This is a genomic window from Marinimicrobium sp. LS-A18 (genome assembly GCF_000463525.1).
GTDB classification, from domain to species: Bacteria; Pseudomonadota; Gammaproteobacteria; order Pseudomonadales; family Cellvibrionaceae; genus Marinimicrobium; species Marinimicrobium koreense.
Map to the genome: position 1 here is coordinate 575,148 of NZ_AWEP01000002.1, position 57,671 is coordinate 632,818.

Annotated in this window: 47 protein-coding genes (2 of these 47 cut by a window edge); 44 read left to right on the top strand and 3 right to left on the bottom strand. The window is 59.5% G+C overall.

Annotation, left to right across the window (positions count from 1 at the left end):
- The 9 genes from flgK to N645_RS0102595 all read left to right on the top strand — a co-directional run.
- On the top strand, window positions 1–2,176 hold the 3' portion of the coding sequence (gene flgK / locus N645_RS0102555) for a flagellar hook-associated protein FlgK (protein ID WP_024459947.1). The gene continues 572 nt to the left of window position 1, outside the view; the window shows 2,176 of its 2,748 coding nt (coding positions 573–2,748); its start codon lies off the left edge, out of view; the stop codon is at window positions 2,174–2,176.
- Window positions 2,177–2,190: 14 nt separating this feature from the next.
- Window positions 2,191–3,801, top strand: a complete 1,611-nt coding sequence (gene flgL / locus N645_RS0102560) for a flagellar hook-associated protein FlgL (protein ID WP_024459948.1) — start codon at window positions 2,191–2,193, stop codon at window positions 3,799–3,801.
- 42 nt (window positions 3,802–3,843) lie between these two features.
- Window positions 3,844–4,170 carry a flagellar protein FliT gene (locus tag N645_RS0102565; RefSeq protein WP_024459949.1) on the top strand — a complete coding sequence of 109 codons (327 nt, stop codon included), beginning with the start codon at window positions 3,844–3,846 and terminating at the stop codon, window positions 4,168–4,170.
- 500 nt (window positions 4,171–4,670) lie between these two features.
- A complete protein-coding gene (locus tag N645_RS0102570) occupies window positions 4,671–6,392 on the top strand; it encodes a flagellin (protein ID WP_024459950.1) in 1,722 nt (573 codons plus the stop codon).
- A gap of 54 nt (window positions 6,393–6,446) precedes the next feature.
- The gene (locus N645_RS17675) at window positions 6,447–6,863 is read left to right on the top strand and encodes a flagellar protein FlaG (protein WP_081665812.1); all 417 of its coding nucleotides are present in this window, start codon (window positions 6,447–6,449) and stop codon (window positions 6,861–6,863) included.
- Window positions 6,864–7,108: 245 nt separating this feature from the next.
- The gene (gene fliD / locus N645_RS0102580; RefSeq protein WP_024459952.1) at window positions 7,109–9,139 is read left to right on the top strand and encodes a flagellar filament capping protein FliD; all 2,031 of its coding nucleotides are present in this window, start codon (window positions 7,109–7,111) and stop codon (window positions 9,137–9,139) included.
- Between the two features lie 181 nt (window positions 9,140–9,320).
- Window positions 9,321–9,761 carry a flagellar export chaperone FliS gene (gene fliS, locus N645_RS0102585; RefSeq protein ID WP_238559184.1) on the top strand — a complete coding sequence of 147 codons (441 nt, stop codon included), beginning with the start codon at window positions 9,321–9,323 and terminating at the stop codon, window positions 9,759–9,761.
- 2 nt (window positions 9,762–9,763) lie between these two features.
- Window positions 9,764–10,039, top strand: a complete 276-nt coding sequence (locus tag N645_RS16500) for a hypothetical protein (RefSeq protein ID WP_024459954.1) — start codon at window positions 9,764–9,766, stop codon at window positions 10,037–10,039.
- A 367-nt stretch (window positions 10,040–10,406) separates the two neighbouring features.
- Window positions 10,407–11,855 (top strand): sigma-54 dependent transcriptional regulator, encoded by a 1,449-nt coding sequence (locus N645_RS0102595; protein WP_024459955.1) that lies wholly within the window; start codon window positions 10,407–10,409, stop codon window positions 11,853–11,855.
- Between the two features lie 24 nt (window positions 11,856–11,879).
- Here the strand turns inward: N645_RS0102595 and N645_RS0102600 are convergent, their stop codons facing one another.
- A complete protein-coding gene (locus N645_RS0102600; RefSeq protein WP_024459956.1) occupies window positions 11,880–13,073 on the bottom strand; it encodes an AraC family transcriptional regulator in 1,194 nt (397 codons plus the stop codon).
- 319 nt (window positions 13,074–13,392) lie between these two features.
- On the opposite strand from N645_RS0102600, the gene N645_RS0102605 reads away from it, so the two are divergent.
- Window positions 13,393–16,185: a di-heme oxidoredictase family protein gene (locus N645_RS0102605; RefSeq protein WP_051174304.1), complete on the top strand. Its 2,793-nt coding sequence runs from the start codon at window positions 13,393–13,395 to the stop codon at window positions 16,183–16,185.
- A gap of 43 nt (window positions 16,186–16,228) precedes the next feature.
- On the opposite strand, the gene N645_RS0102610 is transcribed toward N645_RS0102605, so the two are convergent.
- Window positions 16,229–17,536, bottom strand: coding sequence for a DEAD/DEAH box helicase (locus N645_RS0102610; RefSeq protein WP_024459958.1), 1,308 nt, complete (start codon window positions 17,534–17,536; stop codon window positions 16,229–16,231).
- Window positions 17,537–17,967: 431 nt separating this feature from the next.
- Here N645_RS0102610 and N645_RS0102615 point away from each other — a divergent pair, with 431 nt between their 5' ends.
- A complete protein-coding gene (locus tag N645_RS0102615) occupies window positions 17,968–19,221 on the top strand; it encodes a PAS domain-containing sensor histidine kinase (RefSeq protein WP_081665814.1) in 1,254 nt (417 codons plus the stop codon).
- 237 nt (window positions 19,222–19,458) lie between these two features.
- The gene (locus tag N645_RS0102620; RefSeq protein WP_036159808.1) at window positions 19,459–20,907 is read left to right on the top strand and encodes a sigma-54 dependent transcriptional regulator; all 1,449 of its coding nucleotides are present in this window, start codon (window positions 19,459–19,461) and stop codon (window positions 20,905–20,907) included.
- Between the two features lie 216 nt (window positions 20,908–21,123).
- Here N645_RS0102620 and N645_RS0102625 read toward each other — a convergent pair whose 3' ends face one another.
- Window positions 21,124–22,281: a PAS domain-containing protein gene (locus tag N645_RS0102625; protein WP_024459961.1), complete on the bottom strand. Its 1,158-nt coding sequence runs from the start codon at window positions 22,279–22,281 to the stop codon at window positions 21,124–21,126.
- A 41-nt stretch (window positions 22,282–22,322) separates the two neighbouring features.
- Here N645_RS0102625 and N645_RS17345 point away from each other — a divergent pair, with 41 nt between their 5' ends.
- The 32 genes from N645_RS17345 to N645_RS0102785 form a co-directional block, all read left to right on the top strand.
- On the top strand, window positions 22,323–26,102 hold the full coding sequence (locus N645_RS17345; protein ID WP_081665816.1) for a PAS domain S-box protein: 3,780 nt from the start codon (window positions 22,323–22,325) through the stop codon (window positions 26,100–26,102).
- Window positions 26,089–27,738 carry an EAL domain-containing protein gene (locus tag N645_RS0102635; protein WP_081665818.1) on the top strand — a complete coding sequence of 550 codons (1,650 nt, stop codon included), beginning with the start codon at window positions 26,089–26,091 and terminating at the stop codon, window positions 27,736–27,738. The genes N645_RS17345 and N645_RS0102635 overlap by 14 nt, the downstream gene beginning before the upstream one ends.
- A gap of 171 nt (window positions 27,739–27,909) precedes the next feature.
- Window positions 27,910–28,275, top strand: coding sequence for a flagellar hook-basal body complex protein FliE (gene fliE / locus N645_RS0102640; protein ID WP_024459964.1), 366 nt, complete (start codon window positions 27,910–27,912; stop codon window positions 28,273–28,275).
- A 49-nt stretch (window positions 28,276–28,324) separates the two neighbouring features.
- A complete protein-coding gene (fliF, locus tag N645_RS0102645; RefSeq protein WP_081665820.1) occupies window positions 28,325–30,031 on the top strand; it encodes a flagellar basal-body MS-ring/collar protein FliF in 1,707 nt (568 codons plus the stop codon).
- Window positions 30,032–30,082: 51 nt separating this feature from the next.
- Window positions 30,083–31,126 carry a flagellar motor switch protein FliG gene (gene fliG, locus N645_RS0102650; RefSeq protein ID WP_024459966.1) on the top strand — a complete coding sequence of 348 codons (1,044 nt, stop codon included), beginning with the start codon at window positions 30,083–30,085 and terminating at the stop codon, window positions 31,124–31,126.
- A 57-nt stretch (window positions 31,127–31,183) separates the two neighbouring features.
- Entirely contained in the window at window positions 31,184–32,038 is an 855-nt protein-coding gene (locus tag N645_RS0102655) for a flagellar assembly protein FliH (protein ID WP_024459967.1), read from the top strand.
- The gene (gene fliI / locus N645_RS0102660) at window positions 32,035–33,504 is read left to right on the top strand and encodes a flagellar protein export ATPase FliI (RefSeq protein ID WP_081665822.1); all 1,470 of its coding nucleotides are present in this window, start codon (window positions 32,035–32,037) and stop codon (window positions 33,502–33,504) included. The genes N645_RS0102655 and fliI overlap by 4 nt, the downstream gene beginning before the upstream one ends.
- Before the next feature lie 3 nt (window positions 33,505–33,507).
- Window positions 33,508–33,966: a flagellar export protein FliJ gene (gene fliJ / locus N645_RS0102665; RefSeq protein ID WP_024459969.1), complete on the top strand. Its 459-nt coding sequence runs from the start codon at window positions 33,508–33,510 to the stop codon at window positions 33,964–33,966.
- 105 nt (window positions 33,967–34,071) lie between these two features.
- Complete coding sequence (locus N645_RS0102670) at window positions 34,072–34,377, top strand: STAS domain-containing protein (protein ID WP_024459970.1); 306 nt, start codon at window positions 34,072–34,074, stop codon at window positions 34,375–34,377.
- A gap of 90 nt (window positions 34,378–34,467) precedes the next feature.
- The gene (locus tag N645_RS0102675; protein WP_024459971.1) at window positions 34,468–36,198 is read left to right on the top strand and encodes a fused response regulator/phosphatase; all 1,731 of its coding nucleotides are present in this window, start codon (window positions 34,468–34,470) and stop codon (window positions 36,196–36,198) included.
- 48 nt (window positions 36,199–36,246) lie between these two features.
- The gene (locus tag N645_RS0102680; protein ID WP_024459972.1) at window positions 36,247–36,591 is read left to right on the top strand and encodes an Hpt domain-containing protein; all 345 of its coding nucleotides are present in this window, start codon (window positions 36,247–36,249) and stop codon (window positions 36,589–36,591) included.
- A 107-nt stretch (window positions 36,592–36,698) separates the two neighbouring features.
- Window positions 36,699–38,138, top strand: a complete 1,440-nt coding sequence (locus tag N645_RS17350) for a flagellar hook-length control protein FliK (RefSeq protein WP_024459973.1) — start codon at window positions 36,699–36,701, stop codon at window positions 38,136–38,138.
- 147 nt (window positions 38,139–38,285) lie between these two features.
- On the top strand, window positions 38,286–38,834 hold the full coding sequence (locus N645_RS0102690; RefSeq protein WP_024459974.1) for a flagellar basal body-associated FliL family protein: 549 nt from the start codon (window positions 38,286–38,288) through the stop codon (window positions 38,832–38,834).
- Between the two features lie 20 nt (window positions 38,835–38,854).
- Complete coding sequence (gene fliM, locus N645_RS0102695; RefSeq protein ID WP_024459975.1) at window positions 38,855–39,868, top strand: flagellar motor switch protein FliM; 1,014 nt, start codon at window positions 38,855–38,857, stop codon at window positions 39,866–39,868.
- Window positions 39,852–40,322, top strand: a complete 471-nt coding sequence (gene fliN, locus N645_RS0102700) for a flagellar motor switch protein FliN (protein ID WP_024459976.1) — start codon at window positions 39,852–39,854, stop codon at window positions 40,320–40,322. The genes fliM and fliN overlap by 17 nt, the downstream gene beginning before the upstream one ends.
- Window positions 40,322–40,660, top strand: a complete 339-nt coding sequence (fliO, locus tag N645_RS0102705) for a flagellar biosynthetic protein FliO (protein WP_024459977.1) — start codon at window positions 40,322–40,324, stop codon at window positions 40,658–40,660. The genes fliN and fliO overlap by 1 nt, the downstream gene beginning before the upstream one ends.
- Window positions 40,660–41,490, top strand: coding sequence for a flagellar type III secretion system pore protein FliP (fliP, locus tag N645_RS0102710; RefSeq protein WP_024459978.1), 831 nt, complete (start codon window positions 40,660–40,662; stop codon window positions 41,488–41,490). Before fliO ends, fliP begins: the two co-directional genes overlap by 1 nt.
- 9 nt (window positions 41,491–41,499) lie before the next feature.
- Window positions 41,500–41,769, top strand: a complete 270-nt coding sequence (gene fliQ / locus N645_RS0102715) for a flagellar biosynthesis protein FliQ (protein ID WP_024459979.1) — start codon at window positions 41,500–41,502, stop codon at window positions 41,767–41,769.
- Window positions 41,770–41,954: 185 nt separating this feature from the next.
- A complete protein-coding gene (gene fliR / locus N645_RS0102720) occupies window positions 41,955–42,740 on the top strand; it encodes a flagellar biosynthetic protein FliR (protein ID WP_036159817.1) in 786 nt (261 codons plus the stop codon).
- Complete coding sequence (flhB, locus tag N645_RS0102725) at window positions 42,740–43,876, top strand: flagellar biosynthesis protein FlhB (RefSeq protein WP_024459981.1); 1,137 nt, start codon at window positions 42,740–42,742, stop codon at window positions 43,874–43,876. The genes fliR and flhB overlap by 1 nt, the downstream gene beginning before the upstream one ends.
- A gap of 406 nt (window positions 43,877–44,282) precedes the next feature.
- A complete protein-coding gene (flhA, locus tag N645_RS0102730; RefSeq protein WP_024459982.1) occupies window positions 44,283–46,505 on the top strand; it encodes a flagellar biosynthesis protein FlhA in 2,223 nt (740 codons plus the stop codon).
- An 81-nt stretch (window positions 46,506–46,586) separates the two neighbouring features.
- Window positions 46,587–48,035, top strand: a complete 1,449-nt coding sequence (gene flhF, locus N645_RS0102735; RefSeq protein WP_024459983.1) for a flagellar biosynthesis protein FlhF — start codon at window positions 46,587–46,589, stop codon at window positions 48,033–48,035.
- Between the two features lie 47 nt (window positions 48,036–48,082).
- On the top strand, window positions 48,083–48,907 hold the full coding sequence (locus N645_RS0102740) for a MinD/ParA family protein (protein ID WP_024459984.1): 825 nt from the start codon (window positions 48,083–48,085) through the stop codon (window positions 48,905–48,907).
- Between the two features lie 44 nt (window positions 48,908–48,951).
- Window positions 48,952–49,674, top strand: a complete 723-nt coding sequence (locus N645_RS0102745; protein WP_024459985.1) for an RNA polymerase sigma factor FliA — start codon at window positions 48,952–48,954, stop codon at window positions 49,672–49,674.
- Between the two features lie 134 nt (window positions 49,675–49,808).
- Complete coding sequence (gene cheY, locus N645_RS0102750; protein WP_024459986.1) at window positions 49,809–50,192, top strand: chemotaxis response regulator CheY; 384 nt, start codon at window positions 49,809–49,811, stop codon at window positions 50,190–50,192.
- Window positions 50,193–50,248: 56 nt separating this feature from the next.
- Window positions 50,249–51,049: a protein phosphatase CheZ gene (locus N645_RS0102755; RefSeq protein WP_024459987.1), complete on the top strand. Its 801-nt coding sequence runs from the start codon at window positions 50,249–50,251 to the stop codon at window positions 51,047–51,049.
- Between the two features lie 110 nt (window positions 51,050–51,159).
- A complete protein-coding gene (locus tag N645_RS0102760; protein ID WP_024459988.1) occupies window positions 51,160–53,472 on the top strand; it encodes a chemotaxis protein CheA in 2,313 nt (770 codons plus the stop codon).
- Window positions 53,473–53,540: 68 nt separating this feature from the next.
- Window positions 53,541–54,614, top strand: coding sequence for a chemotaxis response regulator protein-glutamate methylesterase (locus N645_RS0102765; RefSeq protein WP_024459989.1), 1,074 nt, complete (start codon window positions 53,541–53,543; stop codon window positions 54,612–54,614).
- A 1-nt stretch (window position 54,615) separates the two neighbouring features.
- Window positions 54,616–55,359 (top strand): flagellar motor protein, encoded by a 744-nt coding sequence (locus tag N645_RS0102770; RefSeq protein ID WP_024459990.1) that lies wholly within the window; start codon window positions 54,616–54,618, stop codon window positions 55,357–55,359.
- A gap of 9 nt (window positions 55,360–55,368) precedes the next feature.
- Window positions 55,369–56,349, top strand: a complete 981-nt coding sequence (gene motD / locus N645_RS0102775) for a flagellar motor protein MotD (RefSeq protein WP_024459991.1) — start codon at window positions 55,369–55,371, stop codon at window positions 56,347–56,349.
- 146 nt (window positions 56,350–56,495) lie between these two features.
- Complete coding sequence (locus N645_RS0102780) at window positions 56,496–57,302, top strand: ParA family protein (protein ID WP_024459992.1); 807 nt, start codon at window positions 56,496–56,498, stop codon at window positions 57,300–57,302.
- A protein-coding gene (locus tag N645_RS0102785; protein WP_369754925.1) for a chemotaxis protein CheW crosses the window boundary here: on the top strand, window positions 57,299–57,671 show its start. It continues 539 nt past the right edge of the window; only the first 373 of its 912 coding nucleotides appear in the window; its start codon is at window positions 57,299–57,301; its stop codon lies off the right edge, out of view. The genes N645_RS0102780 and N645_RS0102785 overlap by 4 nt, the downstream gene beginning before the upstream one ends.

Sequence of the window (57,671 nt, forward strand, 5' to 3'; positions counted from 1 at the left end):
CGCTGGTAATGACCCCAATGACCTGATGGACCAACGGGACGAGACACTGCGTAAGTTGTCCGAGTTGGTCGGTATCAGTGTTGTGCCCCAGGGTAATGGGCATGTCAGTGTGTTTATGGGAGAAGGGCAGGCACTGGTGGTGGGGTCGACGGTAAATCGCTTTCAGGTTACCAATGCCGGTGAAATCAAACTCAGCCAGGGCACGCGCACCCACGATGTCACGGGGCTTCTTAACGGTGGCCAACTCGGTGGTTTGGTGGACTTCCGCGATGGCATCTTGCACACCGCCAAAAACGAACTCGGTCGTATTGCACTGGTGTTATCCGACACCTTCAATGAACAGCAACAACAGGGGCTGGACCTCGATGGTGATTACGGCCAGCGTCTGTTCAAGGACATCAATTCGGACGACCTGATCAGCAATCGGGTGGTTGCGGGCAATAATGCCGGGCCTGACGATCGTCGCCTGTCGGTCACCATTGATGACGTTGGGCAACTGACCACCAGTGACTATCGGTTCCAGATTCTCGAGAACACCAACAATTATGTGATCACCCGTCTGAATGACGACAAGGTGATTCAGCAGGGCATGCTCACGGGCAGTTATCCGGAGACGCTGTCGTTTGACGGCCTGTCGGTCACGCTGGAGGGAGGCTCGTTCCAGGGCGGTGACAGTTTCACCATCCAGCCGACGACGGATGCCGCCCGCTATATTGAAACCTTGCTCAGTCGCCCGGAGGACCTGGCGTTCGCCTCACCGGTGCGTACCGGCACGGACAGTGGCAATGAGGGTTCCGGAAGCATCAGCCAGGGGCAGGTCCTCAGTAAGCTCGGACTGGATGGCGAGGTATTGCCAACCTTTGCCACCGAAGGACAATTGTCGCCGCCGGTGATCGTGCGCTTCACGTCGGAGACTACCTACGACATTCTGGACAACTCCGACCCGGCCAACCCGAAACACCTTGAACCGCCCATACGCGAGCAGCGTTTTGTACCCGGTCAGGATAACGCGCTCTTTACGACCGATCCGGGCGAAACCCGGGTCATAGGGGAGGGGAGCCGTCTTGGGTTGCCGGATGGACGCGGCGCTCAGGTGGTTGCTGTGGGTGGCCCTGCGCAGAATAACGGCTACCCGGTGGAGCAGATGCGCTTCCGGGTGACCGACCCGAGCACCGGTGCAACCACAACCCAGAATGTGGTGACCAACCCCAACGCTTCCGCCGCCAATATCGCCGATCAACTGAGCCGGGTACCCGGCGTGTCCGCCAATGCCTATACCCAGGCGACCTTGACCGATATCAGTATCGAGGATTTCAGTTCACCGCTTCAGATCACCATCAATGGTGAAGATCTTCTGGAGTATCAGGGCGGGAATCTCGCCCCGACGGTACCCAATCCTCAGACAGATCCGGATGAATTTCAGGAATACCTGGCTGAACAGATCAATGCCAACCCCAACCTGCAGGCGCTTGGCTTCCGCGCCGAAGCCGGGGCCAACCCGGTCACCGGTGAGTTGGAGCTGCGCATGGTGGCGTCCTCTGGTGTGGATGTCGACGTCCGCCTGCAGGCGGATAATGCGACCCAGAATCAACTGAGCGTGAATGACAGCACCGGCAACCCGAATGTCCGACTCACGGGGCAGGGCGCGGGTAACCAGTCCACAGTGACGGTCGGTGGCCGCGTGGATCTGACCCTGGCCGAGGGCGTGTCGCTGCAGACCGCGCCCACCGACAGTCAGCTGTTCGGTGACAGCGAAGCGGCGGATTTCGCCCAGTCCTCCTTTCTGGGCTACCAGGCCAGTATTAAAGGTCAGCCCAAAGCGGGCGATACCTTTACCCTGGACTTCAATAGCGATTCCAGTAATGACAACCGTAACGCCCTGGCCATGGCCGCGCTGGAAACCACCAAAGTCATGGGCGACGGCAAACTTGGCCTGAGCGATGCTTACGGACGTCTGGTCGAGCAGGTGGGTACCGAGAGCGCTTCGGCGCGTAGCAACAGTCAGGCGGCGGAAAGCCTGATGGAGCAGACCCAGTCCATGCGCGATAGCATCAGTGGCGTCAACCTGGATGAAGAGGCCGCCAACCTGATCAAGTTTGAGCAGGCGTACAACGCCAACTCCCGGGTCATCTCCATCGCCCGGGACCTGTTTGACACACTGTTAAACTCTATCTGATTGAGGCACTGATCATGCGTGTGTCCACCTCACAAATCTACAGTATTGCCGACATTGGTATGCGCGATGCCCAGTCGGCTGTGAACAAAACCAGCGAGCAGATCAGTACCGGCAAGCGGGTGCTTAGTCCGGCGGACGACCCGGTCGCGGCTAGCAGCATTCTGAGATTGAATCAGCAGTTGGGGCGGATTGAGCAATACGAGAAAAACGTCAACGCGGCCGAGAACAGTCTGGAGCAGGAAGAGGTGGCGATTCAGTCTATCGTCACGCTCATGCAGCGCATGAAAGAGCTGGCGGTTCGCGCCGGTAACACCGGGGTAATGACACCGACGGATTACCAGTCCATTGCGGCCGAAGTGGACAGTCGGATCGGCGAGCTGATCAATCTACAGAATACCCGCAATGCGTCGGGCCAGTACATTTTCTCGGGTCATCAGGGCGATACTCAACCCTTTACCGAAGATGGTGGAGGCAATTTCTCCTATCACGGCGATGAAGGGCAGATGCGCATCCAGATTTCCGAAACGGGCTCCGTTCCGGTAAGTGACTCGGGCAAGGCGCTGTTCGTGGATGTGCCCAGTGGACACAACACCATGAACACCCGCCCGAGTGAAGCCAACCGGGCGGTCCCTCCGGCGCGGATCAATGTCGGTGAAATCGTTGATCAGGAGGCCTACGACGAGTTTTATCCCCGGGATATGAAGATCACCTTCAATGCCCCGGAGTCGGTCAATCCACCAGCGGCCAACTACACCATCACTGATGACAAAGGCCGGGTGCTGGTGGCCAATGCCGCCTATGAGCAGGGCGAAGCCATTGAAGTCAACGGCGTGCGGGTGCGAATCTCCGGCCAGCCCAATGCTGGAGAGGCGGCGACTCCTGGCACTATCGATTTCGGGGCGGTCACGCCTGTCGATTTTACCGGCGCCCCGGAGACGGTGACCCTGACCGTGGGTGGCAAGTCCGAAACACTGGTGTTGGATCGGCCGATCAACAATGCCGCCGATCTGGCCGCCGCCCTGAGCAGTACCACGGAGGTGACCGCAGGCAGTGGCGCGGATCGCAACGCCGAGCGGCTGGCCAATCTGGGTGTAGTCGTGGACGCCAACGGGCTCAGCGTTCCCAGCGGCCAAAACCTGACTTTGCGCAATGGCACCGCCAACACAGACAGTGTGTTCGGTGTCGCCACTCAGAATGACGGCACCACGTCGACCGATGGCGAGTTGGCCGAGCCCGGCGACAGCTTTCTGATCACCTCCAGTAACAAAGAGGGGCTGCTGACCACGCTTTCTCGCCTGAGTGAGGCAATGAAAAACGTTGAAAGTAACCCGGAGAGTAAAGCGGAGCTCAGCAACATCATTGGCCAGACCCTGACCAACCTCGACAACGGTATGACCCACCTGACGGCCGCTCAGGGGGACCTGGGGGCCCGGCTCAACACCCTGGAGTCCACCCGTGACCTGCTGGCAGACACCAAGTTACACAGCGAAGAGGTGCTTGCCGATATTCAGGACCTGGACTACGCTGAAGCTTCTACCCGACTGCAGATGCAGAGTATGGTGCTCAGTGCCGCCCAGCAGACCTTTGTGAAAGTCAGCGGGCTTTCGCTGTTCAATTATCTGTAACCCTGATTCAGGCCAGAACATCGGCGACGAGACCCTGCTGTTATGAGTGATACCGATACGCTGAAACCGCTACGCCAGTTCCACGCCTTTACCGAAGCGCTGTTGGAGTTGGCCAAGGCCCATGAGTGGCAGGCATTTGAGGTGAAGGCGGCGGAGCGGGAGCGCTTGATCGAAGCCATCAATGACAACCAGTTTCTGATCAGGGTTGCGGAGGCCGGGCTCGCGGATAACATGCGAGCGGAGATTGCCGAGATCCAGACTCTCAACGACGAAATCACTCACCTGGCCGAGGCCACCAAGGCGGACATCGCCGCCCAACTCAAGCAGCAAAACCACCAGGACAAGGCCATCAAGGCCTACAAACCCTGATTGACGGGTGGTTACGGCGGATGCGCCTTCGGCTTATCCGCCCTACGGCCGAGCGCAGCGGTATAGACCCGCGTAGGTCGCGTAGGGCGGATAAGCGCAAAGCGCGCATCCGCCGTAACCCGAGCGTGCGGCGCCTCCTCTGTTCCAACCTGCTCCAAAAAGCCCTCCTGTAGGCTGGATTAGGCTCGTAGGTCGTATTAGCGCGAAGCGCGTAATCCGACAATTTGGGTGGTAATGATGGATATTGGAGGTTATTTGTTGGATTACGCTTCGCTAATCCAACCTACTTGAGGGTTGTTTCTTCCTTAACCCATTGAAAATAAAAGGAAAATATAAAATCAAGCGGGTTTGGCGCAAAAAATCCAAATTTCCCCTAAAGCTCCCCCATGATGGGTCGATAACCTTTACAGAAGACCTGGTGACCGACTGTTCCGGGCTTCACTGTCCGAATGATCCACGGCTGGTAAAGCCTGTGAACAAAACAACTTAGGAGATCCATCATGGCTCTAGTAATCAATACCAATGTGGCCTCACTGAACACTCAGCGTCAGCTGATGCAGTCTGGCAATGCCCTGGACCAGGCCACCGAGCGTCTGGCGTCTGGTAACCGCATCAACTCCGCCAAAGACGACGCCGCTGGTCTGGCGATTTCCAACCGTATGACCTCTCAGATTCGTGGTCTTGACCAGGCCGTACGTAATGCCAACGACGGTATTTCCATGATCCAGACCGCTGAAGGCGCTCTGCAGGAAGGTACCAATATTCTGCAGCGGATGCGTGAGTTGGCCGTTCAGTCTGCCAACGGCATCTACTCAGATAGCGATCGCAGCACCTTGAACGCCGAAGTTCAGCAGCTTAAGACTGAGCTGAACCGGATCGCCGAGGAAACCACTTTCAATGGACAGGCCCTGCTGGATGGTAGTTTGAAGAACACCCTGCTGCAGGTTGGTTCAGAGCAGAATCAGACAATTTCCGTATCGGTTGAGGCCTTCAGCACAAGTAACCTTGGCGGTAGCTCTGGTGATATCGTGGGTGAAGCCACTGCGGGTGGTGTGGCGAACCTGACAGTGCTTGACGGCACCAATACTATCAGCATTAACGACACTCTGATTGATGCCTCTGACGCTGTTGGTGGTACATTGAATGAAGCGTTGGCCAGCATTAATGCCGACCTGGAAGGAAAGGGCGCCGAGGTTTCCAGTTTGGTTGAAGTGGAGGCCAGCAGCGGTGGATCGGGCCGGTTGGTCGCAGGCACTGATGTTCTTACTCTGACACTGACCGATGGTGATGGGAAAACTCAGGTGACCGAGATCAGTGGTACGAGCAGCATGGAAGATATCGTTAATCAAATTAACGAGAATACTTCTATCACAGCAAGCTTAACTGACGAAGGTGCGTTGGTCATGAGTGCTGAGGGCGCGACTTCTATCGGCTTTACAGGAACCGGCAGCGCTGTCGCTAATGCGGGTTTGACTGGGGTTGCTGCCACTACTAATTTCTCTGTAGTGGTAACAGACACCAGCGCCGATAAGAGTGGCGTTGTTATCCAGGCAGAGGGTACATATGCGGCAGCTGCTGACCTCGGTATTGATCTGCAGGACGCTGAAGGCAATATTGAAGGTGCGGCTGTAACTGCAACTACCATTAATGACGGTGATCTTCTTATTAACGGCGTGGCCATCGAGGGATTCACCTCTGCCGCAGGCGATCCTACCGAAGCGATCAACGCAATTAATGAAGTATCTGAAGAAACTGGTGTGGTGGCTTTCGCAAACGCTGCTGGTACAGGGGTGGCTCTGCGCTCAACGACTGGTGATCAAGTTTCTATCGAATATAGCGCTTCAGCTACTGCGGCAGATGTACTGGGTGCAAGTGGTTTGCAGGAAAGAAATGCTTCTCAAGGTACTGGTTCAGTCGCAAGCGTTGATATCTCTACCTTTGAAGGCGCTCAAAAGGCCATCGGCATCATTGACTCGGCTATTGAGCAGGTAGGCGCTACGCGTGCAGACCTCGGTGCGGTCAACAACCGTCTGGACTTCACCGTATCCAACCTGAGTAACGTTGCCGAGAAAACCTCCGCGGCCCGTTCACGGATCACCGATGCGGACTTCGCGGCAGAAACCGCCAACCTGAGTAAGGCGCAGGTACTCCAGCAGGCCGCCCAGGCGATGCTGGCCCAGGCTAACGCCCGTCCTCAGCAGGTACTGTCGCTGCTGCAGTAATCGGCAGAGTCGGCCTCCGGGTAATACCGGGGGCCCCCTTGAGAGGGATATGACATGAGTGAAGTGACGACCTTAAACAGCAATGCCCGCCCTGAGCTCTACGGAGTGAAGGGCGGTCGGCAAGCTTCACCTGATACAACCCGTCAAGCGGCAAAAGAGGGGGGCAAGTCATTGCCGCCCTCTGTTTCGTTGGAACCGGTAAAGCGCTCGTATGCTGAGAAGCAGAGTGAGCGACAGGCTCAGATGGCGGACAATGTCCGTGACGCGGTCGCCCAGATGAATGAATACATCCAGGCAACCCAACGTGATCTGCGCTTCAGTGTTGATGAGGCTTCCGGGGAAACCGTTGTCAAAGTGCTCGATCGGCAAACCGAGGAAGTGATTCGTCAGATTCCGGACGAAACCTTTCTTGAACTGGCACGAAACTTGAGTGTCGATGAGCCGGTGCACTTTTTCAGTGAGCAGGCTTAACGGGCTGTTGTCAGACTGTAAAAACGAGAAAGGGCGCCTCACAAGGGCGCCCTTTTTCTATTGAGGGGTCCCATGTCTTGGAGCTCCCTGGTCAATGCTGTGACAAGGCTCACAGTGGCTGGAAGAATCCTTCGGGTCAGGCTAAAGTTTAACCAAAAGCGGCCGATAACCGTCAAAGAACGCGGTCAATGTCCGCCGTACAGACCGGTTGAGTGTCTTAACCGTCAAATCAGGGTATTCAGGTTATGGTCGAACGCGTAGGCAGCAATATCATCAATCAACTGGGCAGTGGTTCGGGGATCGACACCCAGAACATTGTCGATCAGTTGGTGGAACTGGAGCGACTTCCCGAGGATCGCCGCCTGGATCAACGCGAGGAGCGCATTGAGGCTCAGATCTCCGGTCTGGGCCTGCTGCGCAGCGCCGTGGATGAGCTTGAGGGCTCCATGACGCCGCTGGCCAACGCGGATACCTTCGACGCCAAACAGGCCTCCATTTCCGATACGTCCCTGATGGCGGTCAACAAGCTGAACCCCGAAGCGGTGCCGGGTAATTACCGGATCAAAGTGGAGCAGGTGGCTCAGTCACAGTCATTGGCGTCTGGCACTTACGCCAGTCTCGACTCTGAGGTGGGTGAGGGCAGCCTGACCATTCGCTTTGGCGATTGGGCATCGGATTTGAGCACCTTTGCGGCGGATGCCGATGCCACAGGTGCGACCATTGAGATTGATCAGAGCAACAACAGCCTGTCCGGGTTGCGCGATGCCATCAATGATGCGGGCATCGGTGTCCAGGCCAGTATTGTGGGGCAGGAGGGCAGCTACCAATTGTTGCTGACCGGTCCGACCGGCGCGACGAGAGAGCTGGAAATTACCGCCACTGAAGGAGCCAGCCCCGGTCTTGCGAATTTCAACTTCAACGAGTCCGCTCAGAATTTCGCCCAGCAACAGGAAGGGTTGGACGCGATCGTACGGGTGAACGGTCTGCAGGTAACCCGGAACAGCAATGTGATCACAGACGTGATCGAAGGCGTCGAGTTCGAGCTGTTCAACAGCAGCGCCACTGAAGAAATCAGTATCAACGTCACTGAGGATCGCAGTCTGGCGGAGCAGGCCATTCGCGACTTTGTGGATGCCTACAATACCTTTTACACCGAAACCAATCGTCTGATCTCCAGAGACGAGGGCGAAGATGGAAAGGGCAGCCTGAGCAATGATCCCCTGGCCGGCAACATGTTACGGACTATTCGCAGCATGATCGGTAGTGCCATGCCCGGTATCGACAGTGACTTCAACTCGCTCGCCACCATTGGCATTCGGACGAAGATCGATGGCACCCTGGAAATTGCCGATGACGGCGAAGCCACGGATTTCGATGAGACGATAAGCAACAATTTTGAGCAGGTCCGGAATCTGTTTGTCCCGAATACCGAATCCAGCGACTCAAAAGTCAACGTAACGGCATTCGGCAGCCGGACACAGCCGGGCAGCTATGCCGTTGAAATCACCCAGGAAGCGACCAAGGGGATACTGACCGCCGATCCGGTGGCGTTGGCGTTTCCGCTCGATACCACCGGCAAGGATTACAGTTTTGCGGTCAAGGTGGATGGCAAGCAGTCGGCGACCATTACTCTGCCAGATGGGAAAACCTACGCTTCCGGAGCAGAGCTGGCCGAAGAATTTCAGACGTTGATCAATGCGGACTCCACGCTTAAAGACGGATTCGCCAAGGTCAATGTCAGCTATAACACCACCACCGGTGCACTGGAGTTCCAGTCCGATAGCTACGGCGCGATCAGCAATGTCGAGTTCACCGAAGTGGGTGCAGATATGGCGGATCTGGGCGTTGCGGTCGGCGCGGGAACCGCCGGGCAGGATGTGGCAGGCACTGTGGATGGCGAAGCCGCGTTCGGGTTTGGCAATGTTCTGCGCCCGGCAATTGGTTCACCCGCCGAGGGCTTGAGTATGACCATTGCGCCCGGTGCGACCTCGGCCACCGTCGGGTTTTCCCGGGGGCTGGGCGGTATGCTGACCGGTATCGTGGATTCCTACGTGCGTAACTCCGGGTTGATTTCCCAGCGAGAGACCAACCTTCAGGAAGACAAGAGTGATATTGCCGATGCCCGTGAGGCATTGGATCGGCGCAGCGAGGCCTTCCGGGCACGACAGGAAGCGCAGTTCCGTGCCATGGAGCAGATTGTGCGTAGTCTGAACAGCACCGGGGATTTCCTGGAAGGCATCAACGACCGCTTGCCGTTTACCGCGCCGCCGCGGTAAACAGTTGAGTTGAGTTACGGCGGATGCGGCCTCCGGCCTTATCCGCCCTACGCGTGTTTATACCGCTGCGCTCAGCCGTAGGGCGGATAAGCGAAGCGCATCCGCCGTTCCCGAACCATAAAACGCCCCGCCAAAATCAGCTAAAGTTTCCCTGTCTACAGCCGCAATAAAGGTTAGTCCGATGGTAAAAACCACCGATGATGACGACAACCAAGAACGGGGAACCGGTATGAACGCCTACGCTCGTGCGGCACAGAATTACTCTTCCATGAAAGTACAGTCCAGCGCCATGGACGCCTCTCCCCACCGCCTGATCCAGATGTTGTTCGAAGGGGCCCTGGAGCGTATCGCTCAGGCCAAGGGTGCTATGCAGCAGAATCAGGTGGCCCGCAAAGGCGAGCTGATTGGCAAGGCCATCAACATTGTGGCGGGCCTGCAGGGCAGCCTGAATGATAAGGAAGGCGGCCAGCTCTCGGAAAATCTGGATGATCTCTACGATTACATCATCCGCGCCCTGACCGAGGCCAACTACAAGAACAGTCTGGAGCGGCTGGACGAGTGCGGCCGCCTGCTGGGCGAGCTCAAGTCCGCCTGGGATGGTATTGCCGATCAGGCTCGATAATCATGGCGCTGTCAGCGGTTCCCAGCCCGGATTATCGGGGCGATGCCGGGGTAGAGCAGGTGCGCCAGTTGCGCAATGAGCTGGTGCAGGCCCTTCGGGCTGAGGATTGGTGGACGGTCCGTGAGCTGGATCGGGCCTGTGCCGGGTTGGTTGAGCGGGTGATTGCGGCCAATGGTGGTGACGGGACGGCCCTGGTTCGGGCGTTGAGTGAGTTGAAAGGTGTTTATGCGAATTTGATTGAGCAGTGCCAGGAGGAGGTTTTGAAGTTGGCGTTGTGAATGGGGCGGGCCCATTGGGTTGCGAGGGTGCGTTGGGTTACGGCGGATGCGGCCTCCGGCCTTATCCGCCCTACGCGGAGTACGTGAAGCGCGCGGAGTACGCGGAGGTTGGTGCTGTTCTTCTTCTTGACGCTTTCTGCGTCATTTTTTTGTCAATTTGGCCGTTTTGGGATTGCTCCCGGCGGCTATCCCTGCCAGAATCCCCAATAATGTGACACATTTCACATTCGTCGGGCGCTTGTCTTGGGGGCACCCGGTTTTCCGACGTCTGTCCTGAATCGACAATTATTTGACTCCGGTCGAGGCGTCGGCTATTGGTTTTAAGAAGGCTAGCGGTTTCAAAAAAATGGATAAAGGGCCCATTCGAATGTGGCGTAACACCAATGTTCTGGTTGTCGATGATAATGAACAACGGCGCAGGGAGCTCGGAGTCATTCTGGAGTTCTTGGGGAAAACGGTCAGCACCACCGGATGGGCCGGCTGGCAAGCCGCCCATGAGGACGCCGACGATGCCGATGAGCGGGGTGTCATGGCGGTGTTCCTGGGTGAAACACCCAAGCCCCGGGAGCTTGAGTCCCAGCTGAAAGAAATCCGTGAGTGGCAGGACGACGTGCCGGTGATCATGCTGGAGGAGCGTACGTTGCCCGAGTCCGCCGCGCCCGAGCTGGCCCGGATGATCATCGCCAGCATGACCGTACCTCCTGCCTACAACCAATTGCTGGACACGCTGCATCGCGCCCAGCTCTATCGCCAGGCCCAACAGGCCAGCCGGCGCCAACCTACGCGCCGCCCGGTCCACCTGTTTCGCAGCCTGGTGGGCACCAGCCGCCAGATTCAACAGGTGCGCGACATGATGGCCCAGGTGGCGGATAAGGACGTGTCGGTGCTGATCACCGGCGAGTCGGGCACCGGTAAAGAAGTGGTGGCCCGCAATCTGCACTACAACTCCCCCCGGCGCGACAAGCCCTTTGTTCCCGTAAACTGCGGCGCCATTCCCGCCGAGCTGTTGGAAAGCGAGCTGTTTGGCCATGAAAAAGGGGCGTTCACCGGTGCCATCAATGCCCGGGCCGGTCGGTTTGAGCTGGCGGAGGGGGGCACCCTGTTCCTGGATGAAATTGGCGATATGCCCCTGAATATGCAGGTGAAGATTTTGCGGGTTCTGCAGGAACGCTGCTTTGAGCGGGTGGGCAGTAACAAGACCACCAGTATCGACGTGCGGGTGATTGCCGCGACTCACCGGGATCTGGAAACCATGATCAGTGAGGACCGGTTCCGCGAGGATCTGTTCTATCGGTTGAATGTCTTCCCCATTGAATTACCCGCTCTGAAAGATCGGTCGGAAGACATCCCGCTGCTGATCAATGAGCTGATCTCCCGTCTGGAAAGCGAGGAGCGCGGCTCCATCCGCTTCAATTCCGCCGCTATTCTTTCCCTGTGTCGCCACCCCTGGAGTGGTAACGTGCGCGAGCTGGCGAACCTGGTGGAGCGCATGGCGATCATGCATCCCTACGGTGTGGTGGGCGTTCAGGATCTTCCCGTCAAATACCGTCATGTGGACGTGGTGGAGGAAGATTTTGGTGTGACCACCGAGCAGGAGGCGCTGAACGGCCAGGCGGGCTATGTCAGCATGAATGATACGCCGCTGTTGCCGGAGCAGGGCATCGACCTGCGCGAGTACATCAACAACATGGAGCGGGAGTTGATTCAGCAGGCACTGAATGATTGCGGCGGTGTGGTGGCCCGGGCCGCGGATCGGTTGAGTGTTCGGCGCACGACTCTGGTTGAGAAGATGCGGAAGTATGATTTGCAGCGTTGATTGAAGTCAGCGGGGGTTGTCGGATTACGCTTCGCTCCGAAACGTCGGACCGATCCGACCTACGGGGCTGCGGCGAATGTTTTCCCGGTACTCGCTGGGGGTCATGCCGGTGGCGCGCTTGAAGCAGCGGTTGAAGGTGGATTTGCTGTTGAACCCCGACTGCTCCATCACCTGCATCATGGAGTCGGGCCCAGCCTCGGCAGCAATGATGGATTTCGCCCGTTCGGTGCGAAAATCGTTTACATACTCAAAAAAGTTCTTGTTCAGCCGACGATTGATGATGCTGGACACCAGCTTGCTGGATAATCCCATGGTACTGGCCAGCCGCTCCAGGCTCAGCTCCGGGTCCAGATACAATTGCTGCTCTCGCATTACCTGGTGGATCGATTGAGCCAGGGACGCCTGTTCATCCTCATTCCCGATTGCAACGCTGTTGAGCCCCGGCGCTTCGGAGACCCCGCGAAACGTCTGCGACTGGGTAAGGCTGTACACCACCAGTGATGTGATGAAAAAAACGTTGAGGTAGTTGCCCAGCACGCCGGTCAGATTGGCCATTCCCCGATGCTCAAACAACAGATGGCTCAGATAACTCGTCAGATACAGACTCCAGATAATCATAAAGCCGATCACCAGCAGCCGGAGCCACCAGGGGTCCACGCTTTTCAGGTTGGAGTAGCCCTGCTCCAGGTGCCGATGGTAGGTCGCCAATAGCCGATAACTGATCAGACCGTAAGTAAAGTAGAGGCCGTATTTGACGAACAGGTACAGCTGAAACGGGAGATCGTGGAACAGCACCTCATAGTCATACCTCGCCCGGGCGAAAAACCCCTCATCGCGCACCAGAAGGTAAAAGGGCAGAAGCAGAGTGATCAGCAATGCGGGTGCGAAGTGCAGGAGTCGGCGTCGGCACCAGTTGAAGTCCGAGAAAAGCATCGACTTCAGGTACAGATACAGCGCGGGCGCGGCCATCAGCCCGAGCGGTTTCAGAGCGTAGAAAGTGTACAGGTGGTCGCTCAGCCAGCGTGCTTTCAGCGGCTCTGCCCAGTAGATCAGGGTGTCCAGGAAGTCCACGCCCAACGACAGCAGGAATAACGACAAGAACAGACGCTGGGCCAGCGGGATTTGGGTGAAGAACAGGAGTAAGGCGCCCAGCAGCAGGCACTCCAATACGGCCACCACCAGAACGGTGTCGTTCACGCTGAAAATCGGTACGTCCATACGGGGTTTGACCGTCTTTGATGTTATTGCTTTTGCAAAAAGAATAAACAGAATGCCCCTGGTGATCAATACGCCCGGCGGTGAACCGAGAACCCGTCCACAAAAGCGGAGGTGTCAATACCGACCAAGAAGTTGATACCTTTTTTGTAACCAATTGAAAATGCTGACTATTTTGCCTGGAGCGGCGGTGCTTTTTGGGGGTTCCGGGTGGCACAGGCCACTTTCATGGCCGCCCATAAAGTGGGACGACGATGTCCCCGGTCGGGATTAAGGTAAGCGGGACCCATAACCAATAATAGCCATGCGCGAGGTCCACATTATGCGTCTCTACTCTCTGAAACACCGCCTCACCCTCGGGGGAGCCCTGCTTTTTCTGCTCCTGAGCACATCGCTCAGTGCCCAGACCACGGAACTTGCCCGGAACGCCGCTGTTTCTGCGAGCACGGCGGATCTGCCGGCAAGCAACGCCGTGGATGGCGATATGAACACACGCTGGGCCTCGGCGGCACAAACGGATCCGTCCTATCTGATGGTTGATCTCGGCCAGGCTTATGACCTGTCCGACGTGGTGATTCACTGGGAAGCCGCTAATGCGGACACCTACGAAATCCGTGGCTCCAATGACGGCACCAACTGGAGCACCCTGGCGACCCGCACCGGTGGCACCTTCGGGCATCGCACCGACACGGTGGCGGTGAGCGGTGAGTATCGTTACGTCCGTATTTTCGGGATATCCCGCAGCCAGGGTAACCAGTGGGGCTACTCCATCTGGGAACTGGAGGTGTACGGCAGTGAGCCGCAAACCGCGCCTACCGGCTGTGCCGACGGCTGCTTTCAGGAACTGGATGCCACCACCCTGCGAGCCCGCGTCAGCGAGGGCGATATCGTGGACATCCACTATACGGTGAATGGCGGTGGTCAGCAGAATGTCCGGATGCAGCAGGACAGCAATGGCTGGTATTACGACCTGCCGAACCTGTTGCCTGGCGATGTGGTCAACGCGTCGTTTACGGTGATCGCCAACGGCGTCGGTCGCAGCACCGGTTGGATCAGCCACACTTTTTCTGGCAGCGGCGGAAGCGGCAGCTCGTCTAGCAGCTCCAGTAGCAGCGAGCCGAGTTCAAGCAGCAGTGAAAGCAGTTCCAGCTCAAGCAGTGATCAGAGCAGCTCCGAAAGCTCCAGCGTCAGCCAGAGCAGTTCCAGCAGCTCGTCGGTCAGCCTGGGCGATATCACGCCGCTGTATGACGCCACCACGACCCTGGAGCCGGTGGTGCAGTACGAAACCGGCACCGCGCTGATTACCCGCTTTGCGGATCGGGCCCGGGACCGTCACGCCAAAGAAGATCAGTTCCAGGCCTACGATCATTATCTGAGCTTTTACTGGGAGGATCGTACTGCGGCCATTGAAATCATTGACGAGGTCGCAAAGGGCGGCGATACCGTGCGGATGAATGTGCGCACCGAGTTTATGCTCAGTAATACCGAGGCCGAAAATCGCTGGTTCTATCGGGGTGTGGGTACCGTGGCCGAGTATTGCGACAACGGCACCATGGTGGTGGTCGATAACCTGAATTACTACAAAGAGCGCAGCCATAACTGCCGTGAAGGCCGTCCGATTCAGGTCGGCGACAAACTGGAGTTTGAGATCAGCCAGTTCCTGGATGCCAGCGTGCCCAATGGCCGTGCGAACTACTACGGCACCACTTACCTCTATATCGTGGGCGAGGGGCTGGTGCCTTGGGATGTCGGTGGCTCCACCCCGTTCGGTGGCGTGAAAGACTCCTTCAAAATCCCGGAGCACGCCTGGTTGGGTGGTGATACCACCATTCACGAAATGACCTCGGGTGAAACGGACAACCATTTTATGCAGATGGCGACCAACCTGGGCTATGACAATGGTCAACCCTTCGTTCGTGGTCGGCGGGTATTGCATACCTCCTTTGACGATGGTCGCCACGACGAGCGTCCGATTGAAAATCCCGTCTTCAACGACATGGTGGGCCTGGCAGGGCCTCACTACATCAACGACAGCTGTGCCGGTTGTCATGAGCGCAATGGTCGGGCGGCCCCGGCGCCGGTGGGCGAACCGCTGGATAAGTGGTCCTTTAAGGTTGCGGCGGATGACGGCTCTCCAGACCCGGACCTCGGGCGGGTTCTGCAGTCGGAGACGAGCGACGGTGCAACCAGCGAGGGCACCGTGTCCATCGCTTACTGGACCGAAGAGAACGGCCTGCGCTCACCCAACTACCAGTTTAGCGGTGCGGTGCCCGACCGATTCTCCGCGCGTATCGCGCCCAATCTTGTGGGTATTGGTCTGCTCGAGGCCATTCCCGAATCCGCGATTCTGGCTCAGGCCGATCCTGATGATACGGATGGTGATGGTATTTCCGGTCGCCCCAACCGTGTGCTGGACCCGGAAACCGGCGATACCCGACTCGGACGCTTTGGTTGGAAAGCGGGTACCGTCAGCGTCAAACATCAGTTGGCCAGCGCCTTCAACACCGATATGGGTGTGATGACCTCGGTGCTGCCCGAGCCGGATTGCGGGGCCAATCAGACTGACTGCGGCAGCACGGGCAGCGAACTGGCCGATGCGCATCTGGATGATCTGGTGAAATACATTGCCCTGCTGGGTGTTCGCCCGCAGCGCAACTACGATGATCCGGCGGTGCAGAATGGCGAACAGCTGTTCGATACGGTCGGCTGTGCGGGATGTCATACACCCAGCTACCAGACCAGCGAGTATCATCCGTTGGCGGAGCTGCGAGATCAGACCATTTACCCCTATACGGACATGTTGCTGCACGATATGGGGCCGGGCCTGGCGGATAATCTGGGCGAAGGCGAAGCCACGGGGGCCGAGTGGCGCACGCCGCCTTTGTGGGGACTGGGTCTGTCGGCCTGTGTGACCGGCGGTGTGGAAAACCCCACCGGTGGTCAGGGTAACGAGGTCTGTACGCCGGAGCACAGCTATCTGCACGACGGTCGCGCCCGTTCCGTAGAGGAGGCGATTTTGTGGCACGGTGGAGAAGGGCAGGCGGCGAAGGATGCGTATCAGGCTTTGTCAGCGTCGGACAAGCAGGACCTGATCAGTTTCCTGAATTCGCTTTAGAAACAAAAACGGCACCCTCGGGTGCCGTTTTTCGTTCTTCGTTTTACGCTCGCCGTTGGCGACTTTTCTGATTTGGTCGACCGCCATTGCTGTTCTTGCGGGCGCTGGACGGCGCGCTGTTGCGGGCTCGGTTGCCGCCCGGTTTGGCGCTTCGGCCTCGACCGCCGCCGTTGTTCTGGCGACCCAACTGAATCGGCTCCGGACGAATGCTCGGGTCCGGCTCAAAGCCGTCGACCACAACTTTTTCCACGTTGGTTTTGATCAGCTTCTCAATGTTGCGCATGAAGTTGTGCTCATCCACACACACCAGAGAAACCGCCACACCTTCACGCTCGGCACGGCCGGTGCGACCGATGCGGTGGACGTAATCTTCCGGCACATTGGGCAGCTCGTAGTTCACCACGTAGGGCAGCTGATCAATATCGATACCGCGAGCGGCAATATCGGTGGCGACCAGGGTGCGCACCTTGCCGCTTTTGAAATCGGCCAGTGCTTTGGTGCGCGCGCCCTGGCTCTTGTTGCCGTGAATCGCAGCGGCGGTAATGCCGTCATTCTGCAGTTGCTCGGTCAGCCGGTTGGCGCCGTGCTTGGTGCGGGTAAACACCAGCACCTGTTTCCAGTCGCCATCACCAATCAGGTAGGACAACAGCTCGCGCTTGCGATTGCGATCCACCGGGTGCACCCGCTGGGTGATGCGCTCGGCAGTGGTGTTGCGCGGCGCGACTTCGATCAGCTCGGGCTGGTTCAGCAGCTTGTCCGCCAGTTGCTTGATCTCGTCCGAGAAAGTAGCGGAGAACAACAGGGTCTGTTTCTGTTTGGGCAGCAGCTTCAGGACTTTTTTGATGTCGTGAATAAAGCCCATATCCAGCATGCGGTCCGCTTCGTCCAGTACCAGGGTTTCCACCCGGTCCAGTTGCAGAGCGTTCTGCTGTACCAGGTCCAGAAGGCGGCCCGGTGTGGCCACCAGAATGTCCACGCCTTTACGCAGCGTCATCATCTGGGGGTTGATGCTCACCCCACCGAAAACCACGGTGGAGCGCAGCGGAAGATGCTTGCCATAGGTGCGCACGCTGTCGTGAACCTGGGCGGCGAGTTCGCGGGTCGGCGTCAGGATGAGCGCGCGTACCGGGCGATACTTCTGGCCGGATACGTCCTTACGACTCATGTTTTCCAGCAGCGGCAGGGTAAAGCCGGCGGTTTTACCGGTACCGGTTTGGGCGGCCGCCATCAGATCGCCGCCTTGGAGGACGGTGGGAATGGCTTTGGCCTGAATGGGCGTAGGTACGGAGTAGCCCGCGTCGTCAAGCGCACGCAGGAGTTCGGCGCGAAGGCCGAGTTCAGCAAATGTCATGAAATGTGTTTCCTGTGGCCCGATCCCTGCCCAGCAAATGTGGGTACGGTCTGGGTGAGCCATGATGAGGTATCAGAGAAGAGCGACGCCGACCGAAGGACGCCGAAGCGCCAACTATAACACAGTTGTTTGGGAACCGCACGGTACATTTATCCAGACTCCCAATCAATCTCAGCCCGTAGGGTGGCATAAGGCCGAAGGCCGTCATCCACCAATAACGGCCTGATCGGTATAACAATGGTGGATGGCGCGCTTCGCGCTTATGCCACCCTACAGAAACATTGGTGACGGAAAATTGACTTGGGGTTTTATTTGAGGTTTGTAAGCTATTGAATAACAAAAGAAAACCAGATTGGCACCCTCCTTGCAAAACTCCCCGGTAACAAACGGCGTCGCGCCAGAAACCCGTAACATGACAGAGGGAGTACCCCATGGCTGAGGGTGCATCGACCATTTCCGAGAAGTCCGCCGCCCGTGCAAGGGCTGACGTGGTCAGTCTGCGTCCGTCGGCGTCAGGCCCCGCAGGTGAAGCGGATGGCACGCGCGATCAGGGCTTTGACCTGTTTGAGGATCTGTCCCAGCGGTTGGTGACCTCCCACGAAATGCTGGAGCGGAAGGTGGCGGAGCTCAGCGGTGAGCTGTCCAGCCTCGAGAAAGAGCGCCGTGAGGCTCAGGTTGAAAAGGAGAAAATTGCCAACCGTCTCGATAACCTGATCAATTTTCTGCCCGGTGGGGTGATTGTGCTCGATTCCACGGGGCGGGTTACCGAAGCCAATCCGGTGGCCGTGGACCTTCTGGGGGAGCCGCTGGAGGGCATGCCCTGGCGGGAGGTCATCGCGCGCTCGTTCAAGCCGCGCAGCGATGATGGCCATGAGGTGTCTCTGCAGGATGGGCGACGCATCCGCATTGCGACCCGTAATCTGGGCGTCGATGGTCAGATCATTCTACTGACGGACCTGACCGAAACCCGGCGCTTACAGAGCGAGCTCAGTCGGCACGAACGGCTGTCGGCCCTGGGCAAAATGATGTCCGCACTGGCACACCAGATCCGTACACCGCTCTCGACCGCCATGTTGTATGCGGGACACCTGCGCAACAGTGAGCTGGACGAGTCACGTCGCGGTGAATTTACCGACAAATTGTCCAGCCGACTCAATCACATCGAGCGGCAGATTCAGGATATGTTGCTGTTCGTGAAAGGCGAGCTGCCCCTGAATGATTACGTCACCGTTGAGGATCTCCAAAATGGCCTGGCGGAAGCGCTGGAAGTGCCGCTGAACACTTCCGCCAGCCACTGCCAGTGGTTGAACAGTTGTGCCCACGTGCATCTGCGGTGCAATCGCGAAGCGCTGATTGGTGCTTTGCAGAATTTGGCGAACAACAGTATTCAGGCGGTCGGTAAAGGCGCCGAGCTGTTGATCAATTTCAAACATGAAGTGGTGCAAGGCCAACATTGGTTGGCGATTCATCTGACTGACAAAGGCCCGGGCATTGATCCGGAATTGTTGCCCCGGGTGCGGGACCTGTTTGTAACCACCAAGTCCCAGGGCACGGGTCTCGGGTTGGCGGTGGTGCAGGCGGTTACCAGAGCACACGGCGGTGCTTTTGATTTGCGCTCGGAGGTGGGGCAGGGCACCAGTGCAACATTGCTGCTGCCTCTGACACAGCCATTGCGGGGGCGGTAGATCATGTCGGGTTACGCTGCGCTAACCCGACCTACTTGAAGTTGAGTGCGTCGTCTCCGTAGTTCGGGTTAGCGCCGCGTAACCCGACTTGAAGTTGGCAGCGTCGTTTCCGTAGGTCGGGTTAGCGTAGCGTAACCCGACAAAAGCCCGACCCGACAAACACATTGGTCCATCAGTTATCTGAACAGCTCATTGGAGAATCACATGGCGCAAGCAGCAAGACAGGCATCCCCGGCTATGGCCCGGCCCCGCATTCTTGTGGTTGAAGACGATGCGGATCTGCGGGAAGCGCTGACCGATACGCTGGAACTGGCGGACTACGAGGTGCTGCAAGCCGACAGCGGTGAACGGGCGCTGGCGACACTGAACGCCGATAGTGACTGCCAGATGATTGTCTCGGACGTCAATATGGGCGGCATGTCCGGGCAGGAATTGTTGCAGGCGGTAAAGCAACAGTATCCGCAAATTCCCATGATGTTGATCACGGCCTACGCGAGCATCAATCAGTCCGTTGATGCCATCAAGCAGGGCGCGGTCGACTATCTTGTCAAACCCTTCGAGCCCGCCTTATTGGTGGATACCCTGGCGCGTCATCTCGGATCCACCCCCGTGGGCGATGAGCCTGTGGTGCGGGCCGCGTCCAGTCAGCGGCTTCTGCAATTGGCGCAGCGCGTGGCGCAGTCGGAGTCGACGGTATTGATCCTCGGAGAATCCGGCACCGGGAAAGAGGTGTTGGCGCGCTATATTCACAACCACTCGCCGCGTCATCACAAACCGTTTGTGGCGATCAACTGTGCGGCCATTCCTGAGAATATGCTGGAAGCGATGCTGTTCGGCCATGAAAAGGGGGCTTACACCGGTGCCCATACCAGTGCACCCGGCAAGTTCGAGCAGGCCAACGGTGGCACGTTACTGCTGGATGAAATCTCCGAAATGGATGTGGGGCTGCAAGCCAAGTTACTACGGGTTCTGCAGGAGCGAGAAGTGGAGCGCCTGGGCGGTCGCAAAACCATCCCGCTGGATGTCCGGGTGATCGCGACCTCCAACCGCGATATGCGCGAGCAGGTGGCCAAAGGCCTGTTTCGGGAAGACCTTTACTATCGATTGAGCGTGTTGCCCCTGCAGTGGGCACCGCTGCGGGAGCGACGCGAGGATATCGTGCCCCTGGCGGAACAACTGCTGCGCAAACACGCGCAAAAACAACGACGCGGTTGGGTGCAACTGACCGATTCCGCACGCCAGGCGCTCACGGGTTACGACTGGCCGGGGAATGTACGCGAGCTGGATAACGTCATGCAGCGAGCTCTGATTCTGCAGCCCGGTGATCTCATTCAGGCCGAGGATCTGGGGTTGGAAGCGGATAGAGCCTATGCGGATCGGGCTTCGGGGGGAAGCGCGGGTATGACCGTGAATGACGCTGACCCGATGGCCGTCGCCCCAGTGTCTGAACCGGTATCGCTTCCACACCAGGAGACCCTGGCGCCGGTGTCTGATGTGTCAGAGGAAAAGCCGGCATTGGGGAGCGATCTGAAGCGCCGGGAGTTTGAGATCATCGTCAATACGTTAAACAGTGAGCGCGGTAGTAAGAAGCGTACGGCGGAGCGGTTGGGGATCAGCCCGAGAACGTTGCGGTATAAAATGGCTCGCCTTCGTGAGGCTGGTTTTCCGGTGGATGGGTTGGCGTAGGGTAACCCGTTTGGTGCCAGTGTGAGATTTGGGTCGCGGCGGATGCGGGCTTCGCCCTTATCCGCCCTACGCGAATACGAGTAGCACGGCAGGTTGCGTAGGGCGGATAAGCCGAAGGCGCATCCGCCGTAACCTCTGCGGTCTGCGTAGGGCGGATAAGCGCAGCGCATCCGCCGTCACCAAAACCCAACATGAAACTGCGCCATGCAGTACCGCTCAAACCTTTACCGCCGACTCCGGAATCTCCACCGCACTACCATACCATTTAATAATATTGCCGTTGATATCCCGCGCGGGCGTTGCCTGAACCTGATGCCAACGGTATTGGCCATCGTAACGACGAATTCGAAACTGAATGTCGTAGGGTTTGCCATTCTGGATACATTGCGTCCAGGTCTGAACGCAACGCTCCTGATCGTCCGGATGCAGCAGCGTCAACCATTCGCCCGGCGTTGAAAGCGTCTCGCGAGGTACACCGGAAAAATCACTGAGCGCCTGGTTGAAATAATCGATCGAGCCATCGGGCAGGGCGCTCCATACTGTCACCGGTAGCGCATCCAATTGCGACTGCAGCGCGCGGGCGCTTTCTGCAAACCGGTTGTTGGACTGCGTGGTTCCGGTCAGGTCTTCCAGCGTGCCGACAACCCCGATCTGTACACCCTGGGTGTCGAACAGAGGGCGCCCCGAAGTTTGCACCAGTCGTTTCTGTCCGCTGCGAGTGACCAGTGGTAACTGTTGCACGTAGGGTTTGCCATTCTGAACACACTCTTCGAATGCAGCGACCACCTGGGAGCGACCGGGCTCCGGGAAAAAGCCCAGGGCGCCGTCGGCCGGTGGCGGCTCCCCGGGTGATAAACCAACTATTGGGTTGATCAGATCCGAGCGATGAAACGTCCGGCGGGCCTTGTCATAACACCAGTACCCGATGCCGGTTTGGTGGCTTAGCATATCCAGCGTCGATTGGGCTTGTTGCAGGCGGTGCGCGCTGGGTTCAAAGTGCCGTCGAGTGTCATCCAGCGCGTGGCGGGTTGCCAGCCAGCGCAGGCTGATCGTCAGAGTGACGCTAATGGCGATAAGGCTGAGCAAACGGTTGACCAATACCGCCACCAGAGGGAACCCGTCGGGGAGGTCCGCGAGTAACAGGCCCGCACTGCACAGCAGGAGCGACCAGAGTCCCATGCGCAGCACCCAGTCCCGATCGCGGGTCTGGTTGGCCAGAGCGATCACGAGAAGGTAGAGAATGCCGTGAGCAACCCCGAGTGGCGTCACGATATCGGCGGCAAAAACCACTGCGAGCGCAAGGACTGAAAACCGTCGGTATTTTGGCGCGTTGCGACGGGTGCTGCCTTGTTCACTTTGGTTTACACTGGTCATATACCAACGGCTCTTGATGGACGCGCGTGAGTCTCAACTGAATGAAAGCACAGTCAAATAAAATAGTCGAGCGACTGGCGACTCACAGAACCTATGCAATGGTCCTGCGCTGGACAGTCCTGTCCCTGGGGATACTGGTTCTCGGCCTGCACTTCCACGACATCCCCTCCTCGGTAGATCTGTTTGCCTGGCGCACGGAATCCTGGTGGCGTTACGTCGGCGAGGGTGCGGTGTTGGCATTGATTTTCGTGCTGGTGATGTTGTCAGCGGCCAGTGATCGGCAGCGCCGGGAGCTGGAGCAGGTGCTTGACAACGAACTGGTGTTGTTCCGACAGTTGGCGGAGAGCGTCCGGGAGGTTTTTTGGTTGACCGATGTGGAAACCGGTCAATTATTGTATGTCTCCCCGGCCTATGAAACCTTGTGGGGGCGTTCCCGGGCATCGCTGATGGCGAACCCGGAGCAGTGGTTTGGCGCGGTGGTTCCCGAGCACCAGCGACGCGTCGCCGAATTGCGCTCGCAACAGGTGATCGGCCGCTATGACATTGAGTACGAAATCCAACGCCCCGATGGGAGTCGGCGTTGGGTGCACGATCGGGCCTTTCCGGTACTCGATGACCAGGGACAGGTGGTGCGCCTGGCGGGGTTCGCCGCAGATATCACGGATCAGCGGCGGCTCTCGCAGCAGTTGGTGGATCAGGACCGTCTGCTGAATATCGCCACCCAGATGGCCCGGCTCGGGGGGTGGTCGGCGGACATGATCGCCGAGCGGGTGACATTGAATGACGAAGCCTGCGCGATTTTTGATGTGCCGTCCGGTACCGTGTTCACCCTTGAACAGGCCTTCAGCTATTACACCCCGCAATTTCAGCGCCGAGTGTCCGAGGCGGTGGACCGTGCGATGCAGGAAAAGGCTTCGGTGGATCTCGAGGCGCAGATTGTCACCGCGCTGGGCCGCTACGCCTGGGTGCGGGTACAGGCGCACCCGATCCTGAATGAGCGGGGAGACGTGGTGCGTCTGGAAGGGGCGGTACAGGATGTGACCGAGCGCAAACACGCTTCGTCCCTGCTGGCCCAGGGGGTGCAGCGCTTTCGCGAGTTTGCCAATGCCATGCCCCACCTCGTCTGGACGGCGGATCTGGCCGGGCGCCTCGATTACGGCAACCGGATGCTGGAGGAGTTTCTCGGCTGCGAGCACGATGACCCCCTGTTAGATGATGTTTGGCGGGAGGCGATTGAACCTGTCGATACTGGCCGTTATAACCTGGCCTGGGATATGGCGCTCGACCAGGGAATGCGGCTGGATCTGGAAATTCGCCTGCGCCGGTTCGATGGCTACTGGCGCTGGCACGCCATTCAGGCCATGCCCATCAAGGACCCGAACGGCAAAACCATCAAATGGTACGGCAGCGCCATCGACGTTCACGAGCGTCGGGACAGTGAAGAGCGGGCCAAGCAGTTGGCCGAGCGTCTGGCGACAACCCTAGAGAGCATTACGGATGCCTTTTTTACCCTCAACATGGACTGGGAATTTACCTATGTGAACCGGGAGGCGGAACGATTGTTAAGGCGCTCCCGCGATGAATTGCTAGGACGAGTGGTCTGGGATGAATTCCCGGAAGCCGTGGGCACTGACTCTGATGCTTATTATCATCAAGCTATGGATTCTGGGGCAAAGGTTTCCTTTGAAACCTATTTTGACCCATTGGAGGCTTGGCTATCAGTCAATGCCTACCCTTCCTCGGACGGTCTGGCGGTTTACTTTCAGGATGTGACCGAACGGCACCGTGCCGAAGAAGAACAAGAGCGCATTCAGGAGTTGGAACGCTCACGGGAGCTGGCAGAGCTGGCCAGCGCCACCAAGTCCCAGTTCCTGGCCACCATGAGCCATGAGGTCCGAACCCCCATCAACGGCATCGTGGGGATGGTGGACGTCCTTCATCAGACCAGCCTGCGAGGCCATCAGGTGGAGATGGTGGATATCATCCGCGAGTCCGCCCAATCCCTGCTGGGAATCGTGGACGACATTCTGGACTTCTCGAAGATCGAAGCGGGTAAATTGGAGTTGGCCCCGGTGCCGTTTTCCCCCGCCGCCCTGGTGCGCAGTGTCTGTCTATTGTTGGATCGGATGGCGCTCAACCAGGATGTGGAATTGACCATGTATACGGACCCGGCATTGCCCGCCCAGGTGTTGGGGGATGAGCTCCGCCTGCGTCAGGTCCTGATGAACCTGCTCAGCAACGCGATCAAGTTTTCCTCCAAGCTGGATCGGCAGGGGAGGGTGGCGGTTCGCCTGTATGTGAGCGGTCGATCAGAGCAGGCGGTGGATCTTTCCTTTCATGTGATTGATAACGGGATCGGCATGAACGCTGCTACTCAGGCCCGTCTGTTCAGTCCTTTCTCGCAAGCGGATGTTTCCACCACCCGTCAGTATGGCGGTACCGGTTTGGGGCTGACCATCAGTGACAGCCTGGTACGGGCCATGGGTGGCGATATCAAGGTGTCGAGTGAAGTGCAGAAAGGCTCGGAGTTTCGGGTGGCAGTGCGCTTGCCGATTGTTGCGGAGGAAGCACCGGTATCCGTGGTGCCGGACCTGCAGGACGCCTGCTGTGTGGTGTGGCCCGATCATCAGGGGGCGGATTGGGCGGCTTATCTGTGGGCGGCGGGCGCTCGGGTCTATCGGCCCGAAGAGGTGCCCGAGGCCGCTGCCCATGATTCGACGCTGTGGTTGCTGGTGTGCGATACGGGGCTTGAAAGCGATGGGTCGATCCGGTGGGCCGAGGAACTTGCCGTGCCGATATGGCCAGCGAATTACCATTGGCTATTGATTGGACGTGGTTACCGGCGTCGGGTGCGGGAAGAGGGCGCGGGTCTGTTTGGCATTGATGGGAACAGCCTCTCACGGCTGGCTTTCCTGCAGGCGGTGGCCGTGGCGCTGGGGCGGCAGAGTCAGGAAATCACCGATTCCAAACCAGAGCATCGTGCTGGCCAGGTCGTTGTGCCAGAGCGAGAGCAGGCGCTACTGGAAGGGCGCCTCGTTCTGGTCGCGGAAGACAATGAAACCAATCAGCGAGTGATTGAGCGGCAATTGGCCGTGTTGGGGTTTGCCGCCGATCTGTGTGACGATGGCCGGGAAGCGCTGCGCCGTTGGCATCAAGTCGGCCATGGTTATACCTTGGTGTTGACCGATTTGCATATGCCGGAGATGGATGGCTATGCACTGACCGCCGCCATTCGCCGGGAGGAGGCGGAGCAGGGTGGAGCCAGCCCTGTGCCGATTGTGGCTCTGACCGCCAATGCTGTCACCGGCGAGGCCGAGCGGTGCGAGCAGTTGGGCTTCGACGACTATCTGGTAAAACCGGTGTTGTTGGATACCCTTAAAGCGTCGCTGGAACGCTGGACCCACCCGTCGGCTCAACAACCGGCCATCCGTCGCACCGAGAGTGGTCGCGTCGTGTTGGTGTCCGAGGCTCTGGACCTGCGGGTTCTGCAGGATCTGATCGGGGGCGATGACGAGCTGCTGGCGGAGTTTGTGGAAAGTTTTCGCACCAGCTCGGAAGAGTTGGTGGCCCGCCTGCGCGAAGCCGCCGGGCGGGGCCGTTGGGAGAGTGTGGCCGATGCGGCGCACTCCCTGAAGTCCTCGGCCCGTTCCGTGGGGGCGCTCGGCCTGGCGGACCGGTCCTTGGCCCTGGAGCGTTGGGGGCGAGGGGCGGAGAAGGACGAGTCCCTGGCCAGTGAGTTACTGAATAACTTTGAAGTTGAGTGGCGTCGTGTCCAGGCGGCATTGCAGCAGGTGCAGGTGTATTTGAATGAGCAGCGCTGAGGGGCCAATGAATAAAAAGCAGATCAAAATCATGACAGTCGATGACGATGAGTTTATGCGTCGCCTGATCAGCCGCCTGTTGAACAAGCTTGGTTATGTGATGATCAAGGAAGTGACCGGTGGGCAAGAGGCCGTCGATGTACTGCGCGCGTTGAAAACGCCACCGGACGTCTTGATTCTGGACCTGAAAATGCCGGACATGGATGGCATTGAAGTGGTCCGGCATTTAGTGGAGCTGGGGTTTGTCGGGCATCTTATCCTGTTGAGCGGCGAGGACGAGCGCTTGTTGCGCACGGCACAGAATCTGGTCCATGCGCATAACATCCCGGTCCTGGGCTATTTGACCAAACCGGTGGACGACCGGGAGCTTGGATTGTTAATGGATAAGCTGCTCAACCAGGCGCCGGCGCGACTGGCGAGAAATAGCCAGTCCGTCACCGCTGAGGAGCTTCGTGAAGCGATTGCTCGGAATGATCTCTTCAATGAGTATCAGCCAGTGGTGTCATTGGTCGACGGCGAGCTGGCCAGTCTGGAGGTGCTGGTGCGCTGGCAGCATCCCGACAAGGGCCGGGTAATGCCGGATCAGTTTATCTACCTGGCCGAAGAACAGGGGGTGATTGATGACCTGACCCGCTGGGTGATAGGTGAAGCCTTACAGCAATCGCTGCGCTGGCAGAAAGCGGGCATTCACTGTGCTCTGTCGGTGAACCTGTCCATGGAAAACCTGGAACAGTTGAGTTTTACGGACTGGCTGCTTAAAGCCCTGGAGGATGCGGACCTCAAGCCCTGGGACCTGATTCTGGAAATCACCGAGAGCCGGCCCATGCGCCGCCCGGAAATCGTGCTGGATAACCTGACCCGTTTGCGCCTGAAGGGGTTCAAACTGGCCGTTGATGACTTTGGTACCGGGCACGCCTCCCTGGCCCAGATCCGGGATATTCCTTTTGATCAGTTCAAACTGGACCGGAGTTTTGTTCATGCCGCCGGTAAAGAACGGCGCATTCGGGTGATGTTTGAATCCGCCATGGGGCTGGCCAAGGAATTGGGCCTGGAAATTACCGCCGAGGGTGTCGAGGATGAAGAGGATTGGCACTTTCTTCGCCAGCACGATTGTCACAAGGCTCAAGGCTATTTTATCGCCCGCCCTCTGGGCGCGGATAAGGTCGGTGACTGGCTGAGCCAGTGGCGTGGAGAGACCCGCGAGCAACTGTTTCCCCATCTCAACGCCAGTGCCATTAAGGAATCCACCCCGGGCAAAGCCAAGTCGGCCACCAAGGGACCGGTGCTGATCGTCGAGGACAATGATTTTCAGCGTAAGGTCCAGGCGAGAATCATGCGGGAGGAGGGCTTTGAGCCCCACCTCGCTGCCAGTGCCCAAGAAGCGTTGGCAGTGCTCAAGGAGCTGAGGCCCAGCCTGATTCTGATTGACATTGAAATGCCGGGCATGAATGGACTGGACCTGCTGCGCCGGCTGCGAGGCACTCGGGTGTTCGCCCGCACACCCGTGTTGGTGATTTCCGGGGTCAACACCAAAACGGTGGTGCAGGACAGTATGTCCGCCGGTGCCACCAGCTTTATGGTGAAACCCTATAACCGGGAAACCCTCATCGAACGCGTCAATCGGGCGTTGAGCTGATCATCCGGCAGCGCCGCCCTCCGGTGCTGCCGCCGCGCTCTGCGGCAACACCTGGCCGGTTTTGAGTCAAAAGGGCCCGCTTTGTGCGAAAGTGGCCCGGTTTATGCATTTTGTCCCTTGTGAGCCGAAATACCGGCCAATTCGCCAAATTTTTGTCGCAGGGGAAACACCATGACCGATCGCGTTGACATCAACCGCCTCCTGGTGGAAATGCGCTCCCTCAAATCCCAGACCCAGGCTTTCCAGAAACCCCAGGGCATCAATCCCGTGGGCGAGGGGCAGCCCGGGTTGCGGACCGAAGCCAACCGGGACGTCCCGGGGTTTGGTGAGGTCATGGCCCAGGCGCTCAATAAAGTCAACGACACCCAGAAAGCCTCGGGTGCTCTGCAGGCAGCCTATGAACGCGGCGAGCCTGGGGTGGACATTACCGACGTCATGGTCGCCTCCCAGAAATCCAGCGTCGCCTTTCAGGCAACGCTCCAGGTACGCAACAAGCTGGTTGAAGCCTACCGCGACATCATGAACATGCCGATTTGATGCTCGGTGCCACCCCTGATTCTGACAACGTATAACGAGACACACTGACATGGCTGCAGCTGACTCAACAATGGACGATAACGCCGCCAACGGGGGCGGTCGCAAGCGCCCGGGGAACGATCTGATCGAAGGCTTCAGCAACCTGAACCTGGTGCGTCAGGCCGGCCTGATGGTGGGGCTGGCGGCGGCGGTGGCCATCGGCTTTGCCGTGGTGCTCTGGACTCAGGGGGAGGAATACCGTCCTTTGCTGCCCTCCCTGGACCCGAGCGAATCCCCCGAAGTCGTTACGGTACTTGAGCAGGCCCAGATTCCCTTTCGCATTGACCCGGCCACCGGCGGTTTGCTGGTGGCGGTGGACGATCTGTCAGCGGCGCGTATTCGACTTGCCCAAGCGGGCATTCCCCGTGACGAGTCCACCGGTTTCGAGTTGATGGACCAGGAGCAGCCTCTGGGCACCAGCCAGTTTGTGGAGAGCACCCGATACCATCGGGCGATGGAAGGCGAGCTGGCACGTACCATTTCGAGCATGAATAACGTGCGCAGTGCTCGCGTGCACCTGGCGGTGCCCAAGCGCTCGGTCTTTGTCCGGGATGTGCGTGAACCCCGCGCTTCGATATTTTTGGATGTGAACCCCGGTCGCACTCTGGATGCCAGTCAGGTCAAAGCCATTACCAACCTGGTGGCCTCAAGTGTGTCGGAGCTGAATGCCGATGCGGTGACCATTGTGGATCAGCATGGTGAACTGCTGTCCGCCAAGGAGGAAAACTCCGAGTTGCTGATGGCGGATCGTCAGCGCGAATACACCCGTCGGGTGGAGGATGGCCTGGTGCAGCGGGTCAACCGGATATTGGAGCCGGTACTGGGCAGCGAAAACTTCCGAGCGGAAGTCAGTGCCGATGTCGACTTTACGGCGACCGAGCAGGCGGCGGAGACCTTCAACCCGGATATGCCGGCCATCCGCAGCGAACAGATCATGAACGAGACCACCACCGGACGGGATCAGGGTGGGATTCCCGGCGCGCTGACCAATCAGCCCCCCGGCACTGCGGAAGCCCCGGAGCAGATCGACCCGGAAACCGGTGAGCCGGTCAACGAAGAGGTTCCGCGTGAAGTGCGCGAGCGCGCCACGCGCAATTACGAGCTGGACCGGACCATCAGCTATACCCGTTTTCAACAGGGCGAGGTCGACCGCCTGTCGGTCGCCGTGGTCGTTGATGACAAGGTGGAGGTGGATGAGGCGGGCAACGAAACCCGGGTCGCCTGGAGCGATGCGGAACTTCAGCGCCTGGAGCTGTTGGTGCGCGATGCGGTGGGTTTCTCCGCCGCCCGGGGTGACAGCGTGAATGTGCTCAATTCACCGTTTCGGGCCCGCAGTCTCGAGGAATTTACGACCCCGGAACTGCCCTGGTGGCAACAACCCTGGTTGTTTCCTTACCTGAAGCAGGGCGCCGGTATTCTGGTTCTGTTGCTGCTGATTTTCGGCCTGCTGCGCCCGGTACTCAAAAGCCTGGCCCGCACCGGTGGGCGAGCCTCGGACGAGGAGGAGGCGCGGGAGCTGGCGGCGCTGGAAGAGTCCGGGCTGGGTGGGTATGATGGCCTGTCGGACGAGACCGTCACCCTGACCGGCGGCGCGCTCGGCTTACCCGGGCCGGAAGAAAGTTACGAACAACAACTGAACGCGGTAAAAGGGCTGGTGGCCGACGATCCGGGGCGGGTTGCCCAGGTGGTGAAAAGTTGGATCAACCGGGACGATTAATCGATACCCGTCGACTGAGTGAGCCCGTCAACTGAGTGAGAGAGGAATCCCGTGGCTGAAAAAGCGCCTGCAGCGGAAAAAAACGCACCTGCCAAACCCGCATCAAAATTGAATCATGTGGATCAGGCGGCCATTCTCCTGATGTCGCTTGGCGAGGCCGATGCGGCGGAGGTGCTTCGCCATATGGGCCCCAAGGAGGTTCAGCGCATCGGTGGCGCCATGGCGCAAATGAAAAACGTCCAGCAGAGTGATGTTCAGGCCGTTTTGAGCAACTTTCTGGAAGAAGTCCGCACCCTTACCGGATTGGGCACCGACTCCGACGCCTACATTCGTAACATGCTCGTGACCGCCCTCGGCGAAGACAAGGCCAGCGGCCTGATCGACCGGATTCTGCTGGGCGGTAATACCACCGGTCTGGACACTCTCAAATGGATGGAGCCACGTTCCGTGGCCGATGTCATCCGCAACGAACACCCGCAGATTCAGGCGATTGTAGTGTCCTACCTCGACCCGGACCAGGCGGCGGAAGTGCTCAGCTACCTGAGCGAAAAGATGCGCCTGGATATTATGATGCGGGTCGCCTCCCTGGATACCGTACAGCCCAGCGCTCTGCAGGAACTGAACGACATTCTGGAAAAACAGTTCACCGGCAGCGCCTCTTCCCAGACCAAGGCGGTCGGCGGTTACAAGACCGCGGCGGAAATTATGAACCACCTGGAAGGCTCCATCGAGGCCGACCTGATGGATTCCATCAAGGAGCTGGATGAGGACATGGGCAACCAGATTCAGGACCTCATGTTCGTGTTCGACAACCTCAAGGATGTGGACGACCGGGGTATTCAGATGCTGCTGCGCGAGGTGTCGTCCGAAGTGCTGATTGTGGCGCTCAAAGGGGCCGACAGCGAGCTGCAGGACAAGATCTTCAGCAACATGTCCAAGCGTGCGGCCGAACTGCTGCGCGACGATCTGGAAGTGAAAGGGCCGGTGCGCTTGTCCGAAGTGGAGACCGCCCAGAAAGAAATCCTCACCATTGCCCGGCGCATGGCCGATGCCGGCGAAATTGTGCTCAGCAGCAGTGGCGAAAAAATGCTTTAATCGCTCAGGATCTGTTTCCGATTCTGTTCCTGACGCATCACCAGCGGCGGCGTAACCATGACCACCAAAAAACTTGCCAACCGGATTCCCGCCGAAGAGCTTGAGCACTATCAGGCCTGGGTTCTGCCCCCGATTCACGGTGAGCAGGACCGGGTACTGCCCAGCGCCGAGCGCGAAGCGCGCCAGCGCGCCGAAGACGAAGAGCGGCGCAAGGGCGAAAAAATTGAAGACGTGGATTACGAAGGCGGTAGCAGCGGCCTGAGTGCCGAGGAAATGCAGCGCCTGGTGGACGCCGCCGAGCAGGAAGGGCGAGAGCAGGGTTACCAGGCCGGCTTTGAGCAGGGCCGCGCCGAAGGCTATGAGGCCGGGCAGCAGAAAGGCTGGGAGGAAATGCGCCAGAAGCTGGCCGCCGAACAGCAACGCTTCCAGCACCTGGTGCAGGCCATTCGGGAGCCCCTGGCGGAGCAGGAAGATGCCCTGGAACAGTGGCTGCTCGACACGGTATGTGCGTTAACGCGCAGCCTCGTGCAGCGGGAACTGTTGACCGACTCCAGCCATATCATGGAGCCGGTGCGCGCCGCCGTGGCCGCATTGCCCGCCGGGGCTGAACACCTGCATATCTACCTCAACCCCGATGATCTCGCCCTGGTGGAAGCCTACGCCGAAGAGCACCGTCTGGACTGGACCTTTCACGCGGACGACGACCTGCTGCCCGGTGGATGCCGGGTGGAAACCAAAGAGAGCCAGGTGGATTTTTCCATTGAACACCGCTTGGCACAACAACTCGACGCCTTTGTGAATCGCCAGTTGGGCAGTGATTCCGCGATGAGCGACGATGACGATAGGGACGACGCTGTGCCGCCCGACGGCGATGAATACGACAGCCGGTCCCCGGGAGACGAAACCCCGTGAGTGATGCCCCTGTACCGCCCGGGCCCCGCTCGCCGCTGCTGGATAGATTGCGCGGCTTCGGTCCTGCTGGCGTGCCCGAGGCGCCCAAACCGGAAGCCGAAGGGCGCCTGACCCGTTCGGTGGGTATGACCCTGGAGGCCGTCGGCCTTAACGTATCCGTCGGTCGCCAGTGCCAGGTCATCAATCGGGACGGCCGGAAGATCGAGGCGGAAGTGGTCGGCTTTGACGACGAAATTGTCTACCTGATGCCGGTCAAGCGCGTTGAAGGCCTGCAGCCCGGTGCCCGGGTGATTCCCATTTCCTCCCATCAGGGAATGCGTGTCGGCCCCCGGCTGCTGGGTCGGGTGGTCAATGGCCTGGGCCAGCCCCTGGACGACGCCGGTCCCCTGCGGGGCGACGATTTTCTCGACTTTGCCCCCCATGACATCAATCCGCTCAAACGCCACCCGATCAGCGAACCCCTGGATGTGGGAATACGCGCAATCAATGCCCTGATTACTGTGGGGCGCGGACAACGACTCGGCCTGTTCGCCGGCAGCGGCGTCGGTAAAAGTGTGCTGATGGGCATGATGACCAAATACACCACGGCCGATGTCGTGGTGGTCGGACTGGTCGGCGAGCGGGGCCGTGAGGTGAAGGAGTTCATCGATCATATTCTAGGGCCCGAGGGGATGGCGCGCGCCGTGGTGGTGGCTTCGCCGGCGGATGATGCGCCTCTGATGCGGCTTCGGGCGGCCCAGTTGTGCAGCCGGATTGCCGAGTACTATCGGGACCAGGGGCGGAATGTCCTGTTGTTGATGGATTCCCTGACCCGCTTTGCCCAGGCGCAGCGGGAAATTTCCCTGGCCATCGGCGAACCGCCGGCCACCAAAGGTTATCCGCCCTCGGTGTTTGCCAAAATTCCCCAGCTGGTGGAGCGCGCCGGCAATGCGGCCAGAGGGGAAGGGTCGATTACCGCGTTTTACACGGTGCTCTCGGAAGGCGACGACCTGCAGGATCCGATTGCGGATGCCGCCCGTGCTATTCTGGATGGCCACATTGTCCTGTCACGCCGCCTGGCGGAGGAGGGCGTCTATCCGGCCATTGATGTGGAGGCCTCCATCAGCCGGGCAATGCCCAATATCGTTGCTGAGCCCCACCTGAAGTCCATGCAACGCTTCAAACAGTTGTTGTCCCGCTATCAACAGAACCGTGACCTGATCAACATCGGCGCCTATACCCCCGGGGCGGACCCCGAAACCGATGCGGCTATTGAACGTTTCCCCCACCTGCGGGCATTTATCCAGCAAGGCTTGGGGCAGGCGGTGCAGCTCGATGAAAGCATCAATCACCTGCAGCGGACCCTGCAGCCGGCGGGCAAAACGGGTGCGGCCCAGGGGCGCGGCCAGCCCGGCAATGGGCCCGCCGGCCCTGGCCCGCGCCGCGGGGCGCTGGCGGCGCAGCACAGCGGCCGGGGACAGCGCTAAATCATGGCGGAGCAGCGCTCGGAACGACTCAAGGTGGTTCTGATGGTGGCGGAGCGGGAAGAACAGGCCGCCGCCGCCCGGCTTGGGGAAGCCCGGCAGCAACTGGAGCAGGAGGAGGGGCAACTGGCCCAGCTGCAGGATTATCGGGCCCAGTATCTGGCGGATTATCGCGAGCAGCGCCGGGGCGTCGATGCCCAGTCGCTGATGAGCTACAGTGGTTTTCTGCAGCGCCTGGGCGAGGCGCTGGGTGGGCAGGAGCAGAAATTGGCCCAGGTGCGTCAGTACCTGGAGCAGTGCCGACAGCAGTGGCAGGAGAAATACCACCGCCGCCGCTCGCTGGAAGATATGATTGCGCGCATGCGCAGCGAGGAAAATGCCGTCCTTGAGCAGCGCCAGCAGCGCGAGCTGGACGATCTTGCGGCCCAGCGTATGGGCCGGACGGGTCCCGGCCGAAAACGCTGACGGGGCAGGGGAATTACGCTATGCTTAGGGTCGCTCTGTGCCGGAATGCTTTTGCTCGAAGGCTTGGCTCGAACAATAACGTGTCAGAAAGGATGTGAAACAGTTATGGCGATAACCTCCACCCTGTCATCCGACGGAACCCTGCTCACCATCTACATTCAGGGGCGGTTCGATTTCAGCTCGCACCAGGATTTCCGGGGTTCCTATGAGCGCCTGGACAAGGCGCCGGAGCGCTACCGGGTGGACCTTCAGGAAACCACCTACCTGGACAGCTCCGCCCTGGGCATGTTGCTGCTGCTCCGGGATCACGCCGGGGGCGATCGGGCGAGCATCGAAATCCGCAACTGCAGCCCGGATGTCAGGAAGATTCTGACCATATCCAACTTCGAACAGCTATTCGATATCCAGTAATCGGGTACCCAAGGGGCCGATCCCTGATGTTCTGATCGGCTTCGGCCGGGCGGCCGCCGGCCGCTCCGGGCGCGAATGGAGACGCTGCGCATGACCGACGACAGTCCGCTGACCATCCTGATCGCTGACGACTCCGACACGGATCGCCAGATTCTACAGGCCATTGTCGCCCGCGACGGCCATCGGGTGATCAGTGCCCGGGACGGGCGGGAAGCGGTAGCGGAGTTCGAGCGCGAGCGACCGGACCTGGTCCTGCTCGATGCCCTGATGCCCAACCTGGACGGTTTTGGCGCCGCGCGGCGGATCAAGGCCCTCGCGGGTGAGGCCCTGGTACCGATCATTTTCCTGACCTCTCTGACCGATACCGAATCCCTGGTTCAGTGCCTGGATGCCGGGGGTGACGATTTTCTGTCCAAGCCCTACAACCGGGTCATCATCCAGGCCAAAATCCGCGCGTTCAATCGCATGCGGGCCATGCACACCACCATCCTCGATCAGCGCGATCAGATCAGCCGTCACAACCAGCACCTGCTGCAGGAGCAGACGGTCGCCAAACAGGTGTTTGACAACATCGCCCACAGTGGCTGTCTGGACTCCAACAATGTCCGCTACTACCTGTCCTCACTGGCCGTGTTCAACGGCGACATTCTGGTCGCCGGTATGCGTCCGGGGGGCAGCATGATGGTGCTGCTGGGTGATTTTACTGGCCATGGCCTGCCAGCGGCGGTGGGCGCCATTCCGCTCGCCTCCACGTTTTACGGGATGGTGTCCAAAGGGTTCGCCATGAGCGATATCCTGCGGGAGATCAACCACAAACTGAAAACCATCCTGCCGGTGGGCATCTTCTGTTGCGCCACCATGGCGGATATCAATTTTCGACGCCAGCGCATCCGGGTCTGGAGTGGCGGTCTGCCTCCGGGCTACATCCTCCGCCAGGGCAATGAACCGCCGCAGCCGATCACTTCGACCCACTTGCCCTTGGGCGTGTTGGGCAACAGCGCCTTCAAGGATGACATGGAAACCTACGAGTTGGCCTGGGGAGATCGTCTCTATCTCTGGTCCGATGGCATCCATGAGGCCCGCAGCCCCGAGGGCGAAATGTTCGGTGAGGAGCGACTGAAGGCGGTGTTTGCGGAACACCGGGGCGCCGACGCCAGAAACGATGACGCCCTGTTTGACGACATCCTGGCCAGGGTCCAGCAGTTTGTCGGGCAGGGGGAGCGCGACGATGACCTGTCGCTGGTGGAAATCCGGATGGACCGGCCGGACAAGGTCAATGCGGTGGCCGCCGAAGCGGAGCGGCGCAACCGCTCCACCCTGTCCGAATGGAATATGAACTTTGATATTCTGCCGGCCAGTTTCCGCCAGTTTGATCCCATGCCCCTGTTGCTGAATATTCTGGTGGAGGTACCCGGTCTGCGTCAGCACAGCGGCACCCTGTACACCATTCTGTCCGAACTGTATTCCAACGCCCTCGAGCACGGCGTTCTGGGGTTGGACTCCGGGCTCAAGGGAACGCCGGAGGGGTTCGCCCACTATTATGAGATCCGTCAGCAGCGCCTTGACGACGTCAACGAGGGCTTGATTCGCATCCATCTGCATCACAGCACCACCGAAGAGGGTGGGCTGTTGCGCATCGCGGTGGAGGACAGCGGCCCCGGATTTGATGGCCGGGAGGAGGCCGGCGCGGTCGCGCCGGGAGAGGCGCCGGGGTATGCCGGTCGGGGTCTCGCGCTGGTTGAAAAACTGTGCGATGCTGTCCAGTATCCCAGTGAAGGTAACCGGGTCGAAGCGGTATTTTCCTGGAGTTCCGATGATTGATACCAGCGGACCAGTGGCCAATTAAGTGACTAACCAGAGGCGCGCCCCATGAGTTCGGAAACCCATCTCAATCGAGAGGTTTTGACGACGCTGCAGGAGGTGATGGACGATCAGTTCCCGGTGTTGATCAATACTTTTCTGACCGACTCGGAAGAGCGTATTCGCCAGCTTCAGCGAGCCCTGGCGGCGCAGGATAGCGACACCGTCTGGCGTCAGGCGCACAGCTTCAAAGGCAGCTGCAATAACCTGGGTGCTGAGCGGTTGGCGGATCTGTGCCAGGAGATGGAATCGCGTGGGCGCGCCAGTGACATCGATGGGCTCGAACAACAGCTGGTATCCGTGCAGGAAGAATTCGCCAAACTCAAAGTCACCTTGAACAGTTTCGCCGGCTGAACGCGGCTGGCACTAACCTTGCATTTTCCCTCCCAGAAACGGGCGTTTGCCCCAGTTTAACCGGTTAGCGGCAAACCTTTGCCGCCAACCTTGCCGGAGTGGTGTCGATGCCAGGTCAATCGCAAATCAGCAATCTGTTGTCTTTCAATTCAGAACCCTCGTCGCTCCAGCGCCGTTCGGCGCCGGAGGGCGATGGATTTCGGCAGGTTTTTGACGGCACAACGGGCCGTGCTCGCACCGGCTCGGGGTCCCTGCGGGAGGAGACCGCGCCAAGCCGCCGAACTGAGCCCCGCGAAGGGGCGCAGCGGGAACCCGCCAATGCTCAGAGAGGGCCAGAAGACCGTGACGTCCGGAGCGATGGGCCAACCGCTTCCCGGCGCCCCGAGGCAAACGACGCTGCGCAAACGGACGCCTCGCGGGAGCCGACCGCATCAGCCGATAATGCCAGGGCGGCCGACGCCAACCCGGCTGACGGCACTGATGTGAGCACCACCCTGACGAAAGACGACAAAGCGCTGTTGGCCAATCTGAGCAAAGAGGATTGGGCGGCGCTGTCCGATGATGTGACCGCCATATTGGAGCAACTCAAGGTCCAGTTGGATGAAGGCAGCCTGTCACCGGAGCTGGAAAAGGCGCTGCGCCAATTGCTGTCGGACCTGAAAGACGGCGCCCCTCTGGATCAGGTGGCCGAGAGCCTGGAAGCCATCCCCATGACGGCACTGCCCGAGCTGATGACCCGGTTTCCGGATGCCAACCACCTGCGCGATGCCATTGGGCGCAATGGCATCGCTTATCTGTCGCAACTGAGTGCTCTGGCCACCCAACGACAGGGGGCCACTCCCGAAACCGGACTGCTGCCCGGGTTGGTTGCGACGGCTTCCGCAGACAAGGGGGCTGAAGGACTTGAGTTGAAGGGGCTACTGGAGTTGAGTGTCGCGGCAGGCAAGAACGGTAAAGAGGCCTTCGCCCAGACCCTGCAAGCAATTGCCGATGTCTCGACGCAATCGAGTTCCAAGGCCAGTACGTCGTTTGATGGGGGGCAGTCCCCGGCCAATGCGCTGGCGCAACTGGATGGGGCCAACCGCGGCCAGCCGCTCTCTCCGACCGAGCGGGGATTTACCGTGCAGACCGATGTGCGGGTCCCGGTGGGGCAGGGGCAGTGGGGGCAGGCGGTGGGCCAGAAAGTGCTGTGGATGGCCGCTCAGAAGCTTTCCACGGCGGAGTTGCGTCTGGATCCACCGGATCTGGGACCCATGCAGGTTCGAGTCAGTGCCAACCAGGATCAAATCAGTGTCACCTTCACCAGCCCCCAGGTCGCGGTCCGTGAGGCCCTGGACCAGAACGCCAACCGTCTGCGGGAAATGTTCGCGGAGCAGGGGTTGGATCTGGTGGATGTGAATGTCTCGGATCAGTCAGGCCAGGAGCAGGCGGGTGAGGAGAGCGATGGCCGGACGGCGGGTCGAGGCCTGGGTTCCGATGCCGATGATCCAGAGGGTGAAATGATCGAGCAGCGTATCAGCGATCGCCTGGTGGACCACTACGCTTGAGTTGAACACCTCGACCTTCACCCAACCCCTCGTTGTTTCTTGCCCGAACGCCTTCCCTGTGCCAAAGTATCCGCGCAAGCCCCGTGCCTGACTTGGCACGGGGCTTGCTCTATCCCCCTCAAGCACTGTGAATGACGGAATTTTGGCATGGCCGAAGAAGACGATGAGCGCGAGCTGACCGAAGAAGAACAGGCGGAAATTGACCGCAAGACCCAACGCAATCAGAAAATCAAACTGGCTGTGCTGGCGCTGTTGCTGGTGGTGTTGTCGGTAGGGGTAACCCTTGGGCTATTGCACTTTCTGGCCCCGGATGAACCGGCGCCCGACGGCGACACCGCTGAAGCCGAAGCGGTGGAACCCCTGGAGCCGGCGCGCCAGCCGGCGATCTACTTTCCGCTGAAGGAAAAATTTGTCATTAACTACAATGTCCGTGGCCGGCAGCGCTTTCTGCAGACCGAAGTCAATCTGATGCTGCGCGACAATGAGGTGGTCAAAGTACTGGAGCAACATCTACCCCGGGTTCGCAATGATCTGATCATGCTGTTCAGCGGCCAGGAGTTTGAAGACCTGCAGACACCGGAAGGTCGGGAGTTGCTGCGTCAGGACGCGCTGCGTCGGGTTCAGGCCATTCTCGAACAGGAGATGGGGCAGCCCGGTGTCGAACAGGTTCTGTTTACCAGCTTTGTGATGCAGTAAAAACCATAAGGTAGCCGCTCGTGCAAGACTTACTTTCACAAGACGAAATTGATGCGCTGCTTCACGGGGTCGATGAAGGCGATATCGATACCGATGACGATTTGGAGATGGATCCGGTCAAAGCCTATGACCTGACCACCCAGGACCGCATCGTCCGCGGGCGCATGCCCACGCTGGAAATGATCAATGAGCGCTTCGCCCGCTACACCCGCATCAGCATGTTCAATTTGCTGCGGCGCACGGCGGATGTGTCCGTCGGCGGTATCCAGATCCAGAAGTTTGGCGAATACGTGCACACCCTCTATGTGCCCACCAGTCTGAATATGGTGAAGTTCCGCCCGCTGCGCGGCAATGCCCTGATCATTCTGGATGCGCGCCTGGTGTTCAAACTGGTGGACAACTTTTTCGGCGGCGATGGCCGGCACGCCAAAATTGAGGGCCGGGAATTCACTCCGACCGAATTGCGTGTGGTGCAGATGGTGCTCGATCAGGTGTTCGTCGATCTCGGCGAGGCCTGGAAGGCGGTCATGCCCATCACCTTTGAGTACATGAACTCAGAGGTCAACCCGTCCCTGGCCAATATTGTCAGCCCGAGCGAAGTGGTGGTGGTCAGCACCTTCCACGTCGAGCTCGATGGCGGCGGTGGCGATCTGCACATCACGGTTCCGTACTCCATGATCGAACCGATCCGGGAGGTGCTGGATTCCGGTCTGCAGAGTGATAGTGACGAGAAAGATGAGCGTTGGGTCAAAGCCTTGCGTGAGGATGTGCTCGCCGCTCAGGTCGATCTTGAGTGCGATATTGTTCAGCGCGAAATTACCCTGCGGGACATCATCAACCTGAAGGCGGGTGATGTGATTCCGGTGGAGTTTCCGGAATACCATGTCGTCACCGCCAATGGCGTGCCCATGTTCCGCACCCGATTGGGACAGATTCGCGGCAATCTGGCTTTGAAAATTCACGGTTTAATTGATCACAGTTCAGCCTATAACATTACGGCAAACGAAGGGGGCTCCAGTGGCAAACGAAAATGATACCCACGACGACGACAAAGACCAGGATGCCATGGCGGCCGAGTGGGAAGCGGCCATGATGGAGCAGGGTGATGAGGGCGACGATGATACTGCCGATGCAGGTTCGGACAGCGCCGGGCAGGAACAGGACTTTGGTCGCGACGTCGACCGGGTTGCCCTGGATGAGCTGACCGAAGACGAGCAGCCCAACACCAACCCGGATCTGGATGTGATTCTGGACATCCCGGTGTCCATTTCCATGGAAGTGGGGCGTACCTCCATCACTATTCGCAACCTGCTGCAACTCAACCAGGGCTCGGTGATTGAATTGGACCGGCTGGCGGGTGAGCCGCTGGATGTCCTGGTCAACGGCACCCTGATCGCCCATGGTGAAGTGGTGGTGGTGAACGAAAAATTCGGCATTCGGATGACCGACGTCATCAGTCCGTCCGAACGGATCAAGAAGCTGCGCTGATGGAAGGAAGTGCCGCCACCCAGTTGATGAGTGTGCTGTTCAGCCTGCTGCTGATCATCGCACTGATCTTCGCCCTCGCCTGGTTGCTGCGCCGCTTTGGACAGGGTGCCTTCACGAATTCCTCGGCCATGAAAGTGGTCGCCACCTTGCCGCTGGGTACCCGCGAGCGATTGCTGGTGGTGGAAGTGGGCGGTCAGCAACTGTTGCTCGGCGTAACGGCCCAACAAATCCGCACACTTCACGTGTTTGAAGAACCGGTGATCGACGCACAAGGCGTCAGAAGCAGCGACTTCAAACAGCGGTTGATGAACATCATGAACAAGAACACCAAGCCCTGATGAAGCCTTACCCACTAATTCACTACCGCTTTCTCGGCTCGCTGCTGCTGTTGATCCTGCTGAGCTTCGGTGCGGGACCGGCCCTCGCCCAGGAAACGCCGGAAACCCAACCGCCAGCGGAGCAGGGCGTCGGCGGCTCCCTGCCCGCCATTCCCGGCTTACCGGCCCTGACCGTCACCACCAACCCGGACGGCTCGGAAGAATACACGGTCACGCTCCAGATCCTCGCGATCATGACCGCGTTCACCTTCCTGCCAGCGATCCTGCTGATGATGACCTCCTTCACCCGGATCATCATCGTCTTCGCCATCCTGCGTCAGGCCCTGGGCTTACAACAATCGCCATCCAACCAGATACTGATTGGTCTCTCGTTGTTTCTCACACTGTTCATCATGCAGCCCGTGTTCGAACGCGTAAACGCCGAAGCCCTGCAACCCTACATCAACGAAGAAATCAACGCCCAGACGGCACTGGCGAGAACCACCGAACCCTTCCACGCGTTCATGCTGGCCCAGACCCGCGAATCTGACATCGAACTGTTCGTCGGCATCGCCGACAACCCGGACATCCAGACACCCCAGGACACCCCCTTCAGCATCCTGGTCCCGGCATTCGTCACCAGCGAACTCAAAACCGCCTTTCAGATCGGATTCATCATCTTCATCCCGTTCCTGGTCATCGACATCGTCGTCGCCAGCGTGCTCATGGCCATGGGCATGATGATGCTCTCGCCCCTGATCATCTCACTGCCGTTCAAAATCATGCTCTTCGTCCTCGTCGACGGCTGGGCCATGATCATCGGCACACTCGCCGCCAGCTTCGGTGTATAAGGAGGCCCTATGACCCCGGAAGTTGTCATGGACATCTTCGCCGACGCCCTCTACCTCGTCATCCTGATGCTGGTCGTCATCGTCGGCCCCGGCCTACTGGTGGGCCTGGTGGTGAGCATGTTCCAGGCCGCCACCCAGATCAACGAACAGACCCTGAGCTTCCTGCCACGTCTGCTGGTCACCCTGGCCTCAGTCATGATCGCCGGCCCCTGGCTACTCAGAGAGTTCATGGACCTGTTCACCCGTTTATACACCAACGTCCCAAACTTAATAGGATAGAAAAACAGCACGAAGCGCTACGACACCTATGAGGCTTCGGGACCAAGGGGCTTCTTTTCAAACCGTCGCTTCATGGATGAAGCGATGGAGCCCCAGGGACGGGTTCATGTGTTTTGAAAAGAAGCCCCTTGGTTCCGAAGCCGGACTCTCAGAATGGCACCCTCGAAGGGCGATTGATTGAACCAATGAACGAACTGGTATTGAGCGAACAACAACTGATGCAATTTATCGGTCAATACCTCTGGCCGATGCTGCGCATTGGTGGCCTCTTCCTCGCCATGCCCGTCATCGGCGCCCAGACCGTCACTGCAAGAGTACGCATCGTCCTCACCGCCTTCGTCACCCTACTGGTCGCACCGCTGCTACCGCCACCACCCGACATCGACCTCGTCTCCATACAAGCCATGGCCATCGTCGCCAGAGAACTGCTCATCGGCATCGCCATGGGCTTCATGCTCCAGGTCTTCCTGCACATTTTTATTCTGGCCGGCGAACTCATGGCCATGAAAATGGGCCTCGGCTTCGCCGCCATGAACGACCCATCCACCGGCGTCTCCACCACCGTACTGTCCCAATTTTACCTGCTGCTCGCGACCCTGCTGTTCCTCAGCTACAACGGCCACCTCATCATCATCGGCATGCTCGTGGACAGCTTCCAGAGCCTGCCCGTCGGCGGCAGCGGCCTCGGCTCTGGCGCCTTCGCCACCATCGCCGGCATGGGCACCTGGCTGTTCAGCGCCGCCCTGGTGATCACCTTGCCGGTGTTCACTGCTGTCATGATCATCAACATGGCCTTCGGTGCCATGAATCGCTCCGCACCGCAGATGAACGTATTCACCGTCGGCTTTCCCATGACCCTCATCTTCGGAATCCTGGTCATGTGGTTCGCCTTGCCCGCACTGCTTCCCGTGTTCGAAGTCTTCACCCAGGAAGCCTTTGAACTGGTTCGACTGGTAATAGGAGTGCCCTGATGGCCGAAGAAAACGACAGCAGTCAGGAAAAGACAGAAGAACCCACGGCGCGAAAACAGGAAAAAGCGCGCGAAGAAGGGCAGATTCCCCGATCCCGGGAACTGACCACCACCTTCATATTGCTCGCCGGCACTATAGGCCTGATGCTGTTCGGTCCGTTTATGGCGGGCAAGCTCGCCGGCATCCTGAAATTCAATTTCTCGCTGGAGCGGGAAGTGGTGTTCAACACCGACGCCATGGTCGAACACCTGACCGCGTCACTGTACCAGGGCACCCTAAGCATGCTGCCCGTGTTCGCTCTGCTGCTGGTGGCGTCCATCGCCGGCCCCATTGGTCTGGGAGGCTGGCTGTTCAGCAGCAAATCCATGGCACCCAAAGCCAGCCGGATGAACCCGCTTGCCGGTCTCAAGCGCATGTTCGCTCTTAAAGCGTTGATGGAGCTCGCCAAAGCGCTGGGGAAGGTAATGCTCATCATGGCGGTCGCGGTTGGCCTGCTAGTGGTGCAACAGCAGGATATGCTCCGACTGTCGGATCAGGAGCCGCTGACCGCCATCAAAAACTCGGTGTGGCTCAGTGGCGTTGCCGCTATCGCTCTGGCCGCGGTCACCATTGCCATTGCCGCGATTGATATTCCATTTCAGATTTTCGAGAACAACAAGAAGCTGAAAATGTCCCGGCAGGAAGTCAAGGATGAGATGAAGGACAGCGAAGGTAAGCCGGAGGTCAAGAGCAAAATCCGTCAGTTGCAGCGGGAAATGGCCCAGCGCCGGATGATGTCGGAAGTCCCGAAGGCGGACGTGGTCATCACCAACCCCACGCACTATTCAGTGGCCTTGAAATACGATCCGGATACCATGGCGACACCGATTCTGGTGGCCAAGGGGGCGGATCAAACAGCCATGAAAATCCGCAAAATCGCCCGCGCCCACAATATCGATATCATGGAATCTCCCGCCCTGACACGGGCGATTTACCACACTACGGAAATCGATCAGGAAGTCCCGGCGGATCTGTACATGGCCGTTGCCCAGGTATTGGCCTACGTCTTCCAGCTACGCAATTTCCGCAAGGGCCGCGGCGAAAAACCTGCCTACCCAAGAAACATCCAGGTCCCCCGCGATATGCGCTTCGACTGAGGTCGTTTCAACCGGGGGCTGTGGTTCTTGGAGAGCCCGGCGGCTACGGGGTATAGCGTTTGGAGACCCGCCGTGAACCCATCCATGGGGGCTTCTCGTCGACATCCATGTCTCCGAGAGTCTCCAATGGCTATACCCCGCATCCGCCTCAGTGCCAGCCGAATACCATGGTCGGTCGAATTTCACTCGGAGGCGGATGCGGGGTGAAGCCTTCCGGGACCGTGGAGCGGGGGACCCGCGATGCGAGCCCCCAGGGATGGGTTTACGGCGTGTCCCGGAAGGCTTCACCCCGTAGCCGCCGGACTCTCAGATAACCACCAATCTCTCCACCGACTATCCTTCACCAATTGGTACGCTTCTTGCGATAAGACGGTCAACTAACGAAACCGTCAAAAAAGCGACCTACATGGCACTTCCCAGTTTCAGCCAACTGAACAACATCGACCGCCGCGCCGCCTTCAACCATATTCGCGGACTCGGTCGTGGCAACATCGGCATACCCGTACTGCTGCTCATGCTGCTGGGCATGATGATCCTGCCCGTGCCGCCGATACTGCTCGACGCCTTCTTTTCCTTCAATATCGCCCTGTCCATCGTCGTGCTCTTGGTGGGCGTGTACGCCATGCGCCCGCTGGACTTCGCGGTGTTTCCCACCATCCTGCTGGTCGCGACCCTATTACGCCTGGCCTTGAATGTCGCCTCCACCCGGGTGGTGCTGCTCAACGGCCACGAGGGCGGCGATGCGGCCGGTAAAGTGATCGAGGCGTTCGGCGAAGTGGTTATTGGCGGCAACTACGCCGTGGGTTTGGTGGTGTTTCTGATTCTGATGATCATCAACTTCGTCGTGGTGACCAAAGGGGCGGGGCGGATTTCGGAAGTGAGCGCCCGGTTTACCCTGGACGCCATGCCCGGCAAGCAGATGGCCATTGATGCCGACCTGAATGCGGGGCTGATTGATCAGGAAGAAGCCCGGACACGTCGAAAGGAAGTCGCCAGCGAGGCGGACTTCTACGGGGCCATGGACGGTGCCAGCAAATTTGTGCGCGGCGATGCCATCGCCGGTATTCTGATTCTGGTGATCAACATTATCGGTGGCCTGGGCATCGGGATGATTCAGCATGACCTGGATTTTTCCACGGCGCTGGAGAATTACATTCTGTTGACTATCGGTGATGGTCTGGTTGCCCAGATTCCCTCGCTGCTGCTGTCCACCTCGGCGGCGATTCTGGTGACCCGGGTCAACAGCTCCGAGGACATGCGCGAGCAGATCATGGGGCAGATGTTCGCCACGCCCAAGGCACTGGCGATCGCTTCGGGAGTTCTGTTGTTGATGGGCTCGATTCCCGGTATGCCTCACGTGGCGTTTCTGGGGTTGGGCTTTCTCTGTGGTGGCCTGGCCTACTTTATTCACTGGCGCAGCCAGCAGCCCGAGGCGGTGGAAGAAGATGACTATCGACCCGGTGGTGGGCGTCCCTCCGGGGGCGGTGGTGGCGGGCCGACGGTTACGCCGTCGGCACCGAACCCCGGACAGGCCTCTCTGCCGCCCGCCAAAGAATCGGCGGAACTTGACTGGGATGATGTCCAGCCGGTGGACATCATCGGGCTGGAAGTCGGTTATCGACTGATTCCCCTGGTGGACCGGGGGCAGGGCGGGGAGCTGCTGGGGCGGATCAAGGGAGTGCGGCGCAAGCTGTCCCAGGAAATGGGCTTTCTGATTCCATCGGTCCACATTCGGGACAACCTGGACCTGCTGCCGAACAAATACCGGATCAGCCTGATGGGTGTTTCGCTGGCCGAAGCCGAGGTCTATCCGGACCGGGAAATGGCGATCAACCCCGGTCAGGTCTTTGGCGAGCTCGATGGTACCAAAACCAAGGATCCGGCCTTTGGGCTGGACGCCGTCTGGATCGATGCCAGTCAGAAAGAGAAGGCCCAGACACTGGGTTATACCGTCGTGGATGCCAGCACTGTCGTTGCCACCCACCTGAATCAGATTCTGCAGAAACATACCTGGGAGCTGCTTGGCCATGAAGATGTGCAGAAGCTGCTGGATATGCTCGCGAAAAACTCGCCCAAATTGGTCGAGGAACTGGTGCCCAATACCATCAGCCTGAATGTGCTGCTCAAGGTGCTGCAGAACCTGCTGCGCGAGCGGGTACCGATTCGGGACATGCGCTCGATCGCCGAAGCATTGGCGGCCAATGGCAGCAAGAGTCAAGATCCCGCCGCTTTGACCAATGTCGCCCGGGTCGCGCTCTCGCGCCAGATCGTCCAGAACATCGTGGGTTCAGAGCCGGAGATGCCGGTCATCACCCTGGAGCCAGAGTTGGAACAGTTGTTGCTAAATACCCTTCAGCAGGCACAAAAATCTGGCGCGGACGACAGTGCCTTTATCGAGCCGAGCCTGGCAGAACGACTGCAGCGCTCGCTCATGGAGGCGGCCCAGAAGCAGGAAGTGGCCGGTAAACCGCTGATCCTGCTGGTCGCCGCGCCACTGCGCAATATGCTGGCCCGGTTCGCGCGCAACAGCGTGCCGGATATGAACGTTCTGGCCTACACCGAAGTGCCGGAAAACAAGCAGATTTCCATTGATGCCACGGTGGGCGCCGGTCAGACCAACAACCGGTAACCCGGACAAGACTCAGGGCCCTGATGATTCCGGCCCGAGTCCAACAACTAACAGGCCCGTTTTTTGACGAGGAGTACAACGATGCAGGTCAAACGATTTCTCGCGGCGGATATGCGACGCGCCCTGGAAATGGTTCGTCAGGAGTTGGGTCCCGATGCGGTCATCCTCTCCAGCAACCGCACGAAAGACGGGGTGGAGCTGTTGACCACTCAGGCCTCGGTGTCCCTCCCGGAGGCGGCCGAGAGGTCTGTGCCGGCTGCAAATGCCGAATCAGGCGAGTCACTCTCGACCGGACCCGCGTCGGAAACCGGGCAGCAGCGGGCCGATGCGATCGAGCGTGCCCGCCAGCGGCAACTGGCTCAGCGCGAGCTGGATGCTTCGGCGCGCGAGTTTCTTCAACCGAATCAGCGCGTCAATGCGGGTATTCGGGTGGAGCGCTCTCTGCTTGAATCCGCCGGGACTGACCGGGACCCGGTCAGCGTGAGCAAGCCTGAACGGAATACGTCTCGGGCGGCCGGCTTTGTCAGTGCCGCCGAGCGTTACCCGCTGCGGGACGATGAGCCGCCCGCGGGTCTGGTGAGTACGGCGGGCACGGAAACCACCGATCCGCGGTTGGATAGCCTGCAGGCGGAATTGGCCGAAATGCGCTATCTGCTCGAAGAGCAGCTCTCACAGATGCTCGGCCCGAAGCCGGCGGCTCGCGCACCGGGCCTGGCGAGCATTGGCCGGCGCCTGGAGCGGATGGGGTTGTCCCCGGAGGCCGCGGAAGCCATTCTCAACGACACTCCGGCCGGTCAGCCACTCGCGCAAGCCTGGACGGGGGCGCTGGCGCAGCTGGCGCGCAAGTTGCCGGCTGACGGCGCCGACCCGGTCTCCCGGGGTGGCGTCTACGCACTGGTCGGCCCCACCGGGGCCGGCAAAACCACCACCATCGGCAAGCTCGCGGCCCGCTATGTCATGGAACACGGTGCTCGGGATGTGGCCCTGGTGACCCTGGATACCCACCGGATCGGCGGCCATGATCAGCTTCGCTCCCTGGCGCGTATTCTCGGCGTGACCCTGCGGGTGGTAGACGATCAGTCCAGCCTGGAGTCGGTGCTCTACAGTCTGCGCCGTCACGCACTGGTGCTGATTGATACCGCGGGATTCCGCCAGGGCGATCCCCGGCTGACCGAGCAGCTCGACACACTCCGTCGCCTGCCTCAGGTCAAACCACTGATGGTGCTGCCCAGCACCAGTCAGGCGGCGATGCTCAAGGCCTCAGTGCACGCCTACGGCGGTCAGGGGCTGACCGGCTGCATTCTCAGTAAGCTCGATGAGAGTGCGAGCCTGGGTGAGGCGCTGGGTGTGGTCATGCAGGCCGGGGTGCCAATCGTCTATACTACCGACGGTCAGGATATTCCCCGGGATATTCAGGTGGCTCGCCCGCACCAGTTGGTGACCCGAGCGGCCAGCCTGGTCGGTCGGCGCGATGACGCCGCGCGCCGCCCCCAGGGTGCCACGGCCACCGTCGCCCGCCGGGCCCTATAATCGACCTTGTCAGGGTCAGTCGAAGAACATGAGGAGTAGAACGGCAGATGAGTCAAATGCGTCCGGTTCAAGTCATAGCAGTGTCCGGCGGCAAGGGCGGTGTGGGAAAGAGTAATATTTCCGTCAATCTGAGTATCGCTTTGGCCGAGCTTCGCCGCCGCGTGGTGCTGCTGGATGCGGACCTGGGGCTCGCCAATGTCGATGTGCTGCTCGGTCTCAAGGCCAAACATACCCTGTCCGATGTGCTCAACGGCGAAATGGGGCTTCGGGATGTGCTGGTCAACGGCCCCTCCGGTCTGAAAATTGTGCCCGCCGCCTCCGGCGTCCAGCGTATGACCATGCTCGGGCCCCGTGAGCATGCGGGCCTGATCAATGCCTTCAGTGAGCTGAGCGATCAGGTGGATATTCTCGTGGTGGATACCGCCGCCGGTATTTCCGATACCGTGGTGAGCTTCGTCCGGGCCGCCAATGAGGTGCTGGTGGTGGTGTGCGACGAACCCTCGTCGATTACCGATGCCTACGCCCTGATCAAGGTGCTCAACCGGGACCACGGTCTGCAACGTTTCCGGGTGGTGGCGAATATGACCCGCACCACCCGCGAAGGGCAGATGATGTTCAACAAGCTCAACAGCGTGTGCGAGCGGTTTCTGGATGTCACCCTTCAATACGTGGGCCATGTTCCCTTTGACGAAAATGTGCGTAAAGCCGTACAGAAACAAAAGTCACTGCTGGAGTTCGCCCCTCAGAGCAAGGCGGCGCAAGCGATTCGTACGCTCGCCAAAGAGGTGGATCAGTGGCCTCTGCCCAGCGCGCCCACGGGGCGGTTGGAATTTTTTGTCGAGCGTCTGCTCCAGGTCGCCAACAGTCGCTAGACGGTGTGAGGTAGCTGACAATGGCCGCAGCCGATGGATTAGCCATGTACGATAAAACCCGACAACTTGGCAACCAGATCCGGGTCGAGGACTACGCGCCCCTGGTCAAGCGCATTGCCCATCACATGATGTTGCGCATGCCCGCCTGTGTGCAGGTGGATGACCTGATTCAGGCCGGTATGATCGGCCTGATAGAAGCCTCTCAGAAGTACGATGCCTCCAAGGGTGCCAGCTTTGAAACCTACGCCGGTATCCGGATTCGCGGCGCCATTGTGGACGAAATGCGCCGGGGCGACTGGGCGCCGCGCTCGGTACACCGGAACGCCCGGCGGATCAGCGAGGCCATCGGCATTGTGGAAGGGCGTACCGGCCGGGATGCCCAGGATGCCGAAGTGGCCGACGAGCTGGGCATTGAGCTGGATGAGTATTTCGATATGCTGCGCGATGCCAGTGCCAGCCGGCTGTTCAGCTACGAAGAGACCTTCGGCGATGACGATACCAGCCAGCATATGGCGGGCCCCGGGTCCGAGCACGCCAGCCCTCTGGACGGAATTCAGCGCTCGGCGCTAAAGCAATCCCTCGCGCAGGCGATAACCCAACTACCGGAGCGGGAAAAACTGGTGTTGGCGCTCTATTACGATGAAGAACTCAACCTGAAGGAGATCGGGCAGGTCCTCGGGGTCAGCGAATCCCGGGTCAGCCAGATCCACAGCCAGGCGGCCCTGCGCCTGAGGACCCGGCTGGCCGACTGGCAGGGTAATGATTGACGCGCCAGAGGTTTGTGGGTACTTTGCCGGGCCCGGCCTTGCTAGAATACCAATATCACCGGTGTGGTGGGCGCCCTGTGGCGCTGCTTCCCATTCTTGAAACCAGACTCCCGCCAGAGTAGACGGAGGTTGCATTGGATAAAAACATGAAAATCCTGATTGTCGACGATTTCTCGACAATGCGACGGATTATTAAGAACCTGCTCAGAGACCTGGGGTTCAGCAATACCCACGAGGCTGACGACGGGGTAACCGCCTTGCCGATGCTGCGCAGCGGCGACTTTGACTTCCTGGTGACCGATTGGAACATGCCCGGTATGACCGGCATCGATCTGCTGCGCGCGGTGCGCGAGGACGAGAAGCTGCATGCCTTGCCGGTATTGATGGTGACCGCTGAAGCCAAGCGCGATCAGATTATTGAAGCCGCTCAGGCCGGAGTGAACGGGTACGTGGTCAAACCGTTTACCGCTGCGGCGCTCAAGGAAAAGATCGAGAAAATTTTTGAACGCGTCGGTTAAACCGCGCGCCGTCGGTGTCTTGGGGCGCCGGCCCATAGCGACAATAAGGCTTATTCATGGCTTCAACATCCCAGTTGCATGAAAACGATGAGTTCATCTCCGAGCTGAAAGAGTGCGCCAAGCTGCTGGTCGACAAGCTTCAGGGAGACCAGTATGAAGAGGCCTCCCAGCTGATTCACGCGATCACCGAAGTGCGCGACCGGCATATTTTCCAGTCCGTCGGACGTCTGACGCGCGGACTGCACGATGCCATCGTCAACTTCAACGTTGATGGTGACCTCAGCTCCGAACCGCCCGATATCAAAAACTCCGAAATCCGGGACGCCTCCAACCGTCTGAACTACGTCATCGACCTGACTCAACAGGCTGCCGAAAAAACCATGGATATGGTGGACGAGTCGGCGCCCATCGCCACCAATCTCGGGCAGGAAGCCGGCTCTCTGAAAGAGGAGTGGGCCCGGCTGAAGCGCCGCGAAATGAGCCCGGATGAGTTTCGCGAGCTGTACCACCGGATGGACGATTTTCTGGGGCAGATGGTGACCGGTACCGAGACCATTGGCCGCAATATGCAGGAAATTGTGCTCGAACAGGGGTTTCAGGACCTGACCGGCCAGGTGCTCAAGCGGGTGATCGGACTGATCAATGACGTGGAGCAGGATCTGGTCAGCCTGGTCCGGATTGCCGCCCAGGTGGAAGATGTTACAGGTTTTGTGCCCGAGGCCGATAGTGAAGAAGCGGCAGTGAAAAAACGTGAACAGAGCTCCGGAGAGGGGCCGCAGATGAACGCCAGCGAACGGGCTGACGTGGTATCCAGTCAGGACGAAGTGGACGATTTGCTGTCGAGCCTGGGTTTTTGACCTGGGCCGGAACAGGGTTCACCCGCAGGCGCACTGCGCGCCAGGGTGGTCAGCCAGGGGCGACCACCCGATGACAATAACCGGTGAGATAGGTTTGATAGGAGCGCTGAATGGGGTTCGGTGACGACGAAGAAATCCTCCAGGACTTCCTGGTCGAAGCAGGCGAAATACTGGAGAAGCTCTCCGAGCAGTTGGTCGAGCTGGAGCAGCGCCCCGATGACGCTGATTTGCTCAACGCGATTTTCCGTGGTTTTCACACCGTCAAGGGTGGGGCTGGGTTTCTCCAGCTCGATCCCATGGTGGAGTGTTGCCATGTGACCGAGAACCTGTTCGATGTGTTGCGCAATGGCCAGCGTCAGGTGACTTCCGAGTTGATGGACGTGGTGCTGCAGTCGCTCGATACCATCAACCAGCAGTTTGCGGAAGTATCGCAACGGGAAGAAATGTCTCCCGCCGACCCTCAGTTGATCGACACCCTGCAGCGGCTGGTAAACGGCGAGCCGATTGGCGGTGGCGCCGATACCACTTCCGAAAGTGATCAGAGCCACGGGCCCGATGAGCCGGTCGGCGAAAGCACACCCAAAGCCCAGGGCGATATTACCGACGACGAGTTTGAGCAACTGCTGGATGCCATTGCCGATGAGCCCGGTGCCGCGCCCGCCAAAAGCGGATCCGAAGCGAAGCCTTCGTCGGACCAGGGTGATGTCATCCAGGAAGACGAGTTTGAAGCCTTGCTGGATGAGTTGCACGGCAAAGGCAAAGGCCCGGGTGCGAGTCAGCCGGCCAAACCATCCTCCGCAGCCTCCGCTTCAGACAGCGATGAAATCGATGACGATGAATTCGAAGCGCTGTTGGATCAGCTGCACGGTAAGGGCAAGGGCCCGGGGACCGGCACGACGGCAAAGTCTGCGGCGCCAGAGCCGTCTGAACCAGCCCAAGCGCCCGCAGAAAGTGGTAAATCCGCATCGGGCAATTCGTCCAACAATGATCTGATCAGTGACGATGAGTTCGAGTCGCTGCTCGATGAGCTGCACGGTAAGGGACAGGGGCCGACCCGGAAGCAATCTGACGCCTCCGAAAAACCTGATGCCCCCAAAAAGCCGGATACAAGCGTTGCGGCAAAACCCGATAGCGTCCCGTCCGCTCCAAAAGCCGCTCCTGCCGCACCGGCCGGGGGTGGCGCGGGCGATGGCAAGAAGCCGCCGGCGGGTCGACCCGCCGGCAAACCGGCCGATCGGGACGGTGGTCCGGCGCCGGCTGAAACCACCGTGCGGGTCGATACCCAGCGCCTCGACGAAATCATGAACATGGTGGGCGAGCTGGTATTGGTGCGCAATCGCCTGGTGCGGTTGGGTGACGATATTGAAAACGAGTCCCTGGCCAAAGCCGTCTCCAATCTCGACGTGGTAACCGCCGACCTGCAGACCTCCGTGATGAAAACCCGGATGCAGCCGATCAAAAAAGTGTTCGGCCGCTTCCCCCGGGTGGTGCGGGATCTGGCGCGCAACCTGAAAAAAGAAGTGAATCTGGAACTGGTGGGGGAGGATACCGACCTGGACAAAAACCTGGTCGAGGCGTTGTCCGATCCTCTGGTTCACCTGGTGCGCAACTCGGTGGACCACGGTATCGAGTTGCCCGACCTGCGCGAGGCGAATGGGAAGCCACGCACCGGTAAAGTCGTTCTGGCGGCCGAGCAGGAGGGCGATCACATCCTGCTGTCGATCACCGACGACGGCGCGGGCATGGACCCCGACAAACTGCGGGATATCGCCGTGGAGAAGGGGGTCATGGATCGCGACAGCGCCAATCGCCTCTCGGACACCGAAGCGTTCAACCTCATTTTTGCCCCGGGGTTCTCCACCAAGAAAGAAATTTCCGATGTGTCCGGTCGGGGTGTGGGGATGGATGTGGTCAAGACCAAGATCACCCAGCTCAACGGCACCATCGAAATTCAGTCCGCCAAGGGCGAGGGCACCCGGCTGAATATTAAAGTGCCGCTGACCCTGGCAATCATGCCGACGCTGATGGTGATGCTGGCCGAGCAGGCCTTCGCCTTGCCGCTGGCCAGCGTGCAGGAAATTTTTCACATGGATATGTCCAAAACCCACACCGTGGACGGCCAGGAGTGCGTGACCATCCGCGATCGGGCCATTCCGGTTTTCTACCTGAAAGACTGGCTGATCACCGGACCGCGTAAGGCCCGAGAGCGCGAGGCGCATGTGGTCATAGTCGCTATTGGTACCCGCATGGTGGGCTTTGTGGTCGATCAACTGATTGGGCAGGAAGAGGTGGTGATCAAACCCCTGGGCAAAATGCTTCAGGGCACCCCCGGAATGGCCGGCGCCACCATCACCGGCGACGGCACCATGGCATTGATCCTCGATATTCCGGGGTTGCTCAAGCGCTACGCGGGCGGCGTATAATCCCGATTGAACTCTGTGCTCCCCGACGAAGAGGAGCGGACGTACTGAACAGGCTGGAGTAAGCAACAATGCCATTGAGGGTGTTAATCGTAGATGATTCGAACTTCTTTCGTCAGCGACTGAAAGAAATGATCGATCAACACCCGGATCTCTCGGTCGTGGGCACCGCGACCAACGGTCGTGAGGCGGTGGAGCTGGCCCGTTCCCTGCGCCCGGACCTGGTCACCATGGATTTCGAAATGCCGGAGATGGACGGCATTACCGCCGTGCGCCATATCATGGCCGAGCGCCCCGTCCCGATTCTGATGTTCTCGTCCCTCACCTATGAGGGAGCGCGCATTACCCTGGACGCACTGGCGGCCGGCGCCATGGACTTTATGCCCAAGGATTTTGGGGAAGTCTCCCGCAATGCTCAGGGGCTGCGGGATAAACTGCACGAACGCCTGCTGACCCTCGGTCGGCAGGCCCGCGCCTCCGCTTCGGCCTCGCGCGAGGCGACTCGCCTGCAACCCGCCAGAGCGGCGGAAAAACCCACGGAAAAACCGGTTGCCCGGGAGCCGCAGACACCGGCGCGCCCTCGTGGTAGCTATAAACTTCTGGTTATTGGCGCATCGACCGGTGGGCCGGTGGCGCTCACTGATGTATTGGTCAACCTGCCCGCCACTTTCCCGCTGCCCATTGTTCTGGTGCAGCATATGCCGGAGAACTTTACCCGCGCTTTCGCCGAACGGCTGAATCGCCAATGTCAGATTCAGGTGCGCGAGGCGCAAGAAGGGGATACCTTGCAACCGGGGGTGGCGTTACTCGCCCCCGGAGGAAAGCAGATGATGCTGGATGCCCGGGGCGGGCTGCGCATCGTTGAAGACGAGCGCATGACCTACAAACCCTCACTGGATATCACCTTCGGTTCGGCCGCCAAGCACTACGGGAACAAAGTGCTGGGTGTGGTCCTGACCGGGATGGGGGCCGATGGTCGGGAAGGCGCGCGCATGCTCAAAAATGCCGGCTCGAGCATCTGGTCACAGGATGAAGCCAGTTGCGTGATTTATGGTATGCCCATGGCGGTAGCCAAAGCCGGATTGTCGGATAAAGTCCTCAGCCTGAAAGACATCGGCCCCAGACTCGTGCGCGAGGTCTGCTGACATGGATATCCTCAGCATACTCGGTGTCATCATCGGCTTCGCGGCGCTGATTGGCGGCAACTTTGCTGAGGGCGGCAGCCTCTCTTCTCTGCTCAATGGCCCCGCTGCCGTGATCGTGATCGGCGGCACCCTGGGGGCGGCCATGCTTCAGACCCCCAAAGTCCATCTCAAGCGTGCCCTGCAGATTTTCCCCTGGATTTTTCGCCCGCCGGTCAATGCGTTCCGCGGTGGTATTGATCAGATTGTGCGCTGGTCGGTGACGGCTCGCAAACAGGGCCTGCTCGGCCTGGAGGAAATTGCCGATCGCGAAAAGGACCCTTTTGCGCGCAAAGGCCTGCAACTGATGGTCGATGGCAGCGAGCCGGACGTGATTCGCCGGGTCATGGAAAACGAACTGGTGCTCAGCGAGCAGCGCGATCAGGACGCCGTGCGTTTCTATGAAAGTATGGGTGGCTATTCCCCCACGATCGGCATCATCGGCGCGGTCATGGGGCTGATCCACGTGATGCGCAACCTCGCCGATCCCGAACAGCTCGGTCCGGGTATCGCCGTGGCGTTTGTGGCGACCATCTACGGGGTCGCGCTCGCCAATCTGTTTTTGTTGCCCATCGCCAACAAACTCAAGATGTGTATCAATGAGCGCTCCCATTACCGGGAGTTGATGATCGAGGGCATCATTGCCATTGCCGATGGCGAGAACCCGCGCTCCATTGAAATGAAACTCAACGGCTACCTGCACAAGTAGAGGTTGCCCATGCCGCGCCGTCGCCCCACAGAACTGCACGTGAATCACGAGCGCTGGCTGGTGTCCTACGCGGATTTCATTACCCTGCTGTTTGCGTTTTTTGTGGTGATGTACTCCATCTCCCAGGTCAATGAGAGCAAATACCGGGTGCTGTCCGATACCCTGATGGAGGCCTTTGAGCCGGCCCGTGCGGTACAGCCCATTCAGGTAGGTCAGCCTTCGCGCTCACCCTCGGCCAGTGCCATCGATATTCGGGGCGATGATCGTGGAGATACCAAGCACCCAATGATGGGCGAATCCGGAGGCCTTGCGGGCGAAGAGGGCCTGGGTGAGCTGGGAGAGCTGGCGGAACGTATCAGCGAGCGGTTTTCCGACCTGATTGGCGATGACCTGCTGGAAGTGTATGCGAACGAGTACTGGCTGCAGGTAGAGCTGCGAGACAGTATTCTGTTTGAGTCGGGCAGCGCGGAATTGAGTGGCCAGGCCCGGGATATTTTTGCCGAAATGGCCCGCCTGTTGGCAGAGTACGACAACCCGATTCAGGTGGAGGGGCACACGGACAACCAGCCCATCCGCAATCTTCGCTATCCCAGTAACTGGGAGTTGTCCGCCGCGCGGGCCAGTGCCATTGTCAAATTGCTGTCTGGAACCGGTGTGTCGGCGCAGCGTTTGTCGGCTGTGGGGTACGGGGAGCACCAGCCCAGTGCGGACAACGACACCCCGCAAGGGCGAGCCCAGAACCGCCGGGTTGCCCTGATGATCGCCCGCGAAGCGATCCAGCGTCCGAGTGCGGCGCTCGATGGCAGTGACGGCAGCGGATTTCTGTCGCCGCGAGAGGCTGACCAGGAGGGCGCACCTCAAGAATCCGGTCCGGAGGCCGATAGCTCTTCGGGCGACAGCGGGGAATCCGCCGCACCGGTCGAGCCGGTGCAACTGGAGGGCGGGGGGCTGCTCTTCAGCAGCGACCCGGATTTGCCACGGCAGCGGTAGTACCAGCTCGAATGGATAGTGGCAGTTCGAATGGTATGTCTGTTGCTTAATCCTGGATCAACGTAACCTAAACCGGATTGGCCTGCGGAATTTTGGCGCTTTGCGCCCTTCACCCACCAGGCCATCGAAAACGAGGATCGCATCTGTTGCGCGTCTGGAGCATTGCCAATCAGAAAGGCGGGGTCGGCAAGACCACCACCACCGTGGCCCTGGGCGGCCTTGCCGCCGAGCAGGGGCGGCGTGTATTGCTGCTGGACCTGGATCCGCACGGTTCTCTGAGCACCTATTTCCGTCAAGATCCTGACACGGCGCGCAGCAGCGTATTTACGCTGTTTGAAGAGCGCAAACAGCTGTATCCCGAGCGGGTTAAGCAGCTGATCCAGAAAACCGATTTCGACAACCTGGACCTGTTGCCCTCGGCCACGGCACTGGCGACACTGGAACGCCATGCGGTCGGGCAGGAGGGGATGGGGCTGGTGCTGACCCGCGCCCTGGCGCAGGTGTATGACGACTATGACCTGGTGCTGGTGGACACCCCGCCGTTGCTCGGGGTGCTGATGATCAATGCGCTCGCCGCTGCCCACCGCCTGGTAATGCCGGTGCAGACCGAGTTTCTGGCGCTGAAAGGGTTGGAGCGGATGGTGAATACCCTGGAGATGATGAGTCGGTCTCGCAAGCGGCCACTGGAATACCATGTGGTGCCGGTGATGTTCGATCGCCGTACTCAGGCGTCGGTCAGCAGTCTGTTGACCATCCGCAATACTTACCCGACCCAGGTCTGGCCCGGAATGATTCCAGTCGATACCAAGTTTCGGGACGCCAGCAAGGCGGGCGTGCCGCCGCACCTGTTCGAGCCGGACAGTCGGGGTGTGGACGCTTATCGGTCTCTGTACAAGTGGTTGTTGAAGAAAGAGCCCTCGACGGCCAGTGTTGCCGCAGGGAGTGCGACATGAGCCGGATGTCAAAGGATCCGCAGGGGCTTTTGCAGGCCTATTTAGACGATCTGCTGACGGTGCCGGAAGAGCCTCCCTACGCTGATCCGGTGGAGGAGCAGCGCGAGCGGCTGCAGAAGTTGCTATACAGCGCTGCCACGCCCCTGAAAGCCGGCACCACAGCCACTGTGCAAACGCCGACCCGGCCCGCTCAATCGCACAGCATTGCGCAGCCGGTCGTGGTCGAGCCCAAGCCCAAACCTAAGACTTGGTTGTCTGCGCCGACCATCGAGCCCACAACCGACGTGCCAGAGGCGAGGACGACGCCAGAACCCCGGGTCAAGTTGGCCGAACCCCTGGCCCCCGAAGCTGATACTGCTGAAACGGCGC

Bases quoted from the DNA above. Each gene is read 5' to 3' on its own strand.
- N645_RS0102655 (WP_024459967.1), top strand. From the start codon at position 31,184: ATGACCACCAAAAAACTTGCCAACCGGATTCCCGCCGAAGAGCTTGAG.
- N645_RS0102600 (WP_024459956.1), bottom strand. From the start codon at position 13,073: ATGGACGTACCGATTTTCAGCGTGAACGACACCGTTCTGGTGGTGGCC.
- N645_RS0102765 (WP_024459989.1), top strand. From the start codon at position 53,541: ATGCCATTGAGGGTGTTAATCGTAGATGATTCGAACTTCTTTCGTCAG.
- N645_RS0102570 (WP_024459950.1), top strand. From the start codon at position 4,671: ATGGCTCTAGTAATCAATACCAATGTGGCCTCACTGAACACTCAGCGT.
- N645_RS0102760 (WP_024459988.1), top strand. From the start codon at position 51,160: ATGGGGTTCGGTGACGACGAAGAAATCCTCCAGGACTTCCTGGTCGAA.
- N645_RS0102755 (WP_024459987.1), top strand. From the start codon at position 50,249: ATGGCTTCAACATCCCAGTTGCATGAAAACGATGAGTTCATCTCCGAG.
- flgL (WP_024459948.1), top strand. From the start codon at position 2,191: ATGCGTGTGTCCACCTCACAAATCTACAGTATTGCCGACATTGGTATG.
- N645_RS0102605 (WP_051174304.1), top strand. From the start codon at position 13,393: ATGCGTCTCTACTCTCTGAAACACCGCCTCACCCTCGGGGGAGCCCTG.
- N645_RS0102610 (WP_024459958.1), bottom strand. From the start codon at position 17,536: ATGACATTTGCTGAACTCGGCCTTCGCGCCGAACTCCTGCGTGCGCTT.
- fliE (WP_024459964.1), top strand. From the start codon at position 27,910: ATGACCGATCGCGTTGACATCAACCGCCTCCTGGTGGAAATGCGCTCC.
- N645_RS0102670 (WP_024459970.1), top strand. From the start codon at position 34,072: ATGGCGATAACCTCCACCCTGTCATCCGACGGAACCCTGCTCACCATC.
- fliS (WP_238559184.1), top strand. From the start codon at position 9,321: ATGGTAAAAACCACCGATGATGACGACAACCAAGAACGGGGAACCGGT.
- N645_RS0102675 (WP_024459971.1), top strand. From the start codon at position 34,468: ATGACCGACGACAGTCCGCTGACCATCCTGATCGCTGACGACTCCGAC.
- N645_RS16500 (WP_024459954.1), top strand. From the start codon at position 9,764: ATGGCGCTGTCAGCGGTTCCCAGCCCGGATTATCGGGGCGATGCCGGG.
- N645_RS0102625 (WP_024459961.1), bottom strand. From the start codon at position 22,281: ATGACCAGTGTAAACCAAAGTGAACAAGGCAGCACCCGTCGCAACGCG.
- N645_RS0102740 (WP_024459984.1), top strand. From the start codon at position 48,083: ATGAGTCAAATGCGTCCGGTTCAAGTCATAGCAGTGTCCGGCGGCAAG.
- N645_RS0102595 (WP_024459955.1), top strand. From the start codon at position 10,407: ATGTGGCGTAACACCAATGTTCTGGTTGTCGATGATAATGAACAACGG.
- fliQ (WP_024459979.1), top strand. From the start codon at position 41,500: ATGACCCCGGAAGTTGTCATGGACATCTTCGCCGACGCCCTCTACCTC.
- fliR (WP_036159817.1), top strand. From the start codon at position 41,955: ATGAACGAACTGGTATTGAGCGAACAACAACTGATGCAATTTATCGGT.
- fliF (WP_081665820.1), top strand. From the start codon at position 28,325: ATGGCTGCAGCTGACTCAACAATGGACGATAACGCCGCCAACGGGGGC.
- fliJ (WP_024459969.1), top strand. From the start codon at position 33,508: ATGGCGGAGCAGCGCTCGGAACGACTCAAGGTGGTTCTGATGGTGGCG.
- N645_RS17675 (WP_081665812.1), top strand. From the start codon at position 6,447: ATGAGTGAAGTGACGACCTTAAACAGCAATGCCCGCCCTGAGCTCTAC.
- N645_RS0102770 (WP_024459990.1), top strand. From the start codon at position 54,616: ATGGATATCCTCAGCATACTCGGTGTCATCATCGGCTTCGCGGCGCTG.
- N645_RS0102620 (WP_036159808.1), top strand. From the start codon at position 19,459: ATGGCCCGGCCCCGCATTCTTGTGGTTGAAGACGATGCGGATCTGCGG.
- fliP (WP_024459978.1), top strand. From the start codon at position 40,660: ATGAAGCCTTACCCACTAATTCACTACCGCTTTCTCGGCTCGCTGCTG.
- flhA (WP_024459982.1), top strand. From the start codon at position 44,283: ATGGCACTTCCCAGTTTCAGCCAACTGAACAACATCGACCGCCGCGCC.
- flhF (WP_024459983.1), top strand. From the start codon at position 46,587: ATGCAGGTCAAACGATTTCTCGCGGCGGATATGCGACGCGCCCTGGAA.
- N645_RS0102635 (WP_081665818.1), top strand. From the start codon at position 26,089: ATGAGCAGCGCTGAGGGGCCAATGAATAAAAAGCAGATCAAAATCATG.
- fliO (WP_024459977.1), top strand. From the start codon at position 40,322: ATGGAAGGAAGTGCCGCCACCCAGTTGATGAGTGTGCTGTTCAGCCTG.
- flhB (WP_024459981.1), top strand. From the start codon at position 42,740: ATGGCCGAAGAAAACGACAGCAGTCAGGAAAAGACAGAAGAACCCACG.
- N645_RS0102565 (WP_024459949.1), top strand. From the start codon at position 3,844: ATGAGTGATACCGATACGCTGAAACCGCTACGCCAGTTCCACGCCTTT.
- N645_RS0102690 (WP_024459974.1), top strand. From the start codon at position 38,286: ATGGCCGAAGAAGACGATGAGCGCGAGCTGACCGAAGAAGAACAGGCG.
- N645_RS17345 (WP_081665816.1), top strand. From the start codon at position 22,323: ATGAAAGCACAGTCAAATAAAATAGTCGAGCGACTGGCGACTCACAGA.
- N645_RS0102745 (WP_024459985.1), top strand. From the start codon at position 48,952: ATGTACGATAAAACCCGACAACTTGGCAACCAGATCCGGGTCGAGGAC.
- N645_RS17350 (WP_024459973.1), top strand. From the start codon at position 36,699: ATGCCAGGTCAATCGCAAATCAGCAATCTGTTGTCTTTCAATTCAGAA.
- motD (WP_024459991.1), top strand. From the start codon at position 55,369: ATGCCGCGCCGTCGCCCCACAGAACTGCACGTGAATCACGAGCGCTGG.
- N645_RS0102680 (WP_024459972.1), top strand. From the start codon at position 36,247: ATGAGTTCGGAAACCCATCTCAATCGAGAGGTTTTGACGACGCTGCAG.
- fliD (WP_024459952.1), top strand. From the start codon at position 7,109: ATGGTCGAACGCGTAGGCAGCAATATCATCAATCAACTGGGCAGTGGT.
- N645_RS0102615 (WP_081665814.1), top strand. From the start codon at position 17,968: ATGGCTGAGGGTGCATCGACCATTTCCGAGAAGTCCGCCGCCCGTGCA.